Raw genomic sequence first — 57,671 nt, forward strand, 5'->3', positions numbered from 1 at the left:
AAAAAATTATCAATCTCGATTAAACCACTATGCTTTAGATGCTTCATAACTGGTAATAATTTTTCATCGACTAAAACATCAAAGTTATATTTAATCATATCAATTGAATAATTATTATGAATGATATTTAATATTTTAAAAAAATATCCCTCTAGCAAAATATCATCTGAATCTAAAAATGCAATATATTCCCCATTAGAGGATTCTATCCCAAGATTTCTGGCAGCACTTAATCCTTGATTCTCTTGATGAATAAGTATTACATTTTTTTTTAATTTAGGAGTTATTTTTGATAAATAATTCATCAAATATTCAATAGACTTATCTTGACTTCCATCATTGATAAAAATAACTTGTACTTCTTCTGGTAGTTGAGAAAATATACTCTCAGCACAATCAATAATATATGATTCCACATTATAAATAGGAACAACTAATGAAAGAATAGTCATTTATTAAATCTCTTTAATATTGCCTTTTGATAAATATATATTTTCACCCTTTATCCATTCTTCAGGGAAACCAGAAGAGTTTTGATAGAAATTTCGACTACAACCTGATTTCATACGATCATGTAATTCCACAATTAAGGCATCAACATTATTAATCCAACGTTCTGTATTCTGAAAAACTTCTTTCTCAGCACCCTCAATATCAATCTTTAAGATATTAATTTTTTCTAAATTAAATTTTTTGATGATTTCATCAACTGTAAGAGCATCAACCGCATGTTCTATTTTTTGTGTATTATCAGAAATTTCTTGAGTCATGAAGCCCCATTCGCCCAATCCAGAATCACAAATGTTGATTTTTGTATTGTGATTCCAAAGTGCTGCTTGCAAAGGAATAATATTTGTATACTCAGCTACATTCTTTTTTAATAAAATAAAATTACTTTTTTCTGGCTCAATGGCTATGATCTTAGCATCAGGGAATAATTCAGCAAAGAATACAGAAGCTAAACCAATATTTGCTCCAGCATCAACAATAAACTTGGGTGAATTAATAGTTTTAAAATCATACTCTTTATCTAAAAAAACTTGTTTAAACACCCAAGGATCTGAAGAAGGTATTCTTAATTTTACATTTTTATTTTTTCCAGGAATTTTTAAATCAATAATAAATTTTTTCCCAGTTAAACGTGATAAAAGTAGTTTTAAAAAAGCATTAAAACCAACAATGTTGATATAGCTATATATACGGCTAATTGATATCATAATTATTTCCCCAAAAATCTAAAAAGTACTAATAAATTTCACAATTTATTGAATATCAAACGATTCAGTTTTACAATACCCATCAATGATAAATCAAAAATTCTGCTCACCTTTCTCCATCAAAAACAATTCCCCAAAGGTTAATTCTTGCCCATTTTCGATGGCTTTCCAGTCATTTTTCTACTCAAACAACTCAACTAACTACCCAACGCATATTACTTTTAAGCTATCCTTATTCACAACTTTCAAGTGGGCATCAACTGCTTTTAATTTCAGCCTTAGTTTGATTGATATATCAGCAGGCTCAATATATCTTTTCGCTCAAACTTGCTCTAGATGAAGGACATTTTTGACTTCATTTTATAAACGCACCATTATTTTCATAAAATGAGTTTTTTCTCTCAGACGGTTACTACCTTCAAAAATTACAATTGTAAGATTCGATCACAGCTTGCCACCGCACTTTCCCGATGTGCAATAATTACTATCGTCATTTTTCCATTTAAGCTCTGAATAGCTTCATTCAAATCTCGCTCAGTTTCATTATCTAAAGCACTAGTAGCTTCATCCATAAAAAGAACTTGTGGATTTTTATATAAAGCGCGAGCAATACCTATACGTTGGCGTTGTCCACCAGAGAGCATCACGCCACGCTCACCTACGATAGTATGATAGCCTAAAGGCAATTGAAGTTGAATAAAATCATCTATTTGAGAAAGTCTAGCTGCATATTTAACTTGTTCTAAATCAAGATCTGCTTTCGGTCTACCAAAAGCAATGTTTTCAGCTATCGTTTTATCTGCTAAATAAATACTTTGAGGTACATAACCCACTAAATCTCGCCATGCATTTATATTGTGCTGTGTTAGTGCTACATCATCTATATAAACCTGACCTTGTTGTGGTATCAAAAGCCCTAAAATAATATCCATGAGCGTGCTTTTTCCACTACCACTTTTCCCTACAATGCCTAAGCTAGAATTTTTTTTAATTTCAAGGCTAAAGTCATTAAGGATGGGTTGCTCTGTTCTATTTGGATAAGCAAAACTAATATTTTCTAATCGTATGGAATTCTCAAATTTCAACTTTTGAATATCTGATTTCAAACTGTCTGTATGCTCAGTTTTTTCTAAAGCAAACTCTGGTTGAAGTATAGATAAAACTTGTTCTGAAAATTTAATTTGCGAAATAGAACGATAGATATTTTGCGCAGCAGGGAGCATACGATAGGCAGCAAAACCATACAAACCCAGCACAGGTAAAATATGCGATACTTCTTTACCAGACACCACCAAAATCATGGCTAAACCAATCAGACAGCCATAGCCAACGGTTTCAATAATATTAAGTGGCACTTGTCCCAGCGTATCCCTTGTCGCAATATGTCTGGCAAAAACTCGTGAAGACTGTTCGAACTGCTCGATATAGCCTTGTTTAGCATTATTAATCATCACATCTTTAATGCCTGCTAAGGCTTCCTGACATGTTTGATAACGCTCTTTATTGGCTTGAGTAAATTCCTCACCAATCTGTGTCAGTTTTTTCCGCACCAACATATAAATCATACAGTAAAATGTTCCGAGTACAGTTGCCGTAGCGATTGCCATCAACGGATCATACAGTAGCAAAATTCCAATCATTGCTAGCAGTACCACACCATAAGACATAAGTGTCAAAGCGGGTAATATCATGGTCCAAATCAGTTGATCAACTTCTGATAAAATATTTTTGACCAAAGTTGCACTGTTTCGCTGAATGAAAAATTCATAGTTCTGCTGTAAATAGATTTTAAGTAAGCGAGTAGCAAAGTAGTGTCGCTGTAAACTGGCAAATCTATTCACTGCATATTGCGTAATTATTTTAAAAATGGTTGAAAATATAACAATTCCTAAAGATAAGAAACCTAAATAAACAATAAAATTTTGTTTACTTATCGCGCCTGTAAAGTCATAAATTAATTTTAAAGAATGATTTGACTCGACAACTTCTGGATTTGATAAAACAGCCAAAAAAGGCATAATCGAAATTACACCTGCAGACTCTATAAGCGCCATGCCCATAACTAAAATTAAGACATAAATGACTTTATGCTTGTCTAGTGGTGACAAAATTTGCCAAAGCTGTTTCAAACTATTTAACACGTTGTAATCTACTTTTCTTTATACATAAGAGCAGTAATCTGCTCTGAAATTAAACCCATTAAAAAAATCATAATACTACCCGTATAAAGTAGGGCACTCATATTGGTAAAACGATGAAAATCATACAAAGTGTAACCATACCAACCAGTTCCCATCATAAATAGAATGACTGAAATGGGTAAGAACATTTTCAGGGGAGAGAACAGTGTTGCAATTTTAAAAATAATTAAAAAGAAGCGAACGCCATCTTTTAAAGGTTGGATATGACTTTTGCCAATCCGTTTAGCGGCCTGAATGGGTACATAGGAGACTGAATAACCTGCTCGGAAAAATGCCATCGTACTGGTGGTTGGATAAGAAAATCCATTGGGTAATAAATATAAAAATTCTCGGAATTTGTCTGCACGGACTGCACGGAAGCCTGAAGTTAAGTCTTCGACTTTCTGCTCAGTCATATAAGTTGCAAGGCTGTTATAGAGTGTATTGGCAATGCCACGTCCAACACTGGCTTGTGAGCCTTTTTGGCGAGCACCGACCACTAAGTCATAGCCCTGGTTTATTTTTTCTAATAATTTGGGAATATCTTGCGGATCATGCTGTCCATCAGCATCCATAAAAATAATCACATCACCTATTGCAGTTCGAGCACCAGTTTTAATCGCTGCCCCATTACCTTTTGAATAAGGGTGAGTAATTACTTTAGCACCTGCTTCTTCTGCAACTTGGGCGGTATTATCAGTTGAGCCATCATTGATAACTATAATTTCATGAGCAAATTGTAGCTGTTGAATTTGTGCAATAGTTTGACCGATTGCTCCCGATTCATTTTTGGCAGGAAGCACCACACTAAGATTCACTGCTAGCTCCTTGCTTTTGTAACTCAATATCCAAATCTTTTTGCATATTTTGTCTTGTTTCCTGAATCATTTCATCATAATAATACTGAGATTTCTTTAACTCTTTTAAATTTTGCTTTTTGTAAATATTTTCTGTTTCATCAAGTAATTTAAGTGCATGAATTAGATCCCCTTCATTTCCTATTAAAACTGACATATATAGCCCATGTTCTACATCTTTTGATAAATGCAAAGATTTTAAATAGCTTTGGTATGCTCCCTCTATATCATTAGACACAGAAAAAATGCGACCTTTAAAAAAATAAGCCAGTTTTTCAAAAGCTGGGTTTATCCTATAGCTTGAATTTTTTAACGTACTGTCTATAATTTTAATTATATGCTTCCCATACAGTTTGACTATGTCAGGATGCTTAACCGTTTCAGTCATTAAATCGCGTAGACCTATGACTGCTTGTGGATCAGCACGATGACTTTTGATTGTATTTATAGTAAATAAAAAGTCGCTTTCTACAACTGATTGCTTTTTTATTTTCAACTCTAATAATTGAAATATTAACATTCCATTATTTGGCATATTATTGATAGCATTTTTTAATACTCGTTCTGCATCAGCATACTGGCCGTTTTTTATTAAAACATTCGCTTTCACACTTTGGGCACGTGCTGAATTTGGACTATTTTGTGCCCAATAGAGCATTAGTTTTATGTTGTCAGACCATAGTATAGCGCGCTGATATGTCATAAAACTTAAAAAACTAAATATCAAAATTGTGATTAAAATAACAATTTGTGGTTTAATTTGCTCAGATAACCAATATAGCCCTATGGCAATTGGTAAAAAAATAAAAATTCCGGCTACATAATTTCGATGTTCAAAATATAGTTCAAGACCAATGACGGTTGACTCCATAAGATGAGCCGCAAAAAAGAAGAAAATTGCCAAGCTAATTAAAGGAATATTTTTTCTTAAGACGAATGCACTTACTAATAATAAAGCTAAGAAAATAAAGGAATATAAGGTAGATATTGGAGAAATTAAACTTTTAGAGACTAAAAAGCCATCTTGAAATAAGCCGTAACCTTCAATTTGAGGAATATATAATTGCACTAAATAATTTGCAACCACTCGGCATTCTGTCAACAATCTTTCAATTTGATTGAAATTTCTAGTTGGCCAAAGATTGGCTGAAAAATCAATATGCCATAATAAAGCGAATACTATTGCAATTGAAGGTAATCCTAAAAATACGACTCTCCATTGCCAAAAAGGTTTATTTACTTTATTCGGATTACAAAATTCAATGACTAAAATGAGTAAAGGTAGCAGAGCTCCATTTTCCTTACTCAAAGTTGCTAAAATCGTGCCAAATATTATTGAAATCGACATCAATAGATAAGCTTTAATAGGCTTTATATTTATTAGTAGTCGACCCTTTAGATAACCAATGATCGTCAGTAAACTAAAGAGCAGTGGGAGCTGCGCCATCCGTTGTATAACGTACAATGTTGTTGATAACATTAAAGGATGTAACATCCAGAAACCTGCTGCCAACAAAGCAATCCATTGAATTTTTTGCTCTTTGATTTCTCCATAGCTTTTTAAAATAAGACATGTTGCCCCGTACAATAAAACACCACAAATGAGATGAATAAGTAAGTTCACAACTTTAAATGGATAAGCCTCTCCATTTAACCATGCCCCAGCCTGAGGTACATAAGTCAATAACGAAATGGGACGCCCTGTTGGACCTGCAATACCATTCATGACAAATTTTTTTGCATTGTCCCAATTGCTCATCTCTCCGTATTGATTCATTTCTCCCAAATTACTAAAGTCATCAAAAAGAAAATTTCCTTTTAGTCCTGGTAAATAAACAAGTATGGTAATGAACACCAAGAATAATAAACAGAACCCTACGGACCATTTTTTTATCAACATTTAACAACCATTGAAAATTCTAAAGAAAATCATACATATAAAAAAAGCGACCCGAAGACCGCTTTTTCTTAAATGTATCTTATTGAACAGCTTTAGGTAAATATTTTGCTAGAACACCTGGACTTGGCACTTTAACAGCACCATTTGATTGAATTATTGCAGCTACAGATTGACCTGCGATTTGGCTTGCGATACCAGCTTTATATTTAATTGTAATATCACAACCTTTATCGGTACGTAATGCAGGTGTAACTGTTACTGAAGCATATTTACCACCTACAGAAGTAGCACCACATGTACCATTTTGCAAGTTATCCGCAACATCAGTTTTTAAACCATTCGCTAAAGTAAATGCCTCAGTTGCCTGTGAACGAGCAATATAATCTTGATAAGCAGGAATCGCGATAGCAGCCAAAATACCGATAATCGCGACAACGATCATTAATTCAATAAGAGTAAAACCTTTTTGAGCATTCATAACATTCTCCACAAATGTTTTTGTTTATTTATAAGCTTTGTAAGCTAATTTATAGTTAGCACTAACTGTGCCAAAATTAATTATAATAAAATTCACAGAAAAAACAGCAATTTGTAGAAATAAAATTGTTACAATGTGGTTTTATTGTTTAATTTGGTAAAAAAGTGACATTTTACGTCACTAATCCACCTATTTTCTAGCCTAATATGATTGGATTATTACTCAATTCATTCTGCTGATCTGTTGTTGACTGCGCATAAAAATTGTTTAACACATCGCCTATATTAAATACGCCCGCCATAACAGCTTCCCGATATTGATGTTTGGAAAGTTGTTCAGTCATTTTAAGGCAAATTCCATCCCAAACAGTTTGGTCAGTTTCTTTTTGAATTCCCCGATCAATCACAATTTCAACTTTTTGTTCACATAAATTTAGATATAAAAGAATACCACTATTAAACTCGGTATCCCAAACACCCAGTTCAGCAAAAAGTTGTCGTGCCCGCATTTGAGTATTTTGATAGTAGGCTTGATTGGAAGGAATATTCCCCTCAATCACCACCTGAATTTCTCCTGCATGTCCATATTCTGCTTCCGTCACTGCCTGTGCGATTGCATATTGATCCATTTTATTAAAATAGCGTTTAGCCGCAGGCATATATAAAAAATGCTTTAACCAGCGTTTAAAGCTTGGTTGATTGATTTCTTCCATTTTAGGTTGTGTGATAATTTCTGTTGTTTCTGTTTTAGTTACCATGACCCTGATGCTCCTCCCCCGCCAAAACCACCGCCTCCACCGCTATATCCACCACCACCTCCAAAGCCGCCACCACGTCCTCCACCACGTCCACCCCCTCCAGCTAAAAATAACTGGAAAATCGTTTGCGCCAAGGCAGTAAAGAGTAAAAAGAAGATTCCACCACCAATCAGCAAACTCATGACTAAGCCTGCGCCATTGAATAGACCTGCAGCTGTGGCGGCCACGGCAGCGGTAGACGCACTTAAACCGCGACCGACTACAAATGAGGCCATTATGCCGGCAATTAAAATAAACAAGGCCGTACTGAAGGTCTTTTCTTTGGCTTGTTGCTCATGCAAGGCTTGTGCTTGACGCTCTTTCAGCTCTGCTGCAGCTTGGGCGGCCACTTCCGGATCTAGATTTAAAATACGTTCAATTTCTAAAAGACCTGCATCAATACCTTGTGCATATTGGCCTTGCTTAAAATAAGGGGTAATTTGATTGCGAATAATTCGACTCGCCACAATATCCGGCAGTACCCCTTCTAAGCCATAACCAGTGAGAATTTGAATACGATGATCATTTATCGCAATGGCCATCAATAAGCCATTGTCTTGTTTGGCGGAACCGAGTTGCCATTTTTCCGCCACACGCATAGCAAAATCGAAAATATCTTCTTGCCCTGTGCTGGGTACAATCACCACGCCAATCTGCGCTTTACCTTGCTGATGCAATGAAATAATACGCTGGCTTAATGCTTGTTTTTCAGCGGCAGATAAGACATTGGCTTGATCAATCACCGGTTCATTGAGCGTTGGTAAGCCACGAATAGATTCACCCTCTGCCATGTCATTGGCAACTTTGGGTGACTGAACTGTGCTGTTAGAGCTTTGTGATGGATTGGCCGGATTTTGTGCAGTTTTTTGTTGATCCTGAATGACTTTACCGATGACGACTGTTTCTGCAGCACTGTCTGGTGTAGTGCTGTCCTGCGCAGTGGCCACTTCACTGTAGCTGAGTGAACACATTATGCTTGTACACAGTAGCAGCGCTTGTGCGAGCCGACCAGCAAGAGAAGATTGATCAAAATCAGACATCGGCACTCCTTATTTCATTCAGCGTGATTTAATCAAAGGACACTTTCGGTACGTTTTGTGAAGCTGGATCGGCACTAAAATTCGGCTTGGTGTCCATACCAATCACTTTGGCGGTCATGACTTGTGGGAATTGGCGTGCATAGCTATTAAAGTCTTGCACACTGCTGATATAACGATTACGTGCCACAGCAATACGGTTTTCTGTGCCTTCTAATTGCACTTGTAAATCACGAAATTGCTCATTAGCTTTTAAATCTGGATAATTTTCCGATACTGCAATCAGGCGCGACAAAGCACTGGTCATCTGTGCTTGTGCTTGTTGATATTTTTCAAACAATGCAGGGTCTTCTAAGACCTCTTTATCGACTTTTAAACCAGCCACATTGGCGCGGGCTTGGGTCACTTCAGTCAATACCTGCTCTTCATGTTTGGCATAGCCTTTGACCACATTGACTAAATTTGGCACCAAATCAGCACGGCGTTGATATTGGTTTTGTACTTCAGACCAAGAGGCAGTCACGGCTTCATCTTTAACTTGTAAGGTATTATAGCCGCAGCCCGACAGGGTTAAGGTACTGGCGAAGGCAAGTGCCACTAAAGTTTTTTTGATTGGATTCATAAACATCTATCCTCTATATTTCTTTGTATTTGTTCAGATAAAATCATTGTAAACACTTTTATGTCAGGTTTTGTTGACTTTATTTAGCTGTATTATTATTCAACTGAATCAGACTGATATTTTGGTCTGCGCTGGGTTTATCAATAACGGTAGCTACCGCTAATTTTTAAATCAAAAAAAAGAGCAAACTTTTAAAAAATTTGCTCTTTAAAACCAGATGACCAACAAGGCAGTTAATCCATTAAATTGGTCACTTTAATACACCAATGCCTAAATCTGTAAATAATCCAAAATACCTTCTGCCGCCTGACGACCTTCCCAAATGGCAGTGACCACCAAATCTGAACCGCGCACCATATCGCCGCCGGCAAAAATTTTCGGATGTGAGGTCTGAAATTTATAGTCTTGCTTTTCAGCCGCAACCACCAAACCTGAACCATCTACCGCAATATCCGTGGTATTAAACCAATCGGCAGGACTGGCGCGAAAACCAAAAGCCAACAACACACAATCGGCGGCTAAAATTTCCTCAGAACCCGGCACAGGCTCTGGACTGCGTCGGCCGCGACTGTCTGGCTCGCCCAATTGCGTAGTAACCACTTTCACGCCAGTCACTTTGCCGTTTTCACCGATAATTTCAATCGGCTGGCGGTTGAACATAAAATCGACGCCTTCTTCACGGGCATTTTTCACTTCACGGCGTGAACCTGGCATATTCTCTTCATCACGACGATAGGCACACACCACAGATTCAGCGCCTTGACGGATAGAGGTGCGGTTACAGTCCATCGCAGTATCACCACCACCCAATACGATCACTTTTTTAGCTTCGACGCTAACGTATTCCGCCGCGTCTTTTTCCCAACCTTGACAGCGATTGACGTTGGCAATCAGGAAATCTAGCGCGTCATACACGCCATCCAACTGCTCACCGGCAAAACCGCCTTTCATATAGGTATAGGTGCCCATGCCCATAAATACGGCATCATACTCACTGAGCAATTGTTCGATGGTGATGTCGCTACCAATCTCAGTATTGAGACGAAATTCGATGCCCATGCCGGTGAAAATTTCACGGCGACGCTTCATCACGTCTTTTTCCATTTTAAATTCTGGAATACCAAAGGTCAGCAGACCGCCAATTTCAGGGCGCTTATCAAACACCACTGGTTTTACGCCATTACGCACTAAAATATCAGCGCAGCCTAAACCGGCTGGCCCTGCGCCAATGATTGCAACTTTTTTATCGGTCCATTTTACCGATGACATATCGGGACGCCAGCCCAAGGCAAACGCAGTATCATTGATGTATTTTTCAGCATTGCCAATCGTCACTGCACCAAAACCATCATTTAAAGTACAGGCACCTTCACATAGACGATCTTGTGGACAGACTCGACCGCAAACTTCTGGCAAGGTATTGGTTTGATGGCACAGCTCAGCCGCTTGGAAAATGCGCCCTTCGGCAATTAGTTTTAGCCAGTTCGGAATATAGTTATGAACTGGACATTTCCATTCACAGTACGGATTACCACAGCCCAAGCAGCGATGGGTTTGATTGGCGGCAATATCCGCAGTAAACGGTTTATAAATTTCCACAAACTCTGCTTTGCGGACAGTGAGATCTTTTTTCTCTGGTTCTTGGCGTGCGACATCCAAAAATTGAAAGTCATTGTTAAGGCGCTCTGCCATGTCTTTCTCCGTGGGTAGGTGGCGACTGTTTATCGATCAGTGCCACCTGCCTATCAATCTGCAGTAATAGAGTTATTGTGGATCAGCTTGCGTGGTTTTCAGTAAAGTCTGTAAATTGGCCGCTTTCGGTTTCACCAGCCAGAATTTACGGCTGTAATAGTCAAACTCATTGCGAATTTTATAGGCCCAAGCACTACCAGTGGCTTGAATATGTTCATCCAAGATACGCAGCAAGAAGGTTTGATGCTCTTCCATGGCTTCTGTTGAAATACGGTTTAGCTCAATCAGTTCATGATTATAGTGATCGACAAAGTCATTCTCTAGGTCCAGTACATAAGCAAAACCGCCCGTCATACCGGCACCAAAATTATGCCCCACTTTACCCAGTACCGTAACAATACCACCCGTCATATATTCACAGCAGTGATCGCCGGCACCTTCAATCACGGCAAATGCCCCTGAGTTTCGTACTGCAAAGCGTTCACCGGCAGTCCCTGCAGCATAGATTTTACCGCCGGTGGCACCATACAAACAGGTGTTGCCAATAATGGCGGTGTTTTGCGTTTGAAACGGTGAACCTTTTGGTGGGAAGATGGCAATACGTCCACCCGCCATGCCTTTACCGACATAATCGTTGGCATCACCTTCCAGTTTAATGTGTAAACCGCCGGCATTCCAAACTCCTAAGGACTGACCTGCAGTGCCTTTTAAGTTCATCACCACCGGATGCGCTTCCATACTTAAATTGCCATAACGACGGGCAATTTCTCCGGAAATACGTGCACCAATCGAGCGATCACAATTGACCACATTAAAACTAAACTCAGCACTGTGACCCGCTTCAATACTTGGTAGCATCTCTGCGATCATTTTTTCAGCCAATATGCCTTTGTCAAATGGCGCATTGCCTTGTACTTGGCAATACTGCGCTTTACCTTCAGCCGATGGATGCGAGGTTAATAGCGCACTTAAATCGAGATGCGCATGTTTATCGGTATCACCGGGCAAGACTTCGAGTAAATCGGTACGGCCAATCAAATCTTTTAACTGCGCCACACCTAAAGCCGCCAACCACTCACGGGTTTCTTCGGCAATAAAGTGGAAGAAGTTAATCAGCATTTCTGGCTCGCCAATATAATGCTCTTGACGTAAATGATCTTGTTGGGTTGCCACACCGGTGGCACAGTTGTTTAAGTGACAAATACGTAGATATTTACAGCCCAAAGCAATCATCGGGGTTGAACCAAAACCAAAGCTTTCTGCACCGAGAATAGCCGCTTTCACCACATCTAGACCAGTTTTTAAACCGCCATCGGTTTGCACGCGTACTTTGCCACGCAAATCATTCACACGTAGCGCTTGATGTGCTTCAGCCAGACCAAGCTCCCACGGTGAACCAGCATGGTGAATCGAGGAGAGTGGCGATGCTGCGGTACCGCCGTCATAACCGGAAATAGTAATAAAGTCGGCATAGGCTTTGGCCACACCGGCCGCAATGGTGCCGACGCCCGGTTCCGAGACCAATTTCACCGAAACCATGGCTTGCGGATTGACTTGTTTTAAGTCAAAGATCAGTTGGGATAAATCTTCAATTGAATAAATATCATGATGTGGTGGTGGTGAAATCAAAGTGACACCGGGTACAGAGTAGCGTAAGCGTGCAATTAAACCATTGACTTTACCGCCTGGTAACTGGCCGCCTTCACCGGGTTTCGCGCCTTGGGCAACTTTAATTTGCAACACTTCTGCCGACATTAAATAGGCCGGTGTCACGCCAAAACGACCCGAGGCAATCTGTTTGATTTTTGAATTACGAATGGTGCCGTAACGCGCCGGATCTTCACCGCCTTCACCGGAATTGGAACGGCCACCAATGGTGTTCATGGCAATGGCAATAGCCTCATGTGCTTCAGGTGACAATGCACCCAACGACATACCCGCCGAGTCAAAGCGCGGTAAAATATCTTCCACCGATTCCACCTGATCAAGCGCAATGGAACTGTCAGTTTTAAGCTTGAATAAATCACGAATGGTGGTGATGGGACGGTTATTCACCAGCTGCGCATATGCTTTAAAATCGGCATAATCACCGGAGCGAACAGATTTATGCAAAGCATTGATCACGTCCGGATTAAAGGCGTGATATTCCTTATCAAAAACAAATTTCAGCAAACCGCCTTGATCAATCGGTTTACGGGTTTGCCATGCCAAAGCGGCCAATTTTTTCAAATCATTTTCAAGATCAATAAACGTTGCACCTTGAATTCGACTTGGCACGCCAGTAAAGCACTGATGAACCACTTCATTAGATAGACCCACGGCTTCAAACAGTTGACCACCGCGATAAGACGCCACGGTCGAGATGCCCATTTTTGACAAGACTTTGAGTAAGCCTTTTTCAATGCCTTTACGGAAATTGTTTTGTGCATGAATCGGGTCACCCAACAACTCACCTTTGGCAATCAAATCATTAATCACGTCATAGGCCAAGTATGGATAAATCGCGGTTGCACCAAAACCCAACAGCACCGCAAATTGATGTGCATCACGCGCTAAACCACTTTCAACAATAATATTGGCATCGGTACGTAAACCGACTTGAATCAAGTGATGATGAATGGCGCCAGTGGCCATCAAGGCATTGGCCGGTAAATAGCCTTCACGAATTTTTTTATCTGACAGCAGCAATAAGGTTTTACCGTCACGAATGGCTTGTGCCGCTTGTTGACAAATCCGCGTGATCGCCGCTTGCAAACCTTCATCCACGGCATAGTTTAAGTCGATATCGGCAATTTCATAGCCTGTACGCCCTAAAGTCCGAATCTGCTGCATTTTAGAGTTGGATAACACCGGACTAGAGATAATCAAGCGATCGGCATGGGCTGGGCTTTGCTCAAAGACATTTTGCTCACGCCCCAAACAAGTTTCCAACGACATCACAATCGATTCACGCAACGGATCAATCGGTGGATTGGTCACTTGGGCAAATTGTTGACGGAAATAATCCGAAACATGGCGCACTTGACGCGATAGCACCGCCATCGGCGTATCATCACCCATCGAACCGACCGCTTCTTGACCACTTTCTGCAATTGGACGCAGCAATTGATCGCGTTCTTCAAAGGTCACCATAAACATTTTTTGCGCGGCTTTTAAGGCATCGCCTTTTAAGCCTTGATCACATAAATATTCTTCAAGTTCTGGACTCCCTTGCAGACGGATTGAATTTTCACGTAACCATTCACGGTAAGGGCGCATTTTTTTCAAGTGCATGTTAACGTCTTGGGTGTCGAGTAATTTACCGGTTAAGGTATCAATCACCAACAGCTGCCCTGGGCCAACGCGACCTTTAGAAATTACATCTTCCGGCTGATAATCCCACACCCCAATCTCTGAGGCCAGCGTAATATAGCCATTTTTGGTGATCACCCAACGTGCCGGACGTAAACCGTTGCGATCAAGCATACAAATGGCATGACGACCATCTTGAATCACTAAACCGGCTGGGCCATCCCACGCTTCCATGTGTTTAGAGTTAAACTCATAAAATGCACGTAAATCTGCATCAATGGTTTCCACGTTTTGCCATGCCGGTGGCACTAACATGCGTAGCGCACGGAATAAATCCATACCACCACCGACCAAAATCTCCAGCATATTATCCAGACTAGACGAATCTGAACCGGTGCGATTGACGATTGGATTCAGTTCAGCTAAACCCGGCAACAGTGGATTTTCAAATTTAGGTACACGTGCCATCGCCCAATTACGATTGGCAGTAATAGTGTTAATTTCACCATTGTGCGCTAGATAACGAAAAGGCTGCGCCAATGGCCAACGTGGCAAGGTATTGGTGGAGAAACGTTGATGGAACACCACAATATGCGACTCTAAACGCGGATCGGCCAAATCGGTATAAAAATCCGCAATTGCCGCCGGCATCATTAAACCTTTATAGGTGATGACGGTTGAGCATAAAGTGGTGACATAAAACGCGTCATCTTGAGTAAGCAATTGCTCGGCACGACGACGCGCTAAAAACAACTTCCGGTTGAATTCAACTTCGGTGACACCCATTGGGCAATTGACAATAATCTGCTCGAACGCCGGCATTGACTGTAGAGCGATTTCCCCTAAAGCGGCGACATTGGTCGGAATAACTCGCCACGCCAGTACTTTCAGGCCTTCTGCTTCTATTTCTTTGGCTAAAATCTGTTTTGAATGTGCAGCAACAGCAGGATCTAGATTTAAAAATACCGTACCGACGGCAAAAATTTCACTTAAAGTAATATCACTGAGTTTTTTCGCTTCTTCTCGAAAGAAAGCTTTTGGCATTGCCAACAATAAACCACACCCATCGCCTGTTTTACCATCTGCAGCAATACCACCACGATGCGTCATACAACTTAGACTCTGAATGGCGGTCTTGACCAAATCATGGCTAGCATCACCCTGCATGTGGGCAATTAAACCAAAACCACAGTTATCTTTAAACTCATCAGGTTGATACAAACCTTGAGCGGGAGCTACCGTATTCGGCGATGACATGTGCATAGCGTACCCTTCTTTAACATGGCCCAAAATGTGGACCTATCACAAATTCAATATGGTGGCTGGCGATTCAATTCCTTGCTCAAGACCTCAAATAAAATTCCGCAGGATAAACACCATGCTCTACTGAAGATAAGGCTATTTACCTCATGCTGTATAGCGCAATGACAAAAATATTTTCATGCGCTCAGTGCATTTAAACAAGGAAAACTCAACCTGATCTGCTTCATTTTAATTAAGGTGCAAGCGCTAAAGGACCATGACGCAGCATAGACAGAGCTAAAGCAAAGAGCATGCCAAATAATGAAGTGAGATAAAAATCCACCAGACAAACAGCGCAAAGCCTGTGTGAAGGGAGCTAATAAGATGAATATTATTTTCTGCACCATTTTTGTGCAATATAAAAGCGCAGGTTATCAATGCTGCACTATTTTAGAACTTGACATCCTCCCCGACCTAAAGGACGGGGATTCCTACTGCTAGACGCTCATGTCCGAGCGCAAGAATATTCAGTGCGGAATTTATATCCCGATCATGGAGCGTACCGCACTCCATGCACTGCCATTCTCTTATTCCAAGTCCTGCTCTACCTTTCGGACTGCTTAGGCGCGAGCCACAGCACGAGCAAGTTTGGGTGGTATAGGCTTCGTTGACTTCTTCAAACAATACCCTTGCGTTCTCGCATTTATACTTGAGCATTGTTCTTAATGTTGTCCAACTAGCATCCAGTACAGACTTTGCTAATTTAGTCTGTGCGAGTGCCTTAGCATTAACATTGCCAACGATAATCATTGCATGTTCATTCACAAGTTTACGTGTGAACTGGTGCAACATATTTTGTCTAATATTTTTGATTTTGGCGTGGACTGAGCGAACACGGTTCTTATTTTTCGCCCTCTGTGCTATGCCTAGTTTTTGCTCGTACTGGCGATATATTTTTGGTGCTTTAAGTTTTAATCCATCAGAACAGGTTGCCAAGTCCTTTAAGCCTAAATCTATGCCAATTGATGTTTTACCTTTGGATTTAATCGTCGTGGCATTATCAACAACCAAACACACATACCAACGTCCACGGCTATCTTCTACGAATGAACCTGTTTTGACATTGTATTTTGAAAGTCCGTAGCTATCCCATAGCTTAAATTGATGTTTGCCATACTGAACGTAACCATCGGCATACTTAATAGCAACTTTTTTGAATGGAATCCAACCGAGTGACCGTCTTGCTGATTTCTTATTGCTGACGCGCCATTTTAATTTAGCTTTTTTGAATTGTTTTCTTCGGGTGACTAATTCAGCAGAAATAGCCTGTATCGTTTGGCTGTGCAAACCACATTCTTTCGATGCGCCCTTAGTATATTTATCAATATCGTATGAGCTTAAGAACTCACCCGTCCTTTCAAGGTATTTAAAACCTAAATCATTCGCATAATTCCAGACAAAATTAACCTCAGATGCCAATTGGTCTAGCACCTTTAAGTTTTTGTCTTTTATGCGTAATTTAAGTGTTTTCATTGCTCAATTTTAGCAGGTTTGAGGTTTAATGTTCAGCGCAGAATACCTAAACGACACTCCCTGTCGTATGACTTACGTCAGTCGCTTATATCCCCGACCTAAAGGACGGGGCTTTCCGCTCTACAGGGTAAAATTAATTAAAAGGATCGCTGATTTCTGTTTCAGCTGGCTTGGTGGGGCTTTTCGCAGGTGCAGGTTTTGGGGCACTATCGACATTAGAGCGTGATTGTTGAACGTCTACGATATTACCCTGTGGGTCACGGCGAGTCACCGTGGTGTTGGTGGTGGCGGTTTTAGGGTTAATGGCAGTCGGTGGTGAACCGATGGCTGGTTTTGCTGCTGTCAACAGGCTTTCATCAAGGCGCGGCAGTGCCGCGACTTTTAAATTCACCGCATATAACGGCTGATTGGTGCGCATCTCTTCAGCGCCCATGTCATTGACCAAAGCAGCATAGTCTTTCATCGCTTGAATTTTAGGCTGAATAGATTTGGGCAGTTTTAAGTCCAATTGTTGCAATGCTTGCTGCGCTGCAGCATTATTTTTATAGATGCCATAGATCAGCGCATATTGTTCCACTTGATCGGCATCATTAAGGCGAATATAGAAAAAGTTCTTGCGTTGATCCTGTTTTTTTAAAAAACTACGAATGATATCGACTTTGCTGACTCGAAATAGTTCAAGGGTAAAGGCATTTTTATTGTCATTGATAAATTTAGAGCCCCGAAATTCGGCTTCATAACTGCCCGTATTGACCATGCGTGTGGTCATCTCTAAAGGCCTAACTTCATCTTCAAGCGCACCCAGTAAATGCGTTGCTGCGACTTTCTCTGGCTGGATTTGTAGATCGACCTCGGTTTCAGCAGATTTTTCTATCTCAACCAAGGCATCAGTATCGGTAATGGCCCAGAAAATCAGCGCAGCCAATAAACATCCCACCCCACACACCAGCCAGATATAACTTTGAATACGTTGCCACGGTGTAGGACGGGTTGTCATAACTTATACCTTATCTTGATTCGCTAAAATCGCTTGTTTCATCAGTTCCACATCAAACGCTTTGGTAATGACGGCTTGCCCTAAAGATTTAAGCAGAACCAAACGCAACTGTCCATTCAGGACTTTTTTATCGTGCGCCATATAAGCCAAAAATTCATCCAGTGGAATGGGCGGGCATTTTACGGGTAAACGCGCACGCTGAATGATTTTTTTTGTACGCTCAACATCGGCAATTGAAATCCAGCCTAAACGTTGCGATAAATCGGCAGCCATCACCATACCGGTGGCGACCGCTTCACCATGTAACCACGTCCCATATCCTAAATATGATTCAATGGCATGACCAAAGGTATGTCCCAGATTCAGTAAAGCCCGTTCGCCTTGTTCTGTTTCATCTCTGGCGACAATTTGTGCCTTATGTGCGCATGAACGGTAAACCGCTTCTGCCAAAAGTGCAGCATCACGCGCCACCAAGCCCTCCATATGCTGTTCCAGCCAGACCAGAAAGTCCAGATCGCCCAATAACGCATATTTAATCACTTCGGCCAAACCTGCCGATAATTCACGCTCTGGCAAGGTACTCAGTTGCGCCATATCCGCCAGCACCACTTGCGGCTGCTGAAAGGCACCAATCATGTTTTTCCCTAAAGGATGATTAATGCCCGTTTTACCGCCCACACTGGAATCCACTTGTGACAATAAAGTGGTTGGCACTTGAATAAAAGATACACCACGCTGAAAACAGGCAGAGGCAAATCCAGCCATATCGCCAATCACGCCGCCACCCAGTGCCAGTACCGTTGCATCTCGATTAAAACCTGACTCAAGTAAGGCGTCAAAAATTAAATTCAAATGTGCACTGTCTTTATATTTTTCCCCATCCGGCAAAATACAGGTGGCTACGGTTTTACCTAAACGCTGAAGCGCGGCTAGGTAATGTGCCAAATATAAAGGTGCTACGGTGGTGTTGCTGACCAGCATCACTTGTTGACCCACAATATAAGGCGCCAATAAAGCTTCAGGGTCTAGATGACTGCCAATAAAAATAGGATAACGTCGCGCACCGAGTTCAACATGTAAAGTTTGCATGCTCTTAAAACCTTCAATTAAACGAGTTTAGCTTGTTGGGAAATAATCATATGGAAGATTTTTTGTGCCAAATCACGTGCAGCACCCTGATTGGTTTCAATAATATAGTGCGCAACGTCACGATATAAAGGATCACGTAGTGCCAATAAATCACGCAGCTTTTTTTCAGGATTTTCAACTTGTAATAAAGGGCGATTTTTATCGCGATAAGTACGCTGTAATTGGATTTCAACTGGCGTATAAAGATAAACCACAATGCCGCGTTTTTTAAGAAACTCACGATTGGGCTGTTGCGTCACTGCGCCGCCGCCTGTGGCTAAAACCAATTGAGAACGTGCGGTCAACTCATCAATCACTAAGGTCTCACGGCCACGAAATCCGTGCTCACCTTCTTTTTCAAAGATCCACGGGATGGTGGCTCCAGTTTTTCGCTCAATTTCATGATCGCTATCAAGAAACTCTCGCCCTAACATTTCTGCCAAATGGCGACCCACTGTGGTCTTTCCAGCGCCCATGGGCCCTACCAAATAGATATTTGGTAGGGTTTCAAACTCATTGCTTGGCAAAGAGTCACCTATTTATTTTGCTAAATTCAAAATATATTAATGATTTCTTGAAACGCTGTCATTAACAATTCGTGGTGTAACAAAAATCAACAGCTCACTTTTATTATCTAACTTCACATCTTTACGGAATAAACGTCCAACATATGGCAAATCACCCAAGAAAGGTACTTTGGTTTGCGTATTATTGGTCATTTGCTCGAAGATACCGCCCAAAACAACTGTTTCACCATTGTCGACCAAGACATTGGTATTAATCTCGTTTTTATTGATGGTAAATTGACCGGTCGGTGTTGGATTACCCACAGAGTCATTTTTGATTTGCAGCATCATCTGAATTTTGCCGTCAGGGGTAATACTTGGCGTGACTTCTAGACTTAAAGTTGCATCAACAAACTCTGTAGTAGAAACGGCATTGGCACCACCACCTTCAGCGGACTGATACGGAATTTGCGTACCCGAAGCCACTTTGGCCGGTTGCTTATCCGCAGTCAGTACCTTCGGTGTAGAAATCACTTCACCATAACCATCGGCTTGCAGTGCAGAGAGTTCTAAATCAAGCATAAAGTCAGACAGACTGATCAGACCAAAAGCAATACGACTCGCGCCTTGTGCAGTGACCCCTAAATCGACATTGAGATTGTCCGGACGTTGAATGGTATATTTACCATCATCGGTAGGCTTTCTTAAGTCCCATAAGGTGGTATCACTGCCGCCAACCAATAAACTATTATTTTTAGTGATCCCTTGCGATAACAGGCCCCATTTCACCCCCATTTGCTTACTAAACTCGGTCGAAGCACGAACAATACGCGCCTCAATCATCACTTGTTTAACAGCAACATCGAGTAAATCAATCATCTTACGAATCTGATCAATTTTGATCGAGGTATCATTGACAATAACTGTATTGGTGCGCGGATCAACTGAAATGGTCCCGCGCGGACTAAGTAAACTTCCAACGCTGTCACCGAGAGGATCAGAGCCTGAACCACTTGAATTACTATTTGAACCGTTGGATGAGTTTTTGCCTTGGGTAATCAGCTTTTCAATATCGGTGGCTTTGGCATAACTCAGCTGAATATATTCAGTTTGTAAAGGTGCTAGTTTCACACTCTGTGCAATTGCTTTGGCTTCTTCTTCTTCAGCTTTAATCAACTCCGTAACCGGTGCAATCCAAATCACACTGCCATTGCGGCGCTTATCTAAATTCTTGGTTTTTAAGATAATATCTAAAGCTTGATCCCAAGGCACATCTTTTAAACGTAACGTAATATTACCTTGTACGCTATCGGCTGTGACCATATTAATTTCAGTGAAATCTGCCAATAATTGCAGTACACGACGCACTTCAATATCTTGAAAATCTAAAGAAATCTTTTTACCAGTGTAGTGATTAGCCGCTTTCGGTTTTAACGGGTTTTTATCTTCAGGACGTTTTAAACTGATGGTTAATTTATTGTCCGTCTGATAAGCCATATATTCATAGCTACCCGAGGTCTGAATGGTAATCACACCATTGCCATTTTCATTTTTAGCATCGATCACAGAGGCTGGCGTGGCAAAATCATTGACATTTAAACGACGGACCAAATGTGTCGGCACTTTATTACCTAAAGTGCGGATCACCACTTTGCTGCCTTGCTGTTGAACGTCAATTGGGGTATTGCTGCCCAATAGATCAACCACAATTTGGCCTTCGCCTTGATTGCCACGTTGGAACGCGATATTCGAAATACCTTGGTTTGCTCTTTGCGCTGCGACTGGCTTAACAGCTGACACATTGTCTGTGGCAGAATTAATTTTTAAAATAAAAGTATTGCCTTCAATACGCGTGGTAAAAGCGCCTGCATCGGCTAAATTCACGGTTAAACGTGAACGCTGCGCATCAGAAGTGACTTCCACTGAAGCGGCTTCTTTGGTGGCCACGGCAATATTGCTTTGTTTTAAATTTTGCTGTGCTTTATCAAAATCAAGAATCAAACGTGAGGGTTGTTCTAATTGATAGGCCTGTGGCTGTGGTGGTAAACCATTGAACATGACACGAATTTCTGTGCCCTGACCGGCCACTTGCATCGGTACAATATTGGTGATACTGACTTGTGCATTGGCCACTTGCATCACTGCAATAGCCACTGCCCCCATAGAAAATTGACGGAACAAATGGTTCATCGTATTGCCATCCCCAAATATAAAATCTTTAAAACTGTTATTCATTTTTATTCCTTTAAACTTAAGGTGCAGGCCCAAGCAATATGAGACTTCTTGGACGCTCTACGTAGCCTTCTCGCCCATCTGGAATAATTTCCAAAAGATCAATTTGTGTTGGTGTAATATTCACCACACGACCATGATTCACACCCAAGTAACTGCCGCGTTGTACGCGTTCAATTTCACCATCAGGCGTTTGAATGAGAGCGGTAATCCGGCCAGATTGACTGCGCAGACTTCCTTTCATATTTAAGGATTCAATCGCATAGCTTTCTAACGGTTGTGGCTGACGTGATAAATTCGGATAGACGCGCTTACCGGCCATCACTTTTAACTCAGCTGCCAAAGAGCTTGGTAAAAATGGACTTTTCAGCTGATGAGCGGAATAGTTAAATGTCGGCACAGGCAGGAACACTGGTGCCGGTTCAATCGGCAAAGGTGGCTGATTGCGAATATCAGCCATTTGCTCGTTCACCGCGTCAATACGCGAATCACAGCCCACCAACAGCATGCCCAACAGTAGGCTTAAGGTAATTTTTTCTATTTTCATTACTTTGCCCCTCCAGCTGTTGCAGTATTTGCCGCAGTTGCTGCATCAGTGGCTTGCTCATTGTCTGTATTACCAATATAGCGATAGGTTTTGGCTTTCACATTATAGGTAATTTGTGGAATATCGCTTTTCTTCTCAGTATTTTCCGTACCTGTAATCTCAAAGTCATGCAGGGTAACAATACGAGGAAGTGCCGCAATTCCGCTAACAAACGAACCAAAAGCATGGTAATCGCCGGTGGCTTCAATGGAAATAGGTTGCTCAATAAAGAATTCTTGTCTAATTTCATTCTCTAAACGAATGTTTTTAAACTTCAGTCCCGAGTTTACGCCACTGACGTTAATGTCTTCGACCAGACCGGGAATTTCAGTTTCTTTCGGCAACTGTTCCAACTGTTGATTAAAGTTGGCTTCCATTTCTTGTAACTGTGCTTGTAGTTGTTGCAAATTACGCAATTTCGAATCTTTTTCACGAAACTCATTGAGTAAATTCTGTTCTTGCGCTTGTGCATTTGAAATACTGTCTAACTGACCACGAATGACCAGAAAATAGCCCAATGCCCCAATCATCAGCATAATCATAATCCAGCAGGTAATCTTGACCGATAAAGGCCAGCTGCCGTAATTATTCATATCCAAAGTATTGAACTGCTGCAAGAAGCGATCCAAAGTCATCTTCTTTTTGGCAACTACCGCTTCATTTGGATTTACTTCATCAAATTCATCGAGACTCATTGTGCTGCCTCCGCTGTTGAAGTGGCTGGATTTTGAAGTGTAGTGCTGTCATTGGGTTGTGCGATTTGATCTAAATCAGCGGTCACCACAAATGAGCCATAACTTTCTTCAACACGCGGCACAACCGACGTTGGCGTTTTGTCTTTTTTCTCTTCAACAGCTAAGAAAGAGTTCATAAACGCATTTCTGTACCATGCAGACGCTTCTAAATTACGTAAAAATTCTGCCACGGTGTTTGGACTTTCAGCTTTACCTTCAATGGTAAATTTATCGCCCACACGGATGAATTTGGTAATATATAAGCTGCTTGGTGTAACCCGAGCCATTTCATCAATCAGACGCACGGCAATCGGTCTTTGTCCTTGTAAGCCTTGAATCAACTTCATGCGCTCAATAATGGCATTACGCTGATTTTCCAAGCCTTCTAAAGATTTCAATTGCACATCTAAGTTTTGATTGGTACTGGTAATTAACTGATTGGCTTGCTCTTGATCTTCAAGTTTATGAGCATAGTAAAACCAAGCCAATGCCACAGCCATAACCCCAATTAAGGCAGCAGCAATACACACCGCAATAAATTCTTTTTTTCGTTTCTCTCTAAGCTCATCGCGCCAAGGGAGTAGGTTAATTCTTGCCATTAATCAAAACTCCTCATTGCCAAACCACATGCCACCATCAGTGATGAAGCATCGTTCTCAATCTTTTTAATATCAATTTGTGGAGAAAAGCCCATCTGTAAAAATGGGTTGGCAACCGTCACGCGATACCCTAATTTTTGCTGCAAGAGTTTCGCAAGACCAGGAATATTGGCATTACCACCGGCCAATAAAATATGATCGATTTCATTGAACTGTGAAGATGAAAAGAAGAACTGTAATGATCGAGCGGCTTGTTGAACCACTGCCTCTAAATACGGTCCTAACACCTCAACATCATAATCGTCAGGCAGTGAACGACTTTTCTTGGCACGGCCAGCTTCTTCAAAAGACAAACCATAACGATTCTGAATCTCTTGGGTCAGCTGCTTACCGCCAAAAACTTGTTCGCGCGTATAAATAACTTTATTTTTTTGCATCACCGACAAGGTGGTCATAGTATGACCAATATCTAAAATTCCGACGGTATTTACGCCCATCGGTAAAGTATCTGCAAAAACTTGATACGCATTTTCTATGGAGAAACTTTCAACATCGGCAATTTTTGCTGTTAAACCTGCAAGTTCAAGAACTTCTGCACGCGCTTCTACATTTTCAAGACGCGTGGCAACAAGCAAGACATTCACGCGATTTGGATTGGCCAAACGATCGGGTAAAACCTCAAAATCAAGACTGGCTTCATCTAAAGGAAAAGGAATATATTGCTCTGCATCCATACGGATTTGAACTTCTCGTTCATCATCCGACATATCAGCATCCATCTCGATGGTTTTTGTAATCACCATAGATGTAGGAATGGCAAACGCTGCCGCTTTGGATTGGCTATTGGCAAGATTGAAGGCGCGCTCAAGTGCGTCACCCACAGCCTCTGGATTTAAGATATTTTTTTCAACCACGCTACCTTCAGCTAATGGCACTAGGGCATAGCTTTCAACCCAATATCTACCCCCACTTTTAACAGAAAGCTCTAGTAATTTAACAGAAGTAGAACTAATATCTACTCCAATTAACCCTTTATTTGGCTTACGATATAACCTGACCACAATATAATTCCTATTATTTTTTTATCCCCAATAAAAATAACCCACTAACGGTTGCCGATCTATAATTTTCTACAGATACATTAACGCATCTAACAATCTGTATTTGTAAACGCTATACTGATCGTCAATTAGTTTGCCATCAGCCCATATTAAAACTTACTTGTTATGAAAAAGCTATCTTGTTCGGGCCGTGTTCATCCATTTTTTTTGATCGTAATTATTGCCTTAGTCGCAATTCCGATGGGATTCTATGGCATGTATCTCTATATTGCCCCATCTTTACCTAAAATGACCACTTTGAAAAAGGCGCCATTGCTTAAACCTTTACAGGTCTATAGCACGGATAATGAGCTGATTGCAGAGTATGGTGGAAAATTATCCGTTCCGGTGCAGTATGCCCAGATCCCTCCCGCGTTCATTTCTGCCTTTTTAGCGGCAGAGGATTCCGCTTTTTTTGAGCATAGTGGCATTAGCTTTAAAAGTTTAGGCCGAGCCGTCAGTGAAACCATTACTGGATCGGATGTGCAAACCGGTGGTTCAACCATCACCATGCAGGTGGCAAAAAACTATTATTTAAGCCCAGAGCGCACGCTTAAACGCAAGCTGACTGAAATTTTTCTAGCCCGCAAAATCGAGCAAAACTTAACCAAAGAAGAAATTTTAACGCTGTACGTGAATAAGATCTTTTTAGGCAAAAATGCCTACGGTATCGCTGCGGCAGCAAAAATTTATTATAACAAGAGTTTAGATCAGCTGAGCATTGCACAAATGGCAATGATTTCCGGTCTACCCAAAGCACCATCTAAATACAATCCTGTGGCCAATCCGAGTCGTGCTTTAGAGCGTCGCAACTGGATTTTAGGGCGTATGTTGCAATTGGGTTATATCAACCAAAGCCAATATCAAACAGCCATTGCTGAACCGATTAATCTGGATATGCCCGATCGTGGGATTAGCAATAAATTTCCATATGTTGGCGAAATGGTCCGTGCAGAATTGGTGGAAAAGTTTGGTGATCAAGCGGTAGATTCCGGTTATAAAGTCTATACCACCATCAATAGCCAACGCCAAGCCTATGCAGAACAAGCCGTGCAAGAAGGCTTAGAAGCGTATGACCGTCGTCATGGATGGCGAGGTGCCGAAGCGCATGATAAACCATTAACCGAATTTAGCGCCTATGCCAACACCTATCCTGCTCAGGTGCTTAAGGTGAACAACACCTCTTTTGACGCCTTGATGCAAGATGGCTCAACGGTCACTGTGCCTTGGTCAAGTATGTCATGGGCTGCGCCTTATCGAAATGCCAATAGCGTTGGTGCTGCACCGAGTCGCGCCTCTCAGATTGTGAAAGTCAAAGATATTATTCGCTTGCGTCCCAATGAAGCCAAAGACTCATGGGCATTGATTCAAGTACCCAAAGTACAAGGTCAGTTGATTGCCATTCAGCCCAATAATGGTGCTATTGAAGCCATTGTCGGTGGTTATAATTTTTATCAATCTAAATTTAATCGCTCACTACAAGGCTGGCGTCAACCCGGTTCAACCATCAAGCCCTTTGTCTATGCGTTGGCGCTTGAACGCGGCATGACCCCATATAGCATGGTCAATGACAGTCCGATTACAATTGGTAAATGGTCACCGAGAAACTCTGATGGGCGCTATTTGGGCATGATCCCCTTACGCCGCGCCTTATATCTATCGCGTAATACGGTATCGGTACGTTTATTACAAACCGTCGGCATTGAGCGCACACGACAATTGTTTATGGATTTTGGTTTACAAGAAGATCAAATTCCGCGGAACTACACCATTGCACTGGGTACACCACAGGTATTGCCGATTCAAATGGCCACCGGTTATGCCACTTTTGCCAATGGCGGTTACCGAATTCAACCGCATTTTATTGATCGTATTGAAGATGCCTATGGCAAGGTGATTTATCAAAGTAATCCGGAATATGCCTGCATTGCCTGTATTAATCAAAAAGAAGAAACAGAATCTGCTGAAGCGACAACCCCAGATGATGAAGTGATTGACGTCACCAATCAAACCTTGGCTGAAGAAAAAGAGTTGGACCGCTTACAACTGGATGAATCAAAAAGCCAGTATCGCCAAGCACAACGTATTTTAAAATCAAGTTCAGCCTATGATATGGCCAATATTCTGCGTGATGTGATTCAGCATGGTACCGGACGTGCAGCACTTAAAATTGGTCGTGGCGATATCGGCGGCAAAACCGGTACCACCAATGATGCCAAAGATGCTTGGTTTGCCGGCTTTAATGGCAAATTGGTGACTGTGGCATCGGTTGGTTTTGACCAACCCACCACGCTGGGTCGCCGCGAATATGGTGGCGTCGCGGCCTTACCAATTTGGACCAACTTTATGGGCAATGCCTTAAAAGGTACGCCCGCGGCATGGGTGAATTTCGATAAAAATGCACGTGCACCAACCGATCGTACGCAGCCGATTGCCAATGATGAAGTGGTCCGAGAAGATCGCTCTTCGCCACCCTTGGCGCGTCCATTGTTCCGCCCCGCCCCTGTTGTCGTGACGCGACCAGCAGAGCGTGACTTTGATGATCTCCCGGGAGAAGAAATACTGCTGCCCACTGAAGCTGCGCCACCCAGTATGAAAAAAGCACCGGCTAAAAAGCCAGATGCTTTGGAAAATCTGATTGAGCAAATCCAGTAAAATAAGCTCTGCCGGTCTTGAGGCTTTGTCCAATGGGGCATTCCTCAAGGCCGTGGCGAGGCTTATTTCTTTTTAAACAAATAGAGCTGAAACTGGGCGTTTAATGATAAGTGCTCATTTTGCTCTAACGCCTGACGACGTTCAGGCTTGGCCTTGTAAGCATAAGGGGTCATGGCAATTAGATGCTTTAAAGCTGTCTGTGACAGCGTTAAAGGCGCATCCACAATCCACTGCTCTACTAGATCAAAGTTGCCTTGCAGTTGCTCAACAAATTTTTGTGGCTGATGCGGATTGACCTCTTCAAATAAGGCTTCACGTAGGGCATATAAATGTCCATTGGCCGGTGTCACCACCAGTAAATAGCCATGCGGTTTAAGCACACGTAATATTTCTTGCTCAGGAATTGGGCTAAATAGACTACTACACAGATCGATACAGCCATCTAAAACCGGTAAAGTTGCGCCCGTACCCACCACCCAAACCACATTTTTATTTAATTTAGCCGCCACTTGAACGGCATTTTTGGCAATATCCACCCCCACGCATTGCTGCACTTCCGCCTGCATGGCCGCAGTGTAATAACCTTCTCCACAGCCAATATCCAGTAGCGTTTCAATTTTTAAGGCACGAATTTTTTCAACCACAGCCTGTTGTAGCGGTGCATAAAAGCCCGCGCTTAAAAATGCACGACGCGCTTGCACAGATTCCGCGGTATCGCCCGGATTTTTACTGTGTTTATGCTGTACCACATGCAAGTTAACGTAGCCTTGTTTGGCCACATCATAACTATGATGATTCAGACAGCGCCATGTTTGATCTGTTAAAGATAAGGTCTGACGGCAGACAGGACACATCAACAAATTCATCATTTTCTCTCGGACATAAAAAAAGCCGGCCAATGCCGACTTTTGCAATAGATAGGCTTAACGCAATTTTAAGGTCATTAGCCCCAAAACCACCAGCATAATTGTAATAATCCAAAAACGAATCACCACTTGGGTTTCACGCCAGCCCTTTTTCTCATAATGATGATGCAAAGGCGCCATTAAAAAGACCCGTTTATTGCGCATACGCAGTGAACCGATTTGTAAAAAGACTGAAATCGCCTCGACCACAAAGACACCGCCCATAATGGCAAATACAATTTCTTGGCGCACCATCACGGCAATGGTTCCGAGCATTGCACCCAAGGATAACGCACCAACATCACCCATAAACACTTGTGCAGGATGGGCGTTGTACCATAAAAAGGCCAAGCCTGCGCCGATCATCGCCGCACAGATCACCACCAATTCTGATGAATATTTCACATAAGGCAGATGCAAGTAATTGGCAAAACGAAGATCACCGGCTAAATAGGCAAACACACCCAAACCGGCTGCCACCAACACGATCGGCATAATGGCCAAACCATCCAAACCATCGGTTAAATTCACCGCATTGGATGCGCCATTAATCACCAGATACGTGAACAGAATAAAACCAATTCCCAGTGGAATGGCTGAAAAAGGGATACTGATATTTTTAAAAAATGGGATCAGCAAATCCAGCATATTGGCGGTATGGATCGGATCGGCCTGTTGTTTGGCAATTATATACAGCGCAATACCGGCGCCCAAAGAGCCAACCGAGGTCCAAAAGAATTTCTTCTTGGCCGGTAAGCCGGCATTGTCTTTATAGCGCACTTTAATCCAGTCATCGGCCCAACCCACTGCACCAAAGATCACCATCACCGCCAGCACAATCCAGACATAAGGGTTGGATAAGTCCGCCCAAAGCAAGGTGGAAATCCCAATCGACAATAGAATCAGCACGCCGCCCATGGTCGGTGTGCCCATCTTTTTGGCATGTCCTTCGGGTGCAAAAGAACTCACCGCTTGACCATATTTCAGCGCTTGCAGTTTTCGAATCATCACGGGCCCAAGTACCAGCCCAATGGTCAGTGCGGTTAAAACACTCAATAGCGCACGTAACGTTAAATAACGAACCACCTGAAACGAGCTGTTATAGCCTGCCAGTTGTTCAAAGAGCCATAACAGCATTAAAGTGTCTCCATCAAATCAGCCATCAATGTTTCCATATGGGTATAGCGCGAACCTTTAAACAGGAAGCTCATGGATTGCGGTTGATGTGTTGCGATTAAATCAATTAAAAAAGGTAAGGCTTGCTGCTGATTCAGAAAAGCCTGCATTTTTTTGCCATATTGGGTACTGCGCGCACCTTCTTGCGCAGCCGGTGCAAACTCACCCACCGCCACCACAAAGTTAATGTCTTGCGCCACCAGATCGCGCCCGAGCATATAATGCTGCTGTGCCGCAGATGTACCCAACTCGCCAATATCGCCCATCACCAAGACTTTAATGCCCTGTTGCTGCGCCAGCACTTCAGCTGCTGCACGCATTGAGGTCGGATTGGCGTTGTAGGTATCATCAATGAATAGGTGTTTATCTTGCTGGATAAAGTTCAAACGACCTTTAGCCCCTTGGGCTTGCGCTAAACCTTGCACAATATCCTCCAAGGTTATACCGAGCGCTAAAGCAAAGGCAGCCGCAGCAGTGGCATTTTGCACATTATGTTCACCGGCAAAAGGCAGATTGACCGTGCGAATGCCCTGCGGTGTATTTAAACTAAATTTCGAGGCTTGTGGCTGCAACTCAATTGCGCTGGCAAAGACATCACCATTTTCACCAAAACTTAAGACCTGTTTGCTCTGCACCGCTTGCGCAATACGCTCTGCAAAATCATCTGCTGCTGGAATAATTGATGTACCTGAAGGGGTAATATGCGCATAAATTTCAGATTTAGCACGGCAAATTCCCTCACGACCACCAAATTCCCCCAAATGTGCGGTACCAATATTGATAATCCCAGCCACATGCGGTTGTACTAAATTCGAGGTGTAGTCAATTTCACCTTGATGACTGGCACCAAGTTCCATCACCGCGTATTGATGCTCAGCACGCAGCTCCAGCAACATCATCGGCACGCCCAAATCATTGTTCAGATTGCCACGGGTAATTAACGTGGGTGCCAAGCGCGACAAAATACTGCCGAGCATTTCTTTGGTGGTGGTTTTCCCACTACTACCGGTTAAAGCAATGACTTTTAACTGCGTATTCTGTGCACGGCGATAAGCACCCAAATGGCCGAGTGCCAGACGGGTATCGGCCACCACCAGTTGACATATATCGACATCTACAGGATGACTGACAATCGCCACCTCACACCCCTGCGCTGCCACCTGTGCTACAAAATCATGCGCATCAAAACGCTCGCCGTGTAACGCCAAAAAGGCATCGCCTTTTTCGGCATGGCGTGAATCGGTTAAAATACGTTTAATTGCCGCTATTGGCGCTTTGCCCTGATACCAATGCCCTTGGGTGGCTTGTTGTAATTGTTCTGCTGTCCACGGCACTAAAGCTGCGGTACTGGTGGTTGAAGTATGCATGGCTGTTTCCTATTGCGCGGGATATGCAGAATCTGTGCTGTGATGCTGAGCGTTAATGGCCGATTGCACTTCCACCACATCGTCAAACCAATGGCGGACGCCATCAATTTCTTGATAGTTTTCATGACCTTTACCGGCAATCACCACAATATCACCAGCCTGTGCCTGCTGTACCACAAACTTAATCGCTTCACGGCGATCATGAATTTCATGCACGCTATGACCAGAGAAATTAATATCGGCTTTCATGTCGGCAAAAATCTGTGCAGGATCTTCGGTGCGCGGATTATCGGAGGTCAGTACAGCCACATCTGCACCTTGTAATGCTGTTTTAGTCATTAAAGGACGTTTACCACGATCGCGATCACCGCCACAGCCAAACACCGCCCACAATTGATGGGACACATGACGTTTCAAGGTTTTGAGTACTTGAGTTAAGGCATCGGGGGTATGGGCATAATCGACCACAAATAAGCGTTCAGCATCTCGAATCACTTGCATGCGACCCGGCGCACCTTGTAATTGTGGCACAGTAGAAATTAATGCCGCTAAGTCAAAACCCGCCTGTTCAACACTGATTAAACTGGCGAGTAAATTTTCAATATTAAAATGTCCCAACAATGGACTCTGTACACGCCACTCACCAGATGCTGTGCTTAAGTTAAAGTGCGCACCGGCCAAGCTATACTGAATATCGCTCACCTGATAATCCGCAGTCTGTATGGTGGAATAGCTGAAGATTTTCGGTTGTGCCGGATTGGCTTTGGCCGCGGCGATCATCAAATCAGCATGGGCATCATCTATATTAATAATTGCCACTTTTAAGGTCGGAAATTTAAATAATTCAGATTTGGCTTCAGCATAGGCTCTAAGCGTTCCATGATAATCCAAATGGTCACGGCTTAAGTTGCTGTACGCGGCAATTTCAATTTCACAGCCCTTTAAACGTCCTTGCTCTAAACCGTGCGAACTGGCTTCAATAGCGGCAAATCCCGCAGCCTGCTGGGCATACTCATGCAAAGCAGTTTGCAGATGTAGCGCATCCAACGTGGTATGCGAAGAGGCTTCTAAATTGGGTAAAATACCATTGCCGGTGGTGCCCATCACCGCACATTTTTGATGTTGTAACAGCAACAATTCAGCCACTAAACGTGAAATGGTGGTTTTACCATTGGTTCCGGTCACGGCTAAAATTCGTGCTGCATGAACTGGATCTATCGCCTGCAAATATCGTTTTTGCCACTGCCCCATCAACTGACGGACATCGGGCATGACAATACTGTTCTGTAGGGCTAAATCCACTTCACTGATCACTGCCAGTGCGCCACGCGCCAAAGCAGATTGTGCAAATTGCAACATTTTTTCAGGCTGAGAAAAGCTATGCAAAGCAATAAAAATCTGTCCGGATGCAATCTTACGGCTGTCTAGACTAAAGCCATTAAACGGCTGATCCATCCAAGCCGCAGTCTGATCTATGGGACAAAGATCTTGAAATGTAATGGACATGCATCACCTATTACTGGATGTTAGGAGTATCTAAGGGCTTATCTAAGGGCACGTTCATTAAACGTAAGGACTCTTGCATCACGCGGGAAAAAACCGGTGCCGACACGGTACCGCCGTAGTAACTGCCTTTTGGATTTTCAACCACCACAATCATGGCCAGACGTGGATCACTGACCGGTGCGACCCCAGCAAATAAAGCCCGATATTCACTGGTGGAATAACCTTTGCGATCGGCACGTAACTTATGTGCTGTCCCCGTTTTACCACCAATACGATAACCCGGAATGGTGGCACGCGTGGCGGTACCGCCCGGTAAAGTGGCACCTTCCATCATCATCAACACTTGGTCGGCAATTTTAGGGTCAATTATTTGTTCGCCTTTGGGCGGTTGATCCAGCTTATACAGACTCAGCGGCATTTTCACGCCTTTATTGGCCAGCATCGCATAGGCATCAGCAATCTGTAATACTGTGGCATTTAAGCCATAACCATAGGCCATGGTCGCCACTTCCGAGACATTCCATTTGCTTGGCGGTAAAATCAAACCGCCACTTTCACCGGGAAATTTCACCGCTGAACGCTGGCCAAAACCCACGCGCTTATAAAAAGTGGGTAGCGTTGCATAAGGTAGAGACAACGCAATTTTAGCCACCCCAACGTTGGAGGATTTTTGGATAATCCCGCCCAAGGTGAGAGGGCCATAATTGTGCGTATCCCGAATGGTATGATTACCGACACGCATCGAGCCCGGCGTGGTATTGACCACACTATTGGGCATGTATTTGCCACTTTCCAAAGCCATCGCAATGGTAAGCGGTTTCATGGTTGAACCCGGTTCAAAGGAGTCCACTGCACCGCGGTTACGCATGGCATCTTTATTGGATAAACTTTTCTTGTCATTTGGGTTATAAGACGGCCAACTGCTCATGGCCAGAATTTCACCGGTTTTAACATCCACGGCAATCGCAGTGGCAGAGCGGGCATTATTGGCCACTCCTGCCGCAGTCAGTTCACGGTACATAATATATTGCAGACGTGAATCAATACTTAAGGTGATGTTCTCGCCGGCTTCGACTTCTTTAATTACTTCGGCATCTTTAAAACGATTGCCTTTTTTATCGCGTACCACTTGCTGCTCGCCATCATGACCAGCCAAGACGCTATTTAACTGCATCTCTAAGCCTTCAATTCCGGTACCTTCACTGTTGGTCAAACCAATAATTTGTGCATTCGGTTGTGGCTGTGGATAGTAGCGTTTATAGTTTTTTTCAGTATACACACCCTGAAATTCGCGTTTGGCAATCAGTTGACCTTGCTGCGGCGGAATTTCTTTTTGTAAGACCAAATAGCGTGAACGGGGACGATCATGCATTTTTTTCTTGAGTTCAGCGCGATCCATGCCCACGGCATCGGCCAGCTCATCTAAATTTAAGTTCTTATCCGGTAATTGACGCTTCAGTTTACGATTGGTCGGATCTTTGGCCAGTTCTGCCGTGATCTCTTCAAATTGTGCTTTGGCTTCAAAATAGTCACGCGGATCAATCACCACTTTCATCACTGGTGTACTGATGGCCAACGGTACGCCATGACGATCATAAATCACACCGCGCATGGCTTTGACTTTTTCTGTTCTTAAAATATTGGCATTGGCTTTATTTTGCAAAAAGTCTTTATTGACAATTTGCACATAAAACGCCCGACCGACCAGTGCCACAAAGCACAATAAAACCACGACCCACATTAAATAAAAGCGCCACATATCTACACTCAGCGTGCTTTTTTCGCTAATCGACGGCTGTTTGTTACGCAGTTGCTTATTTCTCTTGTCCACCATAGTACAGCCAGCCTTATTTTTGATCTTCTGAAGTCATGGGTAAAGAAATAACCACCGTTTGTGCCGCTGGAGGTGAATACATGCGTAATTGGGTCACGGCGCGTGTGCCAATTTGCGCCGTTGCACCAAAGGTTTGTTGCTCAATCAGCAAACGACCCCATTCTGCATTGAGGTCATCTCTATCGCGGGTAAAAGCACTTAATTCACGATAATCATGACGGTATTCAAACACTTGAAACACCACCATAATGGCACTGCTAAAAACCAACAACAGCAAAATGGCATAGCTGATTGGTTTTTTTAATGCCACCTTTTGTGCTTTCTTTTCAATTACGTCAGTTTTCATTACTTGCCTTTTAAAGCTAAACGCTCTGCAACTCGAAGCCATGCACTACGTGAACGAGGGTTGGCTTTGACTTCCTCATCACTGGCGCGTACTCGGGAAATTTTCTTTAAACGACGGGTATCTTCCCGTTCTTGTGGCATGCCCCAACTGGTGTCTTCTGCCAAATTTGCTTCTTTTTGAATAAACTGCTTAATTAAGCGGTCTTCCAAAGAATGAAAGCTAATCACCGCTAAACGACCATCGGTTTTTAACACCTCTAAGGCTTGCGGTAGAAACACTTCAATATCTTCTAATTCTTTATTAATGGCAATACGAATGGCTTGAAAAGTTCGCGTAGCCGCATGTTTATGTTTTTCCCATTTTGGATGGGCAACTTTCACAATTTCTGCCAATTTCGCCGTGGTGTCAATATAACCGGCCGCTTTAATGGCTTTGGCAATACGGCGACTATAACGCTCTTCACCATATTGAAAAATCACATTGGCCAAAGCCTCTTCTTCGATATGCATGAGCCATTCGGCCGCGGTTGGACCTTTTGAATTGTCCATACGCATATCGAGTGGACCATCTTTCATGAAACTAAAGCCACGTTCTGCCTGATCTAACTGTGGTGATGAGACGCCTAAATCGGCCATCACGCCATCGACCAAACCAATGCCGCGTTCTTCAAGTTCTTGTTTTAAATCGGCAAAACTGGCATGAATGATTTTAAAGCGCGAGTCTTCTTGTTCTAATTGTGCGGCGGTTTCTAAGGCTTGCGGATCTTTATCAAAGCCATACACTTGTGCATGTTCATCTAATTTAGACAGCAATAAACGCGTATGTCCGCCACGCCCAAAGGTTGCATCGATATAAATTCCTGTATTTCGATCTGCCAATAAGGCATCAACAGTTTCGTGAAGTAATACAGAAATATGCGACATAAGGGTTCAATCAAGACTATGAAAAATTTAACTGCACATTATTACCTTGTTTTAACAAAGCTCCAAACGACTTTTTGTAGGAAAATATTACTTTCTGCCTAGAAAGGGCCTTTCGGCCAAGCTAAAAAGCAAAAAGCCTTCTGGGTAGAAGGCCTTTTAATCAGTTATGCATCAGTTATTTACGTGCACCATAAATCTGATCGAAGATGGCACCATTCACAAAATGGGTCTTTTGTGCTTGCGCCCAGCCCCCAAAGACATCATCAATGGTGAATGTTTTAATCTGCGGAAATTGTGCAGAATATTTTGCCAACACTTGTGCATTACGCGGACGATAGAAATGCTTGGCCGCCATCTCTTGACCTAGCGGTGAATATAGATAATTGATATAGCCTTTTGCCAGCCACTTATTGCCATTTTTCTCAACTGTTTTATCCACAATCGCCACCGAAGGTTCGGTTAGAATTGAAACAGAGGGATAGACAATATCAAACTTATTTTTACCCAACGTTTTTTGCGTGACCAATGCTTCATTTTCCCATGTCAGCAACACATCGCCCATGCCACGCTCTGCAAATGTGGTCATAGAGGCTCGTGCAGCGGAGTCCATTACTTTTACGTTACGGTACATTTTACCGACGAAATCTTTAGCTTTGGCCTCACTGCCGTTGGGCTGTTGCAGTGCATAGCCCCAAGCCGATAAATAGACCCAACGCGGTAAACCGCCGGTTTTTGGATTCGGGGTAATAATTTGTACACCCGGTTTAATTAAATCAGACCAATCTTTAATCTGCTTCGGATTACCTTTACGCACCATAAAAACAATGGTCGAAGTATAAGGGGCGGAGTTATTTGGAAATTCTTTTTGCCAGCCTGCGTTGATTTGACCCGATTTTACAATTTCTTCAATGTCATTGGCCAAAGCCAAGGTCACCACATCACCTTTTAAGCCATCCACCACTGAACGTGCTTGTTTGCCTGAACCGCCGTGTGACTGTTTAAAATTTACCGTATGACCCGTACGCTGCTTCCAATAGCTGCCAAAAGAGTGATTAAATTCATCATAAAATTCACGTGTTGCATCATAAGAGATATTTAAAAAATCACGATCTGCCGCAATTGCGGTGGTGGCAGTCAAAGCCAAACCACTGGCCAGTAAGGCAGCACTAAATAACGCTTTAAATTGGGATTTCATTACAGCACAAATAGGTTATATCAATTGACAGCAAATATATGGAATAAAGCCAGCAATCGCAATGATTTAAAACCATAGACGATTTAATTCAGCCACCCACGCAACAACATAAGTTTTTGTTTTATAAGTTAGATATTATGCAATTATAGATCTATCCACACATATACTGTTTTCTGAATTCCATATCTAAAAAATGCATAATCTAACAGTGCAATAGCTAAAAAAATCCAAAAAAAAGGGCTTTTATACCTCCATTATTCCGGTTCAGAAAATATTGATAGCATGCGGCTATGTAGAAAAAATATAACTCTATCATCCCGTTTTATGCCGCTTATCCTTAGCTTAGTAACGATTGTGCGCTGCAAGACTGTTAAAAAACTTCGCTAATTTTGCTGGATAGATCAAGTTTAAGCGCATTACCCATTTTTATATTACCCCACATAAACACACGTATTAGCTGTAAAAATATAGCTTAGCTTGCTCAAGGCATGGATTACATCGTTTACAAAATGCAGTTAAAGGCCAAGTCGCTGTTTATGTAAATTTTAATCACTCAATCATCAATAATCACCGCCAACAGATCCATACTTTTAAGTACCCTCACGGCGCTTATTGACCGGAAAAGATGAACCATCAAGCCTCTCTCCCCTAGCTTATTAAGCAATTTTTTTCGAACCAGTCACTTTAAAATAAAATAATGTATTTACAAATCAAATAATTATAATAATATTCCACTCAAATGGTCTTTAAAAAATCATCTCAGCAACGCGATACGCTTTGTCTATTGCATCCGATAAAATTAGAATTGATCAATTGCATGATGAATATTCAGCTCTTCATGTTCTCTCCATATTTCTTTGTTACAACGTTGCTGTATTGAATTAGTTTCTTATCCTTTTGTAATGAAGTGTGACCTAGTTCTACTTTTGTATTTTTTTATGTGGTTCAATGGTGTCCCTTGGAAACAAAAACAATGAGTACATTCCGGGATCAATAGGGGAAAATGAACATGCAAGCAACTCAGTTTTTAAAAATCTGTGGTTTAAGTTTAAGTTTGACATTGATTGGTCAAATGGGACATAGCGCTGCGCTTAAGGCAACAGAGACTAAAGTTAATCTCAGCCCTGAACGTCCCTCTTTAATGGAAAAAGCGTTGCAACAACAGCGCAAAGATTCAAAAATTTTACGTGATGAAAACGACCTAAGAGTTCTGACCGAAATTAAAGTAGCGCCGACACAAAGTTTTTTTGCCGCACAAAATCAAAGATTCTCGCGTATCGTACAAGCCTTGTTTATCCAAAATAATTCTTAATCTTATTTTTAGCCCATTGGGCAGTTTAGTCGTTTAAATAAAGCCCCAGCACTGCAATGTTGAATTTAACATTAAGTGCTGGGGCTTTTTCGTTATAATAGTTTTAATTCACATTCTGAAAAAATATTGATTATGACTGTTCGTACTCGTATTGCCCCTTCTCCTACCGGCTTTCCGCATGTCGGTACTGCCTATATTGCATTGTTTAATATGTGTTTTGCCAAACAACATGGCGGTGAATTCATTCTACGTATTGAGGATACCGATCAACTGCGCTCGACCCCTGAATCTGAGAAAATGATTTTAGATTCGCTGCGTTGGTTAGGCTTAAATTGGTCGGAAGGTCCAGACATCGGTGGGCCACACGCGCCTTATCGTCAATCTGAACGAATGGACATCTATAAAAAATATGCGTTAGAGCTGGTGGAAAAAGGCCATGCTTTTTATTGTTTTGCCAGCTCTGAAGAATTGGATCAGATGCGTATTGAGCAACAAGCGCGCGGTGAAAACCCACGTTATGATGGGCGCGGTTTATTGCTGTCAGAACAAGAAGTGCAACGTCGTTTAGCTGCTGGTGAAGCACACGTAATTCGCATGAAAGTACCGACTGAAGGCAGTTGTAAATTTGATGATTTACTGCGCGGTGAAGTAGAGATTCCATGGGCGCAAGTGGACATGCAGATTCTGCTTAAAACTGACGGTTTGCCAACTTATCATTTGGCCAATGTGGTCGATGACCATTTAATGGAAATTACTCACGTGATTCGCGGCGAAGAATGGATTCCATCAGCACCTAAACATCAGTTGTTGTATCAATATTTTGCTTGGGATATGCCAGTGCTGTGCCATATGCCTTTACTGCGTAATCCAGATAAATCAAAACTTTCAAAACGTAAAAATCCAACCTCGATCAATTACTACAAAGATATTGGCGTCCTGCCAGAAGCCTTACTCAACTATTTGGGCCGTATGGGTTGGTCTATGCCGGATGAAAGTGAAAAATTTGCTTTAACCGAGATGATTGAACATTTCGACATCAAACGCGTGTCACTGGGTGGACCCATCTTTGATGTGGAAAAACTCAATTGGCTAAATGGTCAATGGATTAAAGCCTTAACGTCGGCTGAGCTGCTGAATACTTTATTGGCTTGGAAATCAGATCGCAACACCTTAGAAGAAATTGCCGCGGCCATCCAACCACGGATTAATTTATTGTCCGAAGCGGTCAATTGGGCGGGCTTTTACTTCAATCAGTTCCCGACCTTGTCTAAAGAGCAATTTGTCAGTAAGAAACTCTCCGATGAACAAGTGCGTCAAAGCTTACAATTTGCAATTTGGCGCTTAGAAAGCCTATTTACGTGGAACAATGACACAGTCAGTCAAACCCTGATGGATTTAGCCACACAAATGGAAGTGAAACTGCGTGACTTTATGCCTACGTTCTTTATTGCAATTGCAGGTTCCACCAGTTCAACCCCCGTTATGCAGTCGATGGTCACGCTTGGACCTGATTTAACTTTCGCACGTTTACGTCATGCACTGGAAATTGTCGGCGGACCGAGCAAAAAAGAAGCGAAAGTCTGGGAAAAGCGCAATGAAAGTTTAAAATTGCCGAAAAATGATGCAATTGATCCATTATAATTAATTTTATAGTTGACGTGTGAGCGCAATGCCCCTAATATGGCGCTCACACAGACTGGGGTCATAGCTCAGTTGGTAGAGCGCTACAATGGCATTGTAGAGGTCAGGAGTTCGATCCTCCTTGACTCCACCACGTTTTATTATGCTTCACCTGTGTTGCCTCGATAAGTCCCTATCGTCTAGAGGCCTAGGACATCGCCCTTTCACGGCGGTAACCGGGGTTCGAATCCCCGTAGGGACGCCAAATTCAAAAAAGCCACTAATTCAATTAGTGGCTTTTTTATGCGCTAAACTTTATGTTCGGCTATTTTTGATTTTTATTTCATTGTGATTAGAATAAGCACTCAATTAAAATTGTGGAGTTGTAATGCAATACCGTTGCCCCAAATGCCAAAGTCCTAAAATTCTCCCTCTTGCTCAAGCCAATGGCCCTGCGGTACGACCGGTCGTGCCTAAAAGCTTGGTGGTACTCATCCCTGCGGTGTTTGTGTTATTGCTGTTGGTGTTAATCAGTATTGCGATGTGGATTTTTGCTGATGGCGCAGGCACAACACTGCAAGCTGCGACAGTGGTGGTGTTCTTGCTCTGCATCATTGCCGGCTTCTTTTTTTACCGCGATCTTCCTGATTTTAAAATTTCCATGCAAGGCTTTATGCAGTCGCAAAAAAAATGGAAATGTCGTGAATGCGATCACGAATGGGAAATTTAAAATAATAGATAAAGTTGCACATCAGCACGCAAGCTTAGGCCTAGTGCTGATGCAAATCTTCATCGCTATGTATATGCTGCTGTGGCTGACAAGTCGATTGAGCGATACATTCATCCTCTTCAATTTGTAAGGTCATCTCGGTAATGCCATGCTGATGACTGAGCATCTGCCACGCTTGTTGGTACAAAGCTTGATGATCGGCTTGAGGGGCATATAAATGCACGGTCAGATGCACATTTTTTGAAGTAATCGCCCAGACTTTCAATTGATGAATACTCTCTACTTGTGCCAAAGCCAGTAGATCATTACGCAGTGCCTCAATATCAATTTCTTCTGGCACCCCTTCTAATAAAATATTAATACTTTGTTTAAGTAACAGCCACGTTCTAGGCAACACCCAAAATCCAATCAACACTGCAATCAAGCTATCGACCCACATCCACTGGGTAAAATAAATAATCACTGCGCCAACAAACACTCCGACCGAACCCAAGGCATCACTTAATACCTCTAAATAAGCTCCTTTTACATTCAAGCTATCCTGTGCGCTGGAAAATAAAATCTTCATTGAGATTAGATTAATTATCAGACCAAGAATGGCCACCACCATCATCCCCAGACTTTGAATTTCTGCCGGATGAGAAAAACGCTGATAGGCCTCATATAAAATATACAGCGCCACCATAAACAACATCACCGCATTAAACAGCGCAGCTAAAATTTCAAAGCGCTGATAGCCAAACGTGCGTTTATCATCGGCTGGTAACTTGCCGATTTTAATGGCCACCAAGGCAATGGCTAAGGCCGCCACATCGGTAAACATATGGGCAGCGTCGGACAATAGCGCTAAACTTTGTGTCATAAAACCAGCCACGATCTCCACCAACAAAAAGATCGTGGTTAAGATCAAGGCGAACGTCAGCTTCTTAACATTGGCTTCGGTGACCACTGCATGACTATGATCGTGCCCATGAGATGCTGCCATTGTCCCCTCCTTGTTTTAGCGTGACTTATTGTGTGAATAAGGCTTGTGCTTAGATGAAGCATAGCAATCAACCCTAAGGTAATAAAATTACATAACTGCCCAAAACAGCCAAATCAATAAAGTACATGCCGCATAGGCTGGCACGACAAAGATCAATCGCCCCGACTATTGTTAATTCTTCTGATCTTAATAATTTAATACTTGAATCTATAGACAACTTTTTAAATTTTTTAAGCAAAAAACCAGCCCGTAGGCTGGTTTTTAAGTTACATCAAAATCAGCGATTAACCACCAATTTTTTTGTATTTAGAGCGCTTAGCATTGCTTGAATCACCTAAACGTGACTGACGATAGGCTTCATATTCAGCATAGTTACCGGCATAGAATTCTGGCTGATCATTTTCAAACGACAAAATATGCGTTGCAATACGATCGAGGAACCAACGGTCATGCGACACCACCATCACGGTGCCTGGGAAGACTAAAATTGCATCTTCTAGCGCACGTAAGGTTTCAATATCCAAGTCGTTTGATGGCTCATCCAGTAAGATCACGTTCGCGCCTTGCTGTAAGATTTTTGCCAGTTGTAAACGATTACGCTCACCCCCTGACAACTCACCGACACGTTTTTGCTGATCTTGGCCTTTAAAGTTAAAACGACCGATATAAGCACGTGAGGCAATTTCATAATCGCCCACTTTTAGGATATCTAAACCACCAGAAATTTCTTCCCATACGGTGTTTTTGTTATCCAAGGTGTCACGTAACTGACCCACATAAGCCACTTTAACCGAGTCACCTAAGGTGACTGTACCGGTATCGGGTTCTTGCTCGCCAGTCATCATACGAAATAGCGTGGTTTTACCGGCACCATTTGGTCCAACAATACCGACAATCGCTGTTGGCGGTACAGAGAAGGTTAAGTTCTCATACAATAAACGACCATCAAAGGATTTACTGATCCCTTCAACATCTACAACCTTATTACCCAAACGTGGGCCGGGTGGAATATAGATTTCAGAGGTTTCATTTCGTTGTTGGAATTCTTTAGAGTTCAACTCTTCAAAACGTTCCATACGGGCTTTATTTTTCTTTTGCTGACCTTTGGCATTTGAACGAACCCATTCCAGTTCTTTCTTCAACGCTTTGGCAAAAGATTCTTCTTGCTTGTTCTCTTGCTCTAAACGGGCATTTTTCTGCTCAAGCCAAGATGAATAGTTACCTTGATACGGAATACCCATACCACGGTCAAGCTCTAGAATCCACTCAGCCACGTTATCCAAGAAATAACGGTCATGGGTAATCGCCACGATCGTGCCGGCAAAGTCTTTTAAGAAACGCTCTAACCAAGACACCGATTCTGCGTCCAAATGGTTGGTCGGTTCATCAAGTAACAACATGTCCGGTTTAGACAACAATAGACGACACAGTGCGACACGGCGGCGTTCACCACCAGACAACAGCGATACATCGGCATCCCAAGGTGGAAGATTCAGCGCAGCGGCTGCTTGATCCATTTGGTTGCTTAAGTTGTGTGCATCCCACGAATGAATGATCGATTCTAATTTCTCTTGCTCTTTGGCAAGCGCATCAAAATCGGCATCTTCAGCCGCATATTCAGCAAACACTTCATCTAAACGCGCTAAGGCATCCAGTGGTTCACGTAAGCCATCTTCAACGTTGCCACGCACGTCTTTATTTGCATCTAACGGTGGCTCTTGCTCCAGATAACCGATTTTAATACCCGGTTGAGCACGCGCCTCACCTGAGAAATCTTTATCTACGCCCGCCATAATACGAAGCAAGGTCGATTTACCTGCGCCGTTTAAACCAAGTACACCAATTTTGGCACCTGGGAAAAATGATAAAGAGATGTCTTTTAAGATTTCGCGTTTCGGCGGAACCATCTTCGACACACGGTTCATCGTGTAAATATATTGGGCCACGTAGGACTCCTCTATAGAAAAAGCAAAATTCGCAGCCGAGCAATCTCAGCATGCGAACAAATATTCCAAGCATTATACGATGAAAGCGGGGAAAAAATAAGGCATAGCCGATATCTTCAATAGAATGTTACAACTGGAAAAAGTTAATTTTTTTGAAACTGTGTGCCACGCGATACATTTTTTCAGGCTGGCGGCAAAAATAAATTACTTATCAGAATTTAAGCTTAATTATTCAGTTAAAAACCCCTTTGATTGATATACAGAAATGCTAAACTCGATCAATATTTAACTCACGAAGATGACGTAAACATGAGCTACAAAGACGAAACACTGGCCATTCATGCAGGCTACAGCCCTGAAGCGACCACCAAAGCGGTGGCCGTACCTATCTATCAAACCACCTCGTATGCCTTTGATGACACGCAACATGGCGCAGATTTGTTTGATTTAAAAGTACAGGGCAATATCTATACCCGTATTATGAATCCAACCACTGCTGTTTTAGAGCAGCGTTTGGCGGCACTAGAAGGCGGGATTGGTGCGCTGGCTTTGGCCTCGGGTATGTCGGCCATTACCTATTCCATTCAAACCATTGCTGAAGTCGGTGACAATATTGCCTCGGTTTCAACCTTATATGGCGGCACCTATAATTTATTTGCACACAGCTTACCCAAACAAGGCATTGAAGTGCGTTTTTTTGATTATCAAGACCCTGAAGCACTGCGCGGTTTAATTGATGACAAAACCAAATTGGTGTTTGTAGAATCGATTGGTAATCCACTGGGCAATATTATTGATTTAGAAGCGATTGCCAAAATTGCACATGAATATGGCGTACCAGTCATTGTCGATAACACCGTGGCCACACCAGCACTGCTGAAACCCTTTGAACATGGCGCAGACATTGTGGTGCATTCATTGACCAAATATATTGGCGGTCATGGCAACTCCATTGGCGGTGCCATTGTCGACAGCGGTAAATTCCCATGGGGTAAATATCCAGAACGCTTTAAAGTCCTCAACACCCCCGATCCAAGTTATCACGGGGTAAATTATGTCGAAGCCTTAGGCGAAGCAGCTTATATCGCGCGTGCCCGCGTAGTGCCTTTACGCAATACCGGTGCCGCCATTAGCCCCCTCAGCGTATTTTTAATTTTACAAGGTTTAGAAACACTGAACTTGCGTATGGAACGGCATACTGAAAATGCGCAGAAAGTGGCTGAATATTTACAACAACATCCCAAAGTACAATGGGTCAATTACGCCGGTCTAACAGATCATCCACAGCATGCTTTGGCACAAAAATATGTCAAAGGCAAACCTTCGGGCATTCTTTCTTTTGGCGTGCAAGATGGTCTACAAGGCGGTACACGCTTTATTGATGCACTAGAACTCTTTACCCGTTTGGTCAATATTGGTGATGCTAAAAGTTTGGCCTGCCACCCTGCCACCACCACGCATCGTCAGTTAAATGAAGATGAACTCAAGTCTGCAGGGGTCAGTATTGATATGGTGCGCTTATCCGTCGGTATTGAGCATATTGATGATTTACTGGCCGATTTAGAACAAGCATTGGCAAAAGTCTAATATTCAATCAAAAGCTATTCCCTGATACTGTGTGCAAGCATGGCTGAAGGGAATGGCTTATTAGCAGGATGATTTATCTTTGCTTTCGTTGCACATTCATGTTAATAATTAAAAGATTAAGCGAATAATAATAGAGCAATTACTCTAATTATATTTGTAAATTCAATTACTTAACTATAGCTTTTTTTTAAACATTGGTTATCATCATTGACGTAAAATCGCTCAAGCAAATAATATTTGAGCCGAACAATCATCTATAAAAAACATAATTTGGAATTTTGTTCTACTAAAAATCAGGGAATAACTGCGTGAATTCAAGATTAGAAAAACTGTTTAAAAATAAGGTCAATGGTAAAGTCGTTCTAATTACCGGTGCATCCAGTGGGATTGGTTTAACCACTGCACACAAGTTGGCCGATGCCGGCGCTCATGTATTATTGGTGGCGCGTACCAAAGAAACTTTAGATGAAGTTAAACAAGAAATTGAAGCCAAAGGCGGCCAAGCTTCGGTGTTCCCGTGTGATTTAAATGATTTGGCCAGCATTGATGAAGTGTCGAAACAAATTTTAGCTTCAGTCGATCATATTGATATTTTAATTAACAATGCCGGACGTTCTATTCGCCGTGCAGTACATGAATCATCTGATCGCTTTCATGACTTTGAACGCACCATGCAGCTGAATTATTTTGGCGCCATTCGTATGGTGATGAATATTCTGCCGCAAATGATGATTCGTCGTGACGGTCACATCATTAACATCAGCTCGATTGGTGTATTGGCCAATGCAACCCGTTTTTCAGCTTATGTGGCTTCTAAAGCCGCATTAGACGCGTTTAGTCGTTGTCTTTCAGCTGAAGTGCATTCTCACAAAATTGCCATTACTTCAGTGTATATGCCATTGGTTCGTACCCCGATGATTGCACCGACCAAAATTTATAAATATGTCCCGACGTTATCGCCAGAACAAGCAGCAGATTTAATTGCGTATGCGATTGTGAAACGTCCGAAAAAAGTGGCCACGCATTTGGGTCGTTTAGCGTCAATCACTCATTCTATTGCTCCAGATATTAATAATAAATTGATGTCGATTGGCTATAACCTATTCCCAAGTTCTTCGGCTTCAGTCGGTGAGCCACAAAAACTCAATTGGGTACAAAAAGCATATGCACGCTTGTTCCCAGGTGAGCATTGGTAATACGGATACTCATCAAGGCCAGTCAATTGACTGGCTTTTTTGTGCTATAACCTCAGCTCTATGTTATTTTCGGTGGATGGCTTATGCGCATTGCTGCTCTTATTTTCAAATACGGCTGTTGTGCCTTTGCTCTTTTTTTGTGTTATCAAATCGCCACTACGCTGCGCCAAGCCGACTACGACTTAATGGAAATCGTCAATGATATGGGTACGATTCTAATTTGTATCGATCTGGCGGTGTTTCTACATTTCAACAGCGCTCTTGCTACGCTAAAAATAAAACAAGCATCTCCCTCGCCTGCCACCGTCATTACACCGATTGAAAAAATGAGTCGCAAATTGGGTCATTTGGGCATTATGCTGATTATTTGCAGTTGGATTGTGCCCAAACTGGCATAAAAAAAGCCTCCCAAATCGGAGGCTTTTTTATGCGCTAAACAATATTAAAATTATTTAGACCCTTTAATGCCTGCTTGTAATAACAATGCACCCAAACCACCAATTTTTTGCTCTTGTGGTTTAGCGGCTTGTGGTTTTTTCGCCGCTGGACGCTCGCCTTGCGGACGGGTATTTTGCGGACGTTTCGCTTGTGGCTTACGCTCAGTACGCGCTTCAGTTTGTGCATTATCACGGCGTGGTTGACGCGGCGCTTTTGCTGGTGCTTCTGAACCTTCCGGACGCATCGATAAATTCACACGATTACGTTCTGTATCCACTTGCAAGACTCGCACTTGAACAATTTGACCCGGCTTGACCACTTTATGTGGATCGGCCACAAACTCATTGGCCAATTCAGAGATATGCACTAAGCCATCTTGATGCACGCCCACATCGACGAATGCACCAAAGTTAGTCACATTGGTAATCACACCTTCAAGCTGCATGCCTTCGGTTAACTGTGCAACTTCGGTAATGTCTTCGCGGAATTTTGCAGTACGGAATTCTGGACGTGGATCACGACCCGGTTTTTCAAGTTCAGACAACACATCTTGGATGGTCGGTAAGCCAAATTTCTCATCGGCAAATTCTTCTGCATTGACCTGACGAATAATTTCAGTGTTACCAATTAGGTCTTGGACCGTGGTCGCTTTGGCTTCAACAATTTTACTGACCAAGGCATAACTCTCAGGATGCACCGCAGATGCATCTAGCGGCTCAGAACCGTCTTGAATACGCAAGAAACCGGCCGCTTGTTCAAAGGTACGCTCGCCTAAACGGGGTACATTTTTCAATGCTTGGCGGTTGTCAAAACGACCATTTTCTTTACGGTAATCAAAGATTTGTTGCGCAATTGATTTATTCAAACCGGCAATATAAGACAGAATCGCAGGCGATGCAGTATTTACATCCACACCGACTGAGTTCACGCAATCTTCAATCACAGCTTGCAAGGTTTTGGCCAAGCCCGTTTGATTGACGTCATGTTGATATTGACCCACACCAATCGATTTTGGATCGATCTTGACCAATTCTGCCAACGGATCTTGTAAACGACGTGCAATGGATACTGCACCACGAATTGCCACATCCAATTCAGGCAATTCTTGCGATGCCAATTCAGAAGCTGAATACACCGATGCACCGGCTTCAGAAACCGAAACGCGGGTCAGTTTCAAATCGGGGTTTTGTGTCATCATCTCTGCCACAACCGCTTCAGTTTCACGGCTAGCAGTGCCATTGCCGATAGCAACTAAATCGACCTCAAATTCACGGCATAAACGTGCCAGCTCAGCGATTGAACCGGCTTTGTCTTCTTTGGGTGCAAACGGATAAATGGTGCTATGCGCAACCACTTCACCGGAGGCATTCACCACCGCCAATTTCACGCCAGTACGAATACCGGGGTCGACGCCCAAAGTACAACGCGCGCCAGCTGGTGCAGAAAGCAGTAAATGACGTAGATTTTCTGCAAAGACATCCATTGCTTCAGCTTCAGCCACTAGACGTTTTTCGGTCAACAATGAATGTTCAATTTGCGGACGAATTTTAGCAGACCAAAACAATTGAGCGGTTTGCTTGAGAAAATCAGCCCGTGCTTGCGGCTGAACTGTGGCTAAATCTAATTCAGTTTCAATACGCGCCACAGGTGCAGCATCTTCGCCTTCTACTTTAAGGCCCAAGACATTTTCTTGACGCCCACGCAGCATGGCCAATAAACGATGTGATGGCACTTTGTTAAAGTTTTCAGAAAAATCGAAGTAATCACGGAATTTTTTACCGACTTCTTTTTTATCTTCACTGGCCACTGAACTTTTCAGCACCGCTGTTTTGGCAAATGTTGCTTTTAATTCTGTGGTCAACGCAATATTTTGCGCCCAATCATCAATTAAAATATGTTGGATCGCATCCAACTGACTTTCAAGATCGGCATAATCGGCATGGCTAAAACCTGCCAAAGCTTCAGTAGGTTCAACCGCTTCATGCGCAATTTTTTCTGCAATCGGGCCTAAACCCGCTTCTTTGGCTTTAAACGATTTGCTGGTCCGCTTTGGACGATACGGCGCATAAAGCTCTTCTAACGCATTCTTGGTTTCAGCAGCGTTGACGCGGTTCAGTAAATCATCCGACAATTTATTCTGTTCTTTCAGTGATTCAATGACTTTGTCACGGCGTTCAAATAAATCACGCAAATAAGACAAACGCGTGTCGAGTTGACGTAACTGCGTGTCATCTAAGCCTTGAGTTGCCTCTTTACGGTAACGTGCAATAAAAGGAACACTTGCACCTTCATCAATCAATTTGATGGCAGCTTGTACTTGATTTGGACGTGCGGCAATTTCTTTTGCTAACTGCTGAACTAAGTCAGTCATCGTGTTTGATCCCACAAGGATAAGTACTAAATGGCATGATTATAAAGACCAAGACTATAAAATCCACAATTGTTTTTATTAAATTTATAAGTGGTCAATATTGCCAATTGATCTACTGCGATAATTCACCCTTAAATTAAGTGATAAATCTATTTTTAATCGCGCTCTAAGTCGCCATTCAGCGTATTTCAGATGTATACGTTTGGTATCTATGTCTTGATTTTAACTGCAATATTTGTTGCTTTAGAGCATAGTCAATCGATACAAATGAATCGTATACTCAAGCTTATCCGAACTTTTGTTTACGATGACAATAAAGAATAAAGGAGCACATCATGAGTTTAGTGGTACCTGCTGAAAAAACCGATCCAGTACATACTGAGACAGATCGCGTCGAACGCATTCTGGTGGTCGATGATGATGTTCGATTACGTACCTTATTACAGCGCTTTTTAGAAGATAAAGGCTTTGTGGTAAAAACTGCCCATGATGCTACGCAAATGGATCGTTTATTACAGCGCGAACTGTTCTCCTTAATTGTGCTGGATTTCATGCTGCCGGTTGAAGATGGTTTAAGTATTTGCCGCCGTTTACGCCAATCCAATATTGATACTCCAATCATTATGTTGACTGCCCGTGGCAGCGACTCAGACCGTATTGCCGGCTTAGAAGCAGGTGCGGATGATTACCTACCTAAACCGTTTAACCCGAATGAACTCTTGGCACGTATTCGTGCTGTGCTGCGCCGTCAAGTTCGTGAAGTTCCAGGTGCGCCAAGTCAGCACATGGAAGTGGTTAGTTTTGGCCCGTGGTCATTGGATCTCTCTACCCGTACACTTACCCGTGAAGGTCAAGTGGTTACCTTAACCACGGGTGAATTTGCGGTACTCAAAGCCTTAGTACAACATCCACGCGAACCCTTAACGCGCGATAAACTGATGAATCTCGCACGTGGCCGTGAATGGGGTGCGATGGAGCGCTCGATTGATGTACAGGTGTCACGTTTACGTCGTCTGGTCGAAGAAAATCCAGCACGTGCGCGTTATATTCAAACCGTTTGGGGCGTCGGTTACGTCTTTGTTCCAGATGGTGCAGAATAAGCAGCACATGGTTTGGATAGCAAAACTTTGGTTATTCAAACCCCGATGAAATCGCGGTAAATACCATTCACAAGCTGACTTTTAGCTAGCCCCTTTGGGTGAGTACAGTATTTTAAGTCAATACGTTTTGTGAATGGTTCAATTCCTGCTTAGCTCTATAATAAACCTGCTTTAAGTTTAATTTTTAGCTTTAATTCGTCATGTAGTTCGACTTTTGCTCCCTTTGAGCGCATAAAATCACTTCAAATTCACCATAGGAATTAGGTGTGAAACTCGATCCCATTCATCCACAAAAATTTACTGATTTTGAAACCTACTCAGAAAAGAAACGTACCCGCTGGGAACGCTTCTTAGATAAGGCCAAGCCACGTTCGGGTGCCATGCGCACCACGGTACTGGTGTTATTTATTGTCTTTTTCAGTTTATTTATGTCGTTATGGTTCTTTTGGCGCACCCTTTACCTGCCTGAAATTCAACAGCATGCACGTTACTTAAGTGTTGAATTAGAGATCATTAACAATCCAGATTTACGTATTTTCCACAACGATGCTGAAGTCGACGTCGATACGTGGTTAAAAAACCGTGTCGGCATTGAATATATTACAGATCCAAAACAGTATCCCAATATTCGCGATAAAGTTATTGCAGAGTTTTTTACCAATCAAATTGAAAAAAAGCTGGCCAAAGAATTAAAAGTAGAACAGGTGACGGTTTATTTCCAATTTAAACCTAGTCCACAAATTTGGATTCAAACCCCAGAGATGAACGGTCATTGGGTACGTGAACCGCTAAAAACCTATGCCAACTATAGTCCAGAGTTGGTGTTTGGTTGGTTGTTCGGTGTACCTTTAATTGCCGCAGCCATTATTTTAACCCTCGTGCGCCAATTGAATCGCCCACTACGCCGATTACAAAATGCGGCCAATAACTACAGTAAAACCGGTTCTGCGCCATATTTGGAAACCAATCATGGGCCGCAAGAAATTCGTGAAGTAAACCGTGCCTTTAATCACATGATTTATACCCTTGATCAAGCCGAACGTGACCGACGTATTATGTTGGCCGGTATTTCGCATGACTTGCGCACCCCACTGACCCGAATTCGCTTAAGCGCAGAAATGATGCCGGATGATGATTTTCTCAAAGAAGGGCTGATTTATGATGTTGAAGATATGGATGCCATTTTAAATCAGTTTATCTCTTATATGCGTGATGGCTCAGATGAGGAACTACAAGACACCGACATCAACAGTCTGTTACAGGAACTCATTATTCAGTTTAAGCCGCTGGATATTCGCTTTGAAGCACAGCCATTGCCGCGTATTCAAGCACGCAGTCAGTCGTTAAAACGTCTGATTGGCAATCTGATTAACAATGCCAAACGTTATGGTGCAGAGCCGATTGAGTTGTCCGTCACCGCAGAAGATGAGCATATCTTAATCACCGTGGCCGATCATGGCGAGGGCATTCCAGAAGATCAAGTTGAAGAGCTGATGCAGCCCTTTGTACGCGGCAATGAAGCGCGCACCATCCAAGGCAGTGGTTTAGGACTGGCCATTGTCAAGCGCATTGTCGATATGCACCAAGGTCAACTGACCATTCATAATCGGGCTGAAGCTGGCCTAGAAGTACTTATCTCTTTACCTATTCTTCACAATGCAGCCGAACAGCACAATGCACAAGGTGCTTTGGGTAAAATCAAACAAACCTTGACGGAGCATTTTTAATAACCGAACAAAAAAACAACAAACAGATTTGTTTAATGATTAAGCTCATTTTTTTAAAGCTTTAAAATCAAGCGGCTAAAAGCCATCAAAAATCGTTATACCCACATTTTTTGAAAAAATTAGACCTTAGCCTAACAGGCATGCACAATTTGTTTTGAGGGCGGTACAATCCGTCTAGTTTTGAACAAGAATTGAGCGTAAACCATGTCTTTAGATCGTATTCGTTTAGCGTCACTTCATGACAAAGTCATGAGCGCAGAACAAGCTGCCACTTTTATCCAAGATGGTATGACTGTCGGAATGAGCGGATTTACTCGTGCAGGTGAGGCGAAAGCTGTTCCTTTAGCATTAGTAAAACAAGCGAAAGCTAATCCACTGAAAATTACTTTAATTACCGGTGCCAGTTTAGGCAATGACCTAGACAAACAATTGACTGAAGCTGGTGTTCTTGCACGCCGTTTACCGTTCCAAGTTGACAATACCTTACGTAAAGCCATTAACAATGGTGAAGTGATGTTCATCGATCAGCATTTATCTGAAACTGTTGAACAAATGCGTAACCTTCAGCTTAAAAAACCAGATATTGCAATCATTGAAGCGATTGCTATTACCGAAGATGGTGGCATCATCCCAACCACCTCTGTCGGTAACTCTGCCAGCTTCGCTATTTTTGCTGAAAAAGTGATTGTTGAAATTAACACCAATCTAAGCCCAGCATTTGAAGGCTTGCACGATATTTATATCCCGACTTATCGTCCAACGCGTCAACCGATTCCACTGACGCAAGTGGATGAGCGTATTGGTACTACTGCCATTAATATCGATCCATCTAAAATTGTCGGTATCGTCATTAACAGTGAACACCATGACTCGCCATCGACTGTGACATTGCCAGATGATGAAACCCAAGGCATTGCCAATCACTTGATTAGCTTCTTTGAAGCAGAAGTGGCAGCGGGTCGTTTGCCAAGAAGCTTAGGGCCATTACAAGCCGGTATTGGTTCAATTGCCAATGCGGTATTAACCGGTCTTAAAGATTCAAACTTTGAAGATTTAGTCATGTATTCTGAAGTGCTGCAAGACTGTACTTTCGAATTGATTGATGCCGGCAAAATGAAATTTGCCTCAGGTAGCTCCATTACCCTATCTGAAAAGTATGGCGAAAAAGTCTTTAATAATCTTGAAGCCTACAAAGACAAATTGGTGCTGCGTCCACAAGAAATCTCAAACCATCCTGAATTGGTGCGTCGTTTAGGCATCATTGGCATTAACACCGCACTTGAGTTTGATATTTACGGTAACGTAAACTCAACTCACGTCTGTGGTACCAAAATGATGAATGGTATTGGCGGTTCAGGTGACTTTGCACGTAATGCGCATTTGGCTATTTTTGTGACCAAATCAATTGCTAAAGGCGGTGATATCTCATCCATCGTGCCAATGGCATCGCATATTGACCACACTGAACACGACGTTGATATTTTAGTCACAGAACAAGGTATGGCAGATTTACGCGGTCTTGCACCACGTGAGCGTGCACACGCGATTATTAACAACTGTGCGCACCCAATGTACCGTGATGCACTAAACGATTACTTTGATCGTGCTGTTGCCAAAGGTGGTCATACACCGCATCTACTTCGTGAAGCGCTATCATGGCACTCTAACTTTGAAGAAACCGGCAGCATGTTGGTGACAGAGCCTGAAGCCAAAACGGCTTAATGCTCTAAATTGAATGCTAAAAAAGCGTACTTCGGTACGCTTTTTTATGTCTCAATAATTTTAAGCAGCTGTGATTTAACGTCGATGTGCTGAATCAACGCTTTTGAGCGCCACTATAAACGCTGCTCTAGCGCTTTACGATTTTGCTTTTTGATTTTTTCCATCTCAGCGTTGAGCTGCAATACTTGCTGATACAAGGCATTAAATTGCTGCAATGGTTGATCTTCATAAAACATAAAGGTTTTATTCTTTTTCTGCCATTGATTATTTTTTAAAATATCAAATAATGCGTCGGCTTTGCTTAATATTTGCAACTCTAAGGCAAATAAAGCATGGCTATTATCATTGTCGCGGCTTTCTCGTAAACTGTCGGTTAAACGCTGTCTCAATCCTGCCCGAATAGGTAAATGTTTGGCCTTGCTCAAACTCTGCTCTTCACCTTGCTGCAGCGCTTGTTGATACTGCGTAGTGATCAGATGGGCTTGTTTAAGCATCGCTTCAGTTTCAACAAATTGCTGTTTACGGTCTTGATCCAAACGCTCGATATTTAAAAATTGATCCCAACCAATGGCTTTGAGCTGACGTAAATAAGCATTTCGGGCTTCTACATTGGCCACCATTTGGCTTAGCACAAAATCCGCCATCACTTTATAATCACCCTCTAAGCGATCATCGGACAGTGGCACGTGCATCGGCTCGGACCAGTCTTGTGCTTGCTGATAAATTAACTCAGCTTTTTCATACAAGACTGTTTGGTAATTGTGCAGTTGGCTCAGTTCGTTTTGTTGTGCAGAATACTGATAAAACATCCAGCCAAATATACTGCATGTCGCTAAGGTTAAAATGATAAAAATCTTGGGCATACCAAACTCCGTGCTGCTGATTTTTGTCTAGCATAACGTGATTTACAGCCGATTTGGTTATTTATTCAGCGCAAAATGGTGTCGTTTTGCTATCCTCAGACCAGATAATTGCACGAAAATGCTTTAAATTTTATTCCTCACCCCCATCAACACAGGCAAGAAAAGAAAAGGGCTTAATTATGCGCGTAGATATTTGGTCAGATGTGGTGTGTCCATTTTGTTATATTGGTAAAAAACGTCTAGAGGCAGCTGCCGAACAAGCAGGTCTGGCACTTGAAGTACATTGGCACAGCTATGAGCTTGATCCAGAAGCGCCAGTGCGTCAGGAAGTCTCTAACTCTGAACGTCTGGCACAAAAATATGGCCGTACCGTGGCCGACGTTGAAGAAATGCAACGCAATATTGCCACTATGGCAGCCGAAGAAGGTATTCAGTTCAATTGGGAAAATGCCAATTCGGGGAATACGTTTAATGCACACCGCCTGATTCACTTGGCACAGAGCAAAGGCTTAGGTTCAGAGGCGCAAGAAGCGTTCTTTTATAGCTATATGACGCAAGGTCTGGCCATTGGCGAACGTGAGACACTTGAAGATGTTGCAGCGCGTATTGGCTTAAATCCGGTTGAAGTGGAAGATGTCTTAAATTCAGAAGAATACAGCGACTTTGTGAAATTTGATGAAGATGTCGCGCGTGACCAATTAAAAGTCACTGGTGTGCCGTTCTTTATTTTCGATCAACGCATTGCGCTGGCCGGCGCACAGCCACGTGAAGTGTTCTTACAAGTGTTTGAAAAAGCCTTGCAGAATCCTAAAGCTGAAGTTGAAGCAACTGACGCGGCGATAGCCCAAGATGATCAAACCGATTCGCTTAAACATTAAGTTTAAGCTGGATGTGATCTGCACTCTAAAGATAAAAAAATCCCCAATGTGGGGATTTTTTTGCTTCAGTTATGGCATTCCATTATTCAACCAAGAAACTAATTTTTAAATTCACTCGGTACTCAGTAATTTTATTGTCTTTAATCACAACTTTTTGTTCGTTAATCCAAGCACCTTGTACATTCTTAATGGTTTCTGTGACCTTTTGAATACCGGTCTGAATCGCATCTTCAAAACTTTTATTACTGCTTGAATTCACTTCAACTACTTTTGCAATTGCCATGCTTTATTCCTTCCTGTTTATTGTTGTGAAAAATGATCATAGAATATTTTTTTAGTGCTTGGCTTGAATTTAACATTACAGCGCAAAAACTTACAGGGCCACCACATGATCTTAATCGGCTTAACCGACCTTACAAAAGACAACCTATCGATACAAGGCTTGGACACAAGCTGCGGCGCAATTGGTTAGGCTGTTGTACGGAACATTTAAGTTCTGTCTAACGAAACTTAAAAGAGGTCTATATGAATACTGAAACTCAAAACCCGACACTTGAAGATTCAACTCCATCTCGTACAGAAGACGTAACGCCAAGCCGTTCAAATGCTAAATCACGCTTTTCACCTACCGCCACGGGCGTGTTAATTGGTGCAGTTGCCGGTAGTATCTTGCCTGTATTTGGCACCATAAGCGGCGCGATTATTGGCGGAATCTCGGGTAAAATTTATGAGAAAAAATGCCAAAAGAATTGCCATAAAAATTCATAATTTTCTATATATTTAAACATCTTAAGGCAAAGTCTATCTTCAGACTTTGCCTTAGAGCAAAAACTCTAAACACATGATTTATATAATAATTTTGACTGACCATTCACTTTTTTAATTACTCCAAGCGCCCCTAAGTTGATCATTTTTTGCTACCATTCACATGAAATTTGTTTTCTCTCCCATGTTGTTGTCTATGTGAATGGACATCCTTTTACCTAAAGGAAATTATGATGAACGTTGTTAAATCTGTGTTCGCGTTAGCTGTGTTGGCGGCTTGTGCTCATGTATCTGCCTCACCGATTGTGGCTACACCAGACTTTCCAGTGAAAAAAACCATGGAAACTGTGAAAGCTGAACAGGCAGCACCGGCTTGTCAATGTCCGACTCAACAAGTGTCTGCTGCGAAAAAAACAGCTTAAGAAAATCGATTGATATTGATTAAAAAATAGACTGCCGTATCGGTGGTCTATTTTTTTATCCCGCGCTTTGATCCTGCCAGCAGAGCAGATACAGTGTGCAGCAGTGAAAGCATTTTTTTAATGTTTAATGGACGATTAAAAACGCTTTTATCGACTGAACCGAGCACTGTTTCAAGTTAAAGTTATTTTAATAGCTAAAATATCGCAGTTTTAACCGTCACTGGTATGAGAATATTTTATCATCCGGTTAAAAGTGGATTAATCTTTTAACCGCGGCTTAAGCTTATGTTATTTTGATTGCCATTATGATCAAGCATTGCCAATTAACCGTACAACTAACGCTTTTTATACTAAAGCTGACTGGCTTTATATAAAAAAGTGACAGTTTAAATTGCCGAATGCTTAAATTTACCAGACTAGAAAAAGCTTGCTTTTTGGTCTTGTTTTTAACAAGAATATTAGATAACAAGTGACATAAAAGCCAGGATACGTTTCACATGAAAATAAGTTTATCGAACCCGTTGTTACTGGCCGTCCTATTGGTAAGCACCCACAGTTCCCATGCCGCAGAAACAACCTTAAAAACAACGACCTCATCAGCAGATAGCCTGACCACATCTGATGACAGTGACAGTTTGCTGTATCAAATCCCCAGTTTAATTGATGCGTTGCCCACCGTTTTACCGGAACAGTCCGATCAGCCAATTGTACCGCCTGCGGAAAATACCGCAGAAAATACTTGGATCGATCGTAAGCAACTTCAAGTTAAGAATTGGGCAGATCATACCTCGCATAAAATGGACAATTGGTTTGGTGAAACTGATCCTGAAAAACCAGCCTCAGCCACCTTGCGTGTGATTGTCGATAACAGCTGGAACAAACATGATGGTTATGAAATTAAGCCACGTATCCGCGGTAAAGTTAAATTGCCAACCTTAGAGCGTAAATTAAGTTTGGTTTTTGGTGATGACTCTTTAGACAACGAATTAACCAATAATGTTGCCATTACCAATGAAAATCCAAACAACAGAAACGATAAAACCTTAGATCAAAAACGCACGCGTGAAAGCAACAGCTCTTTTGCCGTGCGTTGGTCTGATTTTTCAAAGAGTCTGCCTTTTGAAACTGATGCCGATCTGGGTTTGCGTTCAGGTGACGATGTGTACTTACGCTTAAAAGCCAGCAAAGATTGGCAATTGGAAAATGATTTTAGTTTCCATGCCGAACAGATTTATCGTTATGGGCTTGATAGTAAAAACTATTTCAGAACCAATATGGAATTAATTCATGCGCGCCCCAATCAAGCATTTTTATCCAATCAACTTAATCTGACCCATGCCGATGATCAAGACGATGACCTAACATGGGACAACAA

47 protein-coding genes and 2 tRNA genes (1 of these 49 only partly in view) are annotated in these 57,671 nt (G+C 42.3%); 16 read left to right on the forward strand and 33 right to left on the reverse strand.

Going from position 1 to position 57,671, the window contains the following annotated elements:
• The 20 genes from SE27_RS00725 to SE27_RS00820 form a co-directional block, all read right to left on the reverse strand.
• On the reverse strand, positions 1-452 hold a 452-nt coding region (locus SE27_RS00725), incomplete at its 3' end, for a glycosyltransferase family 2 protein (protein WP_201772976.1).
• 3 nt (positions 453-455) lie between these two features.
• Positions 456-1,217 (reverse strand): FkbM family methyltransferase, encoded by a 762-nt coding sequence (locus SE27_RS00730; RefSeq protein WP_052251680.1) that lies wholly within the window; start codon positions 1,215-1,217, stop codon positions 456-458.
• A gap of 425 nt (positions 1,218-1,642) precedes the next feature.
• Entirely contained in the window at positions 1,643-3,358 is a 1,716-nt protein-coding gene (locus SE27_RS00735) for an ABC transporter ATP-binding protein (RefSeq protein ID WP_039619977.1), read from the reverse strand.
• An 8-nt stretch (positions 3,359-3,366) separates the two neighbouring features.
• Positions 3,367-4,215, reverse strand: a complete 849-nt coding sequence (locus SE27_RS00740) for a glycosyltransferase family 2 protein (protein WP_039619979.1) — start codon at positions 4,213-4,215, stop codon at positions 3,367-3,369.
• Positions 4,205-6,154: a hypothetical protein gene (locus tag SE27_RS00745; protein ID WP_052251681.1), complete on the reverse strand. Its 1,950-nt coding sequence runs from the start codon at positions 6,152-6,154 to the stop codon at positions 4,205-4,207. Before SE27_RS00745 ends, SE27_RS00740 begins: the two co-directional genes overlap by 11 nt.
• Before the next feature lie 79 nt (positions 6,155-6,233).
• A complete protein-coding gene (locus tag SE27_RS00750) occupies positions 6,234-6,632 on the reverse strand; it encodes a pilin (protein ID WP_039619980.1) in 399 nt (132 codons plus the stop codon).
• A gap of 196 nt (positions 6,633-6,828) precedes the next feature.
• Positions 6,829-7,389: a TPM domain-containing protein gene (locus SE27_RS00755; RefSeq protein ID WP_039619982.1), complete on the reverse strand. Its 561-nt coding sequence runs from the start codon at positions 7,387-7,389 to the stop codon at positions 6,829-6,831.
• Positions 7,383-8,468: a TPM domain-containing protein gene (locus SE27_RS00760; RefSeq protein ID WP_039619984.1), complete on the reverse strand. Its 1,086-nt coding sequence runs from the start codon at positions 8,466-8,468 to the stop codon at positions 7,383-7,385. The genes SE27_RS00755 and SE27_RS00760 overlap by 7 nt, the downstream gene beginning before the upstream one ends.
• A 28-nt stretch (positions 8,469-8,496) precedes the next feature.
• On the reverse strand, positions 8,497-9,087 hold the full coding sequence (locus SE27_RS00765) for a LemA family protein (protein ID WP_039619986.1): 591 nt from the start codon (positions 9,085-9,087) through the stop codon (positions 8,497-8,499).
• A gap of 270 nt (positions 9,088-9,357) precedes the next feature.
• Positions 9,358-10,779, reverse strand: coding sequence for an FAD-dependent oxidoreductase (locus tag SE27_RS00770; RefSeq protein ID WP_039619987.1), 1,422 nt, complete (start codon positions 10,777-10,779; stop codon positions 9,358-9,360).
• A 72-nt stretch (positions 10,780-10,851) separates the two neighbouring features.
• Positions 10,852-15,327, reverse strand: a complete 4,476-nt coding sequence (gene gltB / locus SE27_RS00775) for a glutamate synthase large subunit (protein ID WP_171160705.1) — start codon at positions 15,325-15,327, stop codon at positions 10,852-10,854.
• 459 nt (positions 15,328-15,786) lie between these two features.
• Positions 15,787-16,845 carry an RNA-guided endonuclease InsQ/TnpB family protein gene (locus SE27_RS00780; protein WP_039619991.1) on the reverse strand — a complete coding sequence of 353 codons (1,059 nt, stop codon included), beginning with the start codon at positions 16,843-16,845 and terminating at the stop codon, positions 15,787-15,789.
• Between the two features lie 133 nt (positions 16,846-16,978).
• Positions 16,979-17,842 (reverse strand): hypothetical protein, encoded by an 864-nt coding sequence (locus SE27_RS00785; RefSeq protein WP_039619993.1) that lies wholly within the window; start codon positions 17,840-17,842, stop codon positions 16,979-16,981.
• Positions 17,843-17,845: 3 nt separating this feature from the next.
• On the reverse strand, positions 17,846-18,931 hold the full coding sequence (aroB, locus tag SE27_RS00790) for a 3-dehydroquinate synthase (RefSeq protein WP_039619995.1): 1,086 nt from the start codon (positions 18,929-18,931) through the stop codon (positions 17,846-17,848).
• A 17-nt stretch (positions 18,932-18,948) separates the two neighbouring features.
• Positions 18,949-19,497 (reverse strand): shikimate kinase AroK, encoded by a 549-nt coding sequence (aroK, locus tag SE27_RS00795; RefSeq protein ID WP_039619997.1) that lies wholly within the window; start codon positions 19,495-19,497, stop codon positions 18,949-18,951.
• A gap of 36 nt (positions 19,498-19,533) precedes the next feature.
• Positions 19,534-21,666, reverse strand: a complete 2,133-nt coding sequence (pilQ, locus tag SE27_RS00800) for a type IV pilus secretin PilQ (protein ID WP_171160711.1) — start codon at positions 21,664-21,666, stop codon at positions 19,534-19,536.
• Between the two features lie 61 nt (positions 21,667-21,727).
• Entirely contained in the window at positions 21,728-22,255 is a 528-nt protein-coding gene (locus tag SE27_RS00805) for a pilus assembly protein PilP (RefSeq protein WP_039620001.1), read from the reverse strand.
• Complete coding sequence (locus SE27_RS00810; RefSeq protein WP_039620003.1) at positions 22,255-22,989, reverse strand: type IV pilus inner membrane component PilO; 735 nt, start codon at positions 22,987-22,989, stop codon at positions 22,255-22,257. The genes SE27_RS00805 and SE27_RS00810 overlap by 1 nt, the downstream gene beginning before the upstream one ends.
• Complete coding sequence (locus tag SE27_RS00815; protein ID WP_039620005.1) at positions 22,986-23,627, reverse strand: PilN domain-containing protein; 642 nt, start codon at positions 23,625-23,627, stop codon at positions 22,986-22,988. The genes SE27_RS00810 and SE27_RS00815 overlap by 4 nt, the downstream gene beginning before the upstream one ends.
• The gene (locus SE27_RS00820) at positions 23,627-24,688 is read right to left on the reverse strand and encodes a pilus assembly protein PilM (protein WP_039620006.1); all 1,062 of its coding nucleotides are present in this window, start codon (positions 24,686-24,688) and stop codon (positions 23,627-23,629) included. Before SE27_RS00820 ends, SE27_RS00815 begins: the two co-directional genes overlap by 1 nt.
• A gap of 165 nt (positions 24,689-24,853) precedes the next feature.
• Here SE27_RS00820 and ponA point away from each other — a divergent pair, with 165 nt between their 5' ends.
• Positions 24,854-27,382, forward strand: coding sequence for a penicillin-binding protein PBP1a (gene ponA, locus SE27_RS00825; RefSeq protein ID WP_039620008.1), 2,529 nt, complete (start codon positions 24,854-24,856; stop codon positions 27,380-27,382).
• Between the two features lie 62 nt (positions 27,383-27,444).
• Here the strand turns inward: ponA and SE27_RS00830 are convergent, their stop codons facing one another.
• The 8 genes from SE27_RS00830 to SE27_RS00865 form a co-directional block, all read right to left on the reverse strand.
• Positions 27,445-28,248, reverse strand: a complete 804-nt coding sequence (locus tag SE27_RS00830) for a putative RNA methyltransferase (RefSeq protein ID WP_039623713.1) — start codon at positions 28,246-28,248, stop codon at positions 27,445-27,447.
• A gap of 57 nt (positions 28,249-28,305) precedes the next feature.
• Positions 28,306-29,424: a phospho-N-acetylmuramoyl-pentapeptide-transferase gene (gene mraY, locus SE27_RS00835; RefSeq protein ID WP_039620010.1), complete on the reverse strand. Its 1,119-nt coding sequence runs from the start codon at positions 29,422-29,424 to the stop codon at positions 28,306-28,308.
• Complete coding sequence (locus SE27_RS00840; protein WP_039620012.1) at positions 29,424-30,830, reverse strand: UDP-N-acetylmuramoyl-tripeptide--D-alanyl-D-alanine ligase; 1,407 nt, start codon at positions 30,828-30,830, stop codon at positions 29,424-29,426. The genes mraY and SE27_RS00840 overlap by 1 nt, the downstream gene beginning before the upstream one ends.
• Positions 30,831-30,839: 9 nt before the next feature.
• The gene (locus SE27_RS00845) at positions 30,840-32,336 is read right to left on the reverse strand and encodes a UDP-N-acetylmuramoyl-L-alanyl-D-glutamate--2,6-diaminopimelate ligase (protein WP_039620015.1); all 1,497 of its coding nucleotides are present in this window, start codon (positions 32,334-32,336) and stop codon (positions 30,840-30,842) included.
• Positions 32,337-32,346: 10 nt separating this feature from the next.
• Positions 32,347-34,170 carry a penicillin-binding protein PBP3 gene (gene ftsI / locus SE27_RS00850; protein WP_039620016.1) on the reverse strand — a complete coding sequence of 608 codons (1,824 nt, stop codon included), beginning with the start codon at positions 34,168-34,170 and terminating at the stop codon, positions 32,347-32,349.
• 13 nt (positions 34,171-34,183) lie between these two features.
• Positions 34,184-34,516, reverse strand: coding sequence for a cell division protein FtsL (ftsL, locus tag SE27_RS00855; RefSeq protein ID WP_039620018.1), 333 nt, complete (start codon positions 34,514-34,516; stop codon positions 34,184-34,186).
• Positions 34,516-35,439, reverse strand: coding sequence for a 16S rRNA (cytosine(1402)-N(4))-methyltransferase RsmH (rsmH, locus tag SE27_RS00860; protein WP_039620021.1), 924 nt, complete (start codon positions 35,437-35,439; stop codon positions 34,516-34,518). The genes ftsL and rsmH overlap by 1 nt, the downstream gene beginning before the upstream one ends.
• A 175-nt stretch (positions 35,440-35,614) precedes the next feature.
• Positions 35,615-36,634 (reverse strand): sulfate ABC transporter substrate-binding protein, encoded by a 1,020-nt coding sequence (locus tag SE27_RS00865; protein WP_039620022.1) that lies wholly within the window; start codon positions 36,632-36,634, stop codon positions 35,615-35,617.
• Positions 36,635-37,643: 1,009 nt separating this feature from the next.
• On the opposite strand from SE27_RS00865, the gene SE27_RS00870 reads away from it, so the two are divergent.
• The 5 genes from SE27_RS00870 (at position 37,644) to SE27_RS00890 (ending at position 40,296) form a co-directional block, all read left to right on the forward strand.
• Positions 37,644-37,946, forward strand: a complete 303-nt coding sequence (locus SE27_RS00870; protein WP_039620023.1) for a hypothetical protein — start codon at positions 37,644-37,646, stop codon at positions 37,944-37,946.
• 132 nt (positions 37,947-38,078) lie between these two features.
• Entirely contained in the window at positions 38,079-39,587 is a 1,509-nt protein-coding gene (gltX, locus tag SE27_RS00875) for a glutamate--tRNA ligase (protein ID WP_039620025.1), read from the forward strand.
• Positions 39,588-39,644: 57 nt separating this feature from the next.
• Positions 39,645-39,720: transfer RNA gene (locus SE27_RS00880), tRNA-Ala, on the forward strand.
• Between the two features lie 35 nt (positions 39,721-39,755).
• A tRNA-Glu gene (locus tag SE27_RS00885) sits at positions 39,756-39,831 on the forward strand.
• Positions 39,832-39,954: 123 nt separating this feature from the next.
• On the forward strand, positions 39,955-40,296 hold the full coding sequence (locus SE27_RS00890; RefSeq protein WP_039620027.1) for a membrane protein: 342 nt from the start codon (positions 39,955-39,957) through the stop codon (positions 40,294-40,296).
• A 40-nt stretch (positions 40,297-40,336) separates the two neighbouring features.
• Here the strand turns inward: SE27_RS00890 and SE27_RS00895 are convergent, their stop codons facing one another.
• Both SE27_RS00895 and ettA read right to left on the reverse strand, forming a co-directional pair.
• A complete protein-coding gene (locus tag SE27_RS00895) occupies positions 40,337-41,281 on the reverse strand; it encodes a cation diffusion facilitator family transporter (RefSeq protein ID WP_039620029.1) in 945 nt (314 codons plus the stop codon).
• A 284-nt stretch (positions 41,282-41,565) separates the two neighbouring features.
• Positions 41,566-43,227, reverse strand: a complete 1,662-nt coding sequence (ettA, locus tag SE27_RS00900) for an energy-dependent translational throttle protein EttA (protein ID WP_039620031.1) — start codon at positions 43,225-43,227, stop codon at positions 41,566-41,568.
• Between the two features lie 309 nt (positions 43,228-43,536).
• Between ettA and SE27_RS00905 the strand changes: the two genes are divergently transcribed.
• From SE27_RS00905 to SE27_RS00915, 3 genes are all read left to right on the forward strand, one after another.
• Entirely contained in the window at positions 43,537-44,814 is a 1,278-nt protein-coding gene (locus SE27_RS00905) for an O-acetylhomoserine aminocarboxypropyltransferase/cysteine synthase family protein (protein ID WP_039620033.1), read from the forward strand.
• 308 nt (positions 44,815-45,122) lie between these two features.
• Complete coding sequence (locus tag SE27_RS00910) at positions 45,123-46,010, forward strand: SDR family NAD(P)-dependent oxidoreductase (RefSeq protein WP_039620035.1); 888 nt, start codon at positions 45,123-45,125, stop codon at positions 46,008-46,010.
• Between the two features lie 83 nt (positions 46,011-46,093).
• Positions 46,094-46,408, forward strand: a complete 315-nt coding sequence (locus SE27_RS00915) for a hypothetical protein (protein ID WP_039620037.1) — start codon at positions 46,094-46,096, stop codon at positions 46,406-46,408.
• 50 nt (positions 46,409-46,458) lie between these two features.
• On the opposite strand, the gene SE27_RS00920 is transcribed toward SE27_RS00915, so the two are convergent.
• Complete coding sequence (locus tag SE27_RS00920) at positions 46,459-48,819, reverse strand: Tex family protein (protein WP_039620039.1); 2,361 nt, start codon at positions 48,817-48,819, stop codon at positions 46,459-46,461.
• Positions 48,820-49,154: 335 nt separating this feature from the next.
• Here SE27_RS00920 and ompR point away from each other — a divergent pair, with 335 nt between their 5' ends.
• The 3 genes from ompR (at position 49,155) to SE27_RS00935 (ending at position 53,368) form a co-directional block, all read left to right on the forward strand.
• Positions 49,155-49,919 (forward strand): osmolarity response regulator transcription factor OmpR, encoded by a 765-nt coding sequence (ompR, locus tag SE27_RS00925; protein WP_004650626.1) that lies wholly within the window; start codon positions 49,155-49,157, stop codon positions 49,917-49,919.
• Between the two features lie 266 nt (positions 49,920-50,185).
• The gene (locus SE27_RS00930; RefSeq protein ID WP_039620042.1) at positions 50,186-51,646 is read left to right on the forward strand and encodes an ATP-binding protein; all 1,461 of its coding nucleotides are present in this window, start codon (positions 50,186-50,188) and stop codon (positions 51,644-51,646) included.
• A 204-nt stretch (positions 51,647-51,850) separates the two neighbouring features.
• On the forward strand, positions 51,851-53,368 hold the full coding sequence (locus tag SE27_RS00935; protein ID WP_039620044.1) for an acetyl-CoA hydrolase/transferase family protein: 1,518 nt from the start codon (positions 51,851-51,853) through the stop codon (positions 53,366-53,368).
• Positions 53,369-53,481: 113 nt separating this feature from the next.
• On the opposite strand, the gene SE27_RS00940 is transcribed toward SE27_RS00935, so the two are convergent.
• Positions 53,482-54,231 (reverse strand): hypothetical protein, encoded by a 750-nt coding sequence (locus SE27_RS00940; RefSeq protein ID WP_039620046.1) that lies wholly within the window; start codon positions 54,229-54,231, stop codon positions 53,482-53,484.
• 179 nt (positions 54,232-54,410) lie between these two features.
• Here SE27_RS00940 and SE27_RS00945 point away from each other — a divergent pair, with 179 nt between their 5' ends.
• Positions 54,411-55,109 (forward strand): DsbA family oxidoreductase, encoded by a 699-nt coding sequence (locus SE27_RS00945; protein WP_039620048.1) that lies wholly within the window; start codon positions 54,411-54,413, stop codon positions 55,107-55,109.
• An 82-nt stretch (positions 55,110-55,191) separates the two neighbouring features.
• Here SE27_RS00945 and SE27_RS00950 read toward each other — a convergent pair whose 3' ends face one another.
• The gene (locus SE27_RS00950; RefSeq protein ID WP_039620050.1) at positions 55,192-55,392 is read right to left on the reverse strand and encodes a dodecin family protein; all 201 of its coding nucleotides are present in this window, start codon (positions 55,390-55,392) and stop codon (positions 55,192-55,194) included.
• 242 nt (positions 55,393-55,634) lie between these two features.
• Here SE27_RS00950 and SE27_RS00955 point away from each other — a divergent pair, with 242 nt between their 5' ends.
• From SE27_RS00955 to SE27_RS00965, 3 genes are all read left to right on the forward strand, one after another.
• Positions 55,635-55,877 (forward strand): glycine zipper domain-containing protein, encoded by a 243-nt coding sequence (locus tag SE27_RS00955; RefSeq protein WP_039620052.1) that lies wholly within the window; start codon positions 55,635-55,637, stop codon positions 55,875-55,877.
• A gap of 230 nt (positions 55,878-56,107) precedes the next feature.
• The gene (locus SE27_RS00960) at positions 56,108-56,296 is read left to right on the forward strand and encodes a hypothetical protein (protein WP_039620054.1); all 189 of its coding nucleotides are present in this window, start codon (positions 56,108-56,110) and stop codon (positions 56,294-56,296) included.
• Positions 56,297-56,793: 497 nt separating this feature from the next.
• Positions 56,794-57,671: the 5' portion of a hypothetical protein gene (locus tag SE27_RS00965; protein ID WP_039620056.1), read on the forward strand. 238 nt of this gene lie beyond the right edge of the window; 878 of the gene's 1,116 nt are visible here — the first part of the coding sequence; the start codon lies at positions 56,794-56,796; the stop codon falls past the right edge of the window.

The sequence above is a fragment of the Acinetobacter harbinensis genome, assembly GCF_000816495.1.
Taxonomy (GTDB): domain Bacteria; phylum Pseudomonadota; class Gammaproteobacteria; order Pseudomonadales; family Moraxellaceae; genus Acinetobacter; species Acinetobacter harbinensis.

Coding starts and splice junctions, on each gene's coding strand:
- SE27_RS00730 (WP_052251680.1), bottom strand. CDS start 1,217: ATGATATCAATTAGCCGTATATATAGCTATATCAACATTGTTGGTTTT.
- SE27_RS00745 (WP_052251681.1), bottom strand. CDS start 6,154: ATGTTGATAAAAAAATGGTCCGTAGGGTTCTGTTTATTATTCTTGGTG.
- SE27_RS00750 (WP_039619980.1), bottom strand. CDS start 6,632: ATGAATGCTCAAAAAGGTTTTACTCTTATTGAATTAATGATCGTTGTC.
- SE27_RS00755 (WP_039619982.1), bottom strand. CDS start 7,389: ATGGTAACTAAAACAGAAACAACAGAAATTATCACACAACCTAAAATG.
- SE27_RS00760 (WP_039619984.1), bottom strand. CDS start 8,468: ATGTCTGATTTTGATCAATCTTCTCTTGCTGGTCGGCTCGCACAAGCG.
- SE27_RS00765 (WP_039619986.1), bottom strand. CDS start 9,087: ATGAATCCAATCAAAAAAACTTTAGTGGCACTTGCCTTCGCCAGTACC.
- SE27_RS00770 (WP_039619987.1), bottom strand. CDS start 10,779: ATGGCAGAGCGCCTTAACAATGACTTTCAATTTTTGGATGTCGCACGC.
- gltB (WP_171160705.1), bottom strand. CDS start 15,327: ATGTCATCGCCGAATACGGTAGCTCCCGCTCAAGGTTTGTATCAACCT.
- SE27_RS00780 (WP_039619991.1), bottom strand. CDS start 16,845: ATGAAAACACTTAAATTACGCATAAAAGACAAAAACTTAAAGGTGCTA.
- SE27_RS00785 (WP_039619993.1), bottom strand. CDS start 17,842: ATGACAACCCGTCCTACACCGTGGCAACGTATTCAAAGTTATATCTGG.
- aroB (WP_039619995.1), bottom strand. CDS start 18,931: ATGCAAACTTTACATGTTGAACTCGGTGCGCGACGTTATCCTATTTTT.
- pilQ (WP_171160711.1), bottom strand. CDS start 21,666: ATGAACCATTTGTTCCGTCAATTTTCTATGGGGGCAGTGGCTATTGCA.
- SE27_RS00805 (WP_039620001.1), bottom strand. CDS start 22,255: ATGAAAATAGAAAAAATTACCTTAAGCCTACTGTTGGGCATGCTGTTG.
- SE27_RS00810 (WP_039620003.1), bottom strand. CDS start 22,989: ATGAGTCTCGATGAATTTGATGAAGTAAATCCAAATGAAGCGGTAGTT.
- SE27_RS00815 (WP_039620005.1), bottom strand. CDS start 23,627: ATGGCAAGAATTAACCTACTCCCTTGGCGCGATGAGCTTAGAGAGAAA.
- ponA (WP_039620008.1), top strand. CDS start 24,854: ATGAAAAAGCTATCTTGTTCGGGCCGTGTTCATCCATTTTTTTTGATC.
- SE27_RS00830 (WP_039623713.1), bottom strand. CDS start 28,248: ATGAATTTGTTGATGTGTCCTGTCTGCCGTCAGACCTTATCTTTAACA.
- mraY (WP_039620010.1), bottom strand. CDS start 29,424: ATGCTGTTATGGCTCTTTGAACAACTGGCAGGCTATAACAGCTCGTTT.
- SE27_RS00840 (WP_039620012.1), bottom strand. CDS start 30,830: ATGCATACTTCAACCACCAGTACCGCAGCTTTAGTGCCGTGGACAGCA.
- SE27_RS00845 (WP_039620015.1), bottom strand. CDS start 32,336: ATGTCCATTACATTTCAAGATCTTTGTCCCATAGATCAGACTGCGGCT.
- ftsI (WP_039620016.1), bottom strand. CDS start 34,170: ATGGTGGACAAGAGAAATAAGCAACTGCGTAACAAACAGCCGTCGATT.
- ftsL (WP_039620018.1), bottom strand. CDS start 34,516: ATGAAAACTGACGTAATTGAAAAGAAAGCACAAAAGGTGGCATTAAAA.
- rsmH (WP_039620021.1), bottom strand. CDS start 35,439: ATGTCGCATATTTCTGTATTACTTCACGAAACTGTTGATGCCTTATTG.
- SE27_RS00865 (WP_039620022.1), bottom strand. CDS start 36,634: ATGAAATCCCAATTTAAAGCGTTATTTAGTGCTGCCTTACTGGCCAGT.
- SE27_RS00870 (WP_039620023.1), top strand. CDS start 37,644: ATGCAAGCAACTCAGTTTTTAAAAATCTGTGGTTTAAGTTTAAGTTTG.
- gltX (WP_039620025.1), top strand. CDS start 38,079: ATGACTGTTCGTACTCGTATTGCCCCTTCTCCTACCGGCTTTCCGCAT.
- SE27_RS00890 (WP_039620027.1), top strand. CDS start 39,955: ATGCAATACCGTTGCCCCAAATGCCAAAGTCCTAAAATTCTCCCTCTT.
- SE27_RS00895 (WP_039620029.1), bottom strand. CDS start 41,281: ATGGCAGCATCTCATGGGCACGATCATAGTCATGCAGTGGTCACCGAA.
- SE27_RS00905 (WP_039620033.1), top strand. CDS start 43,537: ATGAGCTACAAAGACGAAACACTGGCCATTCATGCAGGCTACAGCCCT.
- SE27_RS00915 (WP_039620037.1), top strand. CDS start 46,094: ATGCGCATTGCTGCTCTTATTTTCAAATACGGCTGTTGTGCCTTTGCT.
- SE27_RS00920 (WP_039620039.1), bottom strand. CDS start 48,819: ATGACTGACTTAGTTCAGCAGTTAGCAAAAGAAATTGCCGCACGTCCA.
- ompR (WP_004650626.1), top strand. CDS start 49,155: ATGAGTTTAGTGGTACCTGCTGAAAAAACCGATCCAGTACATACTGAG.
- SE27_RS00935 (WP_039620044.1), top strand. CDS start 51,851: ATGTCTTTAGATCGTATTCGTTTAGCGTCACTTCATGACAAAGTCATG.
- SE27_RS00940 (WP_039620046.1), bottom strand. CDS start 54,231: ATGCCCAAGATTTTTATCATTTTAACCTTAGCGACATGCAGTATATTT.
- SE27_RS00945 (WP_039620048.1), top strand. CDS start 54,411: ATGCGCGTAGATATTTGGTCAGATGTGGTGTGTCCATTTTGTTATATT.
- SE27_RS00950 (WP_039620050.1), bottom strand. CDS start 55,392: ATGGCAATTGCAAAAGTAGTTGAAGTGAATTCAAGCAGTAATAAAAGT.
- SE27_RS00955 (WP_039620052.1), top strand. CDS start 55,635: ATGAATACTGAAACTCAAAACCCGACACTTGAAGATTCAACTCCATCT.
- SE27_RS00960 (WP_039620054.1), top strand. CDS start 56,108: ATGAACGTTGTTAAATCTGTGTTCGCGTTAGCTGTGTTGGCGGCTTGT.